The sequence below is a fragment of the Streptomyces sp. NPDC001156 genome (assembly GCF_053598275.1).
This window is the reverse complement of the sequence record NZ_JBSFJX010000005.1, coordinates 121784-179454: the sequence shown is the minus strand read 5'-3', so window position 1 is coordinate 179454 and position 57671 is coordinate 121784. Positions and strand designations below refer to the sequence as shown.

Here is a 57671-nt window from a genome sequence, read left to right as displayed (position 1 = left end):
CGGCCACGTGCAGCCGGTTCCCACAGGTGCGGCTGTCGCAGTAGCGGCGCGAGCGGTTGCGGGAGAGGTCGACGAAGGCGCGCCGGCAGTCCGGCGCCTCGCAGCGGCGCAGCCGCTCCTGCTCACCGGCGACCACGAAGAAGGCCAGCGCCATCCCGCAGTCCGCGGCGATGTGGTCGGTCACCGATGCGCCCGGGGCGAAGTAGTGCACATGCCAGTCGTAGCCGTCGTGGTCCGTCAGTCGGGGCGTCGTCCCCGCGGCAGCGACCAGATCGTTGATCAGCCCGGCTGCCGTCCTGGCGTCCGTCGCGGCGAAGACCGCGGCGAACCGCCCGCGGATCTTGCGCACGGCCGAGAGGTCGAACTCCGAGAGGACGCCGACGTCGCTCAGGTCGTGCTCGCGTGCGAAGGCGTCGAGTGCGGTGACATCCGGGAGCCCGTCCGTCTCCGCACCCTCGGGTGTGGTGTTCACCAGATCGACCACGAGGTCGAGCGCGCACCGGGTGTCGTGGGTGATCAGCACGTGTCGCTCCCTGGCCTGGGGGTCGGGCGGGCGCCCGCCGATGCTGGCCGAGCCTAGCGGCTCACGGCGAACGGGGAGGGGGGAGGGAGCGGGGGAGAGCGCGGAGGGAGCCGGGAGGCTCCGGAGGGCTTCGCCGGGACGGCGCCCCGTCGACGTCCGCGGCTTCCGTGACTCCCTCCGCGCCCGCCATGGCTCGCTCCCTCCGCGACCTCATCCCGGCTCCCCGCGACGTCTCCGCAGGCTCCCGGGCTTCCTCCGCGATCTCCCCGGCCCCCTCCCGTGCGCGCAGCCCTGCCCCGGGCGTGCCGCGGGCGCCACGACGCCGCCCCGTCGACGCCGGCGGCTTCCGTGGCTCCCTGCGCGACCTCGTCGGCTTCTCCGTGCCGTGACCACCTCGATTTCCCCCTGGGGCATCTCCGGCTCCCTCCGCGGCCCCCCGGCCCCCGCCGCGGCCTGGCGCCCGTGGAAGCCCGCGGCACGCACAGGAGGGCTGCGGCGCGCGGGAGTCCGCGCGGTGCGCGGGGGTAGGGCCGCGGGCGTCTGCGGAAGGCGCGGGGTCAGGCTGCGGTCGCCCGCGGAAGACCGCGAGACACCTAGAGCCCGCGGAGCGCGCGGAGTCCACGCGGTGCGCGGGGTAGGCCCCGACGTCCGCGGAGGGCGCTGCACGCGCGGGGTCGGGCTGCGGCGCGCTCGGAAGACCGCAGCCCCCGGAAGCCCGCGCGCAGTGGCCACGCAGGTGTGGAGGCCGTCCCAGCCGTGGAAGGGTTGCCGCACGCGCGGGAAGCCCGCCGCAGGCGCTCTCGGCCCACGAGGCACTCTCGATGGCGCGCAGGCACGCGGTGGCGCGGTTCCGCACCCGCCGGACCGGGCGGAAACCTCCGTGGCACGCGCCGCAGCGCACCCCATGACGGCCTGCGCATGGCCGTCACCGTCCGTAGGTGAGTGAAGCGCCGTCTCCGCGAGAGCTCGCGGCGACGGCGCCCGGGTGTGCCGTATGCGGTTGTCATGGCCCGAGCCGTCTCCCCGAGTGGACGGCGCCGGGCGGTTCGAGGTGTCGCTAGCTCTCGGCAAGGATGTGGGAAAGCTCCGTGTCGAGATCGAAGTGACGGTGCTCCGTGCCGGGGGGCACGGCCGCATCGGTTCGCTTCAGGAACGACTCGAGGGCCCGCGCCGGGGCCTCGAGCAGGGCCTCGCCCTCAGGGGAACTCAGGGCGATGCAGACGACGCCCTGACCATGGCTCCGGGACGGCCAGACGCGGACGTCGCCGGTCCCTGTGGGCCGGTGCAGGCCCTCGGCGAGGAGGTCGCGGGCGAACACCCACTCGACGGTCTCCTCGGCTCCAGTGTGGAAGGTGGCGTGCACGGCATAGGGATCGGCCGTGTCATACCGCAGTCCCGCGGGAACAGGCAGTGAGGACTCGCTCGACACAACGAGGCGCAGGTGCAGCTCGCAGCTGACCGTGGTGTTCATAAGCGCCAGGGCCTTTCGCTCAGTGTGCGCTCGGGGATTCGCACGTCGGCGAAATCGACATGCCACCTACGGTGCCGTTGTAAACCCCTCTGAGAGTTTTGCCTGTCTTTGCGTAGCTCGTCCGGCGGAGACACGTTTCGCACCATACAGCCATTCTGGTGACCGGTTTCTCTCGGGTAGGGTTTGTACGTATGGATACGGGGAGTGACGAACAGGGCAAGATCGCCGTTGCCGGGCAGGAATCGAAAGCCGGGCCGGGCCTCGGTTCGCGGGCGCCCGCATTCATCAAGGCGCGACGGGCACTGCATCGCAGCTGGCAGGTGGGCGTTTTCCTGGTCGGCCTCGCGGTGGTCGTCGGCGGCCTGATCCTGCTTCCGCTGCCCGGGCCGGGCTGGCTGGTGATCTTCGCCGGCATGGCGATCTGGGCGACCGAGTTCGTCTGGGCCCAGCTGGTGCTCCGCTGGACGAAGCGGAAGGTCACCGAGGCGGCAGAGCGTGCACTCGACCCCAGGGTGCGCCGCCGCAACATCATCCTGACGACGGCCGGCACCGTGATCGTGTGCGGGCTCGTCGGCGTCTACGTCTGGAAGTTCGGCGTCGCGATGCCCTGGAACATCAGGGAAGAGTGATCCGGTGGCTGTGGTCACCGTGTCGGAGGCACCCCCTGACATGGGGTAATCTTCTTCCTGCGCCCGGGCGATTAGCTCAGCGGGAGAGCGCTTCGTTCACACCGAAGAGGTCACTGGTTCGAACCCAGTATCGCCCACAGTATCGAGGGCGGCGTGTACACACAGTCACCGTGGGTCACGCCGCCCTCGTCGTGTGTCCGGCCCGGCGGCTCGCGTCTCCGGTGTTCCCGTGGTATGCGTGTCGGCCCGAATGCCGGGTATCACACGGAATGGATTCATGACAAAAAGCGCCCTATGGCCGGAAATCCTCCGTACGAATTCCGAAACACCGTCGGATTTCGCCGGATTTCTACGGAACCAGTATGACGATGTCTGGCACGGTCTCAAGTCACAGCCGGGTGCGGGGAATTCGAGGACGAGCGACTTCTGGTTCGGTTTCGGTCCACGGACTTCGCCTTCGAGAGGCCCGGCACTTGGTGGCTGACGAGGTGCCACAAGCCCCTGAGCGCATGCGTTCCAGCGCCGCCCGGCGCCCGCAGCCGGTGAGCGCAGGTTGCGTCGGGGCCGGCCGCCGTTCGGCGTCGAGGGTCCGGTAACTCCTCGGGCGGAAGCGGCGGATGGGCCACGCCCCCCGCGCGGCGCGTGCCACCTGTGAGGGGGACGAGGGCGGTTGCCCGCATCCCTCCGGATCCGTACCGCCGCGCTTCACGGACCGGCACACTCGGCCCATGGACTGGAACCACTACCGCTTCCGCTGCGTATGGGCGCTGCCCGTCCCCCCCGAGCGGGCCTACGCCGTGCTGGCACAGGCCGAGGACTATCCGCGGTGGTGGCCGCAGGTGCGCACGGTGCACCGGATCGACGACGACAGCGCCGTGATCTCCATCCGCTCCCTGCTCCCGTACGACATCACCTTCACCGCACGCCGGATGCGGCAGGATCCCGCCGCCCGGATACTGCAGATCGCGATGTCCGGCGACATCGACGGCTGGGCCCGCTGGACGGTCACCGCCGCCGCCCGCGGCTCGCACGCCGACTACGAGCAGGTGGTCGACGTGCACAAGCCGCTGCTCCGGCGGTTCGCCGTGCCGGGACGCCCGTTCTTCCGGGCCAACCACCGGCTGATGACGCGGGCCGGGCGGCGCGGACTGGTGGCGTACCTCGAAGCAGTTTGAAGGAAGCCCGCCGGGACCTGTATTGTTCAGTGCGTTCCCGGGCGATTAGCTCAGTGGGAGAGCGCTTCGTTCACACCGAAGAGGTCACTGGTTCGAACCCAGTATCGCCCACCCGGAAATGGCCGGTCCGTCGTAGACGGGCCGGCTTTTCGCATGTCAAGAGGTGTTCTGCGACCTCCCGTGACATGTTCAGGCGGCGGCCGGCAGCTCCGGACGCACCGGCCAGGCCGGGTCCACCAGCTCGTCCGTGCCGCTGCGCGCGAACCACGCCTGCAACCCGCGCGCCTGCGCCGCGTGCCACCCGGTCTGCAGCGTGTGCAGTTCGGGCGGAGTCAGCCGTTCCAGACGGCCGGCGAAACGGCGTCCCAGGGCCCGTACCACCTCCAGGGCCGCCACCGCGTCCGCAGCCGCGTCATGCGCTCCGTCCAGTACGACCTCGTAGTGCGCGCACAGGTCGGTGAGCGTGCGGCGGCCCTTGCGGTACCGGTCCAGATGCTTGTCCAGCACCCGAGGGTCCAGCACCAGCAGCGGAGCCGACGCGAACCACCGCTCGATCGAGGACGCACGATGCCGGCGCAACTCCCGGTCGAGCAAGGTCAGATCGAACGGCGCGTTCATCACCACCAGCGGCCGGCCCACCGTGGCCTGCTCGCTCAGCTCCCTCGCTATCTCGTCCATCACAGGCGACGGCCAGCGGCCGTTGCGCTGCAGATACTCCTCCGTCAGCCCGTGCACCGCCGTCGCCTCGGCGGGCACCGGCACACCCGGGTTCACCAGCCAGCGGTTGACCCGCGGCCGGGCTCCCGGGGTGTCCTGGACGACGACGGCGGCCGACACGATCCGGTCGGTCTCGACGTCCACGCCCGTGGTCTCTGTATCGAACGCGGCCAGAGGCCCCTCGTACCAGCACGTCATGCGTACACAACTCCTCGTTCACCCTTGGCAGCTGACGTACCGTCTTCTGCCCGTTTGGTGATACCCGGGCCGTTTGCGCCGTACGCCGGAAGGAGACAACAGGAGTACGGGTCTTTGCTGTTCACGGGCCCGTCACGGGGACTCACTTGGCTGGGAAGGCTTTTGGTCATGGCGATAGCGCAGCCCGAACGGGGCGGGCTGCTGCCCGAGAGGACGGCAACCCGTCGCGGCACCCTCGCCACCACCGCCTGCATGGAGACCTTGCAGGTGGGCTATCTGCACGCGGTCGCGGCGGCGGCCGGCTGTTCGCTGTCGCAGCCCTTTCCGGACAACGGCATCGACTGGCACGTCAGCCACAGCGCACCCGGCCACACGGTGGACGACGAGGTCACCATCAAGGTGCAGCTCAAGGCGACCTACCAGATCCCGCCGAACCCGCCTGGGCGCTCCTTCTCCTTCACGCTCGACAACGCGCACCTGGCGAAGCTCGCCCGCACCCCGGTCTCCGTGCACAAGATCCTGGTCGTGATGATCGTCCCGCGGTCTCAGGAGCAGTGGCTGCGGGCCGGGCACGACCGGCTCGACCTGCGGCACTGCTGCTACTGGGTCAACCTGGCAGGACACCCGATCACAGGCCGGCGCCGCACCACCGTGCGCATTCCCACTTCACGCATCTTCGACGACCGCGCGCTGTGCGAGATCATGACCCGGGTCGGAACGGGAGGCAGACCGTGACACACCGTCCCCTTGACGAGTCGGCCCGCGCCGTCCGGCCGCACCCGGCCGAACCGCTGTGGAACCAGCCGCCCGCGCCCGACCAGGTGGACCCCGCCGTACTCAGCGCCCTCCTGCTCCGCCACGGCTGGCAGCGCCGTGGTGGAGCCGCCGGGCGCTACGGCCGCTGGACCCCACCCGGCCCGGGCAACGGCCGTACGAGCCTGCTGGTCCCGGAGAACCGGGCCTTCCCGGACAGCGACGACCTCATAGGCGAAGCCCTCGTCGCCCTGTACCGCAGCGGCTCGCCCGCGGCGCGCGACGTGCTGGTGGGGCTCGCCGTGCCCAGCGACGAGATCCACTGGTGGCGGGACGTTCCCTCGGGGCCGGCGGGCTCGGCGCCCTGGGCTGTCGAGGACCAGCTGCGCACCGCCGCCCGCCAGATGCTGATGGCGGGCGCGCTCGCCACACGCGCGCGTGCCGGCTACTACGGCGCCCGGCACCGCAGGCCCGCCGCCGCGTCCCTGGAACCCGTCCTGGTCGGCGCGGCCCCGGGCGGCCGCAGGCTCACCGCGTTCGTGCCCGCGTCCACCGGCAGGCCGCTGGCCGTGCGACTGCACCAGGCCCTCTACGCGGCCCGGGAGGCCATCGACTACCGGCGGGCCACCGGCGGTATGGACGCCTTCGACGCCGCGGTCGAGGCGGGCGTGAGCCATGAGCTGACCGAGGCGCTGGTCGCCCTCGTACGCGGATCCGAGGGTGCCAGGATCGCCGTGGAGTGGGCGCCCGCCGCCGGTGTCCCCGAGGGCTGCGCGGCGCCCGCCGAACCGGTGGAGTTCTCGCCCGGCGACCTGCCCGTGCTGCGTGAGGCCTCCGCGCGCTACCAGCGGGAGGAGCCGTCCGTACCGGTGCGGATCACCGGGGCCGTCGTCCGTCTGCGCAGGTCGGGACCGCGCGGTGAGGGGACCGTGCGGCTGCGGGTCATCGCCGGCGCCGAGGTGCCCCACGTCCGGATGACCCTGGACGAGGAGGCGTACCGGATAGCGGGCCACGCCCATCTCATCGGGCTGCCGGTGCGGGTGCACGGGCGGCTGGAGAGCCGGGGCGGGTTCCGGCGCCTCGTCGCGCCGTCCGGGGTGGCGCCGGTCCAGGTCGACGAGGCCGAGCGGGACCGGCTCATGAAGTCGCTGCAGGAGAATCTGGACTTCTTCGAAGAGGCATGCGGCGGGGACTGACGACAACCCTTTCGCGGAGGGCGGGGCCGGGTCGGTACGATCCCAGTCATGCGCGCGCTCCAGGTATGGCGCCGCACCCGCCTGCAGTCAGGAGAGACCGGTGTCAGACGTCCGTGTGATCATCCAACGCGATTCCGACCGGGAAGAGCGCACGGTGACGACGGGCACCACGGCCGCCGATCTCTTCGCCGGCGAGCGCTCGATCATCGCCGCGCGTATCGGCGGTGAGCTGAAGGACCTCGCCTACGAGGTGAAGGACGGCGAGACCGTCGAGGGTGTGGAGATCTCCTCCGAGGACGGTCTGAACATCCTGCGCCACTCCACCGCGCACGTCATGGCCCAGGCCGTGCAGGAGCTGTTCCCCGAGGCCAAGCTGGGCATCGGCCCGCCGGTCAGGGACGGCTTCTACTACGACTTCGACGTCGAGAAGCCGTTCACGCCCGAGGATCTCAAGGCCGTCGAGAAGAAGATGCAGGAGATCCAGAAGCGCGGCCAGCGCTTCTCCCGCCGCGTCGTCACCGACGAGGCCGCCCGCGAGGAACTGGCGGACGAGCCGTACAAGCTGGAGCTGATCGGCCTCAAGGGCTCGGCGTCCAGCGAGGACGGGGCGGACGTCGAGGTCGGCGCGGGCGAGCTGACGATCTACGACAACCTGGACGCCAAGACCGGCGAGCTGTGCTGGAAGGACCTGTGCCGCGGTCCCCACCTGCCCTCCACCCGGAACATCCCGGCGTTCAAGCTGATGCGCAACGCGGCCGCCTACTGGCGCGGCAGCGAGAAGAACCCGATGCTCCAGCGCATCTACGGCACCGCCTGGCCGTCCAAGGACGAGCTGAAGGAGTACCTGGACTTCCTCGCCGAGGCGGAGAAGCGCGACCACCGCAAGCTGGGCAGCGAGCTGGACCTGTTCTCCATCCCGGAGCAGATCGGCTCCGGCCTCGCCGTGTTCCACCCCAAGGGCGGTATCGTCCGCCGGGTGATGGAGGACTACTCTCGCCGCCGCCACGAGGAAGAGGGCTACGAGTTCGTCTACACCCCACACGCTACGAAGGGGAAGCTCTTCGAGACCTCGGGCCACCTGGACTGGTACGCCGACGGCATGTACCCGCCCATGCAGCTCGACGAGGGCGTGGACTACTACCTCAAGCCCATGAACTGCCCGATGCACAACCTGATCTTCGACGCGCGCGGCCGCTCCTACCGTGAACTGCCGCTGCGCTTCTTCGAGTTCGGGACCGTGTACCGGTACGAGAAGTCGGGCGTCGTGCACGGGCTGACCCGCGCCCGCGGTTTCACCCAGGACGACGCGCACATCTACTGCACCCGCGAGCAGATGGCCGACGAGCTCGACAAGACGCTCACGTTCGTGCTGAACCTGCTGCGCGACTACGGCCTCACCGACTTCTACCTCGAGCTCTCCACCAAGGACCCGGAGAAGTTCGTCGGCTCCGAAGAGGCCTGGGAAGAGGCCACCGAGACCCTGCGGCAGGTCGCCGAGAAGCAGGGACTCCCGCTGGTCCCCGACCCGGGCGGCGCGGCCTTCTACGGGCCGAAGATCTCGGTCCAGGCCAAGGACGCCATCGGCCGCACCTGGCAGATGTCGACGGTCCAGCTGGACTTCAACCTGCCCGAGCGCTTCAACCTCGAATACACCGGGCCCGACGGCTCCAAGCAGCGCCCGGTCATGATCCACCGCGCTCTCTTCGGTTCGATCGAGCGCTTCTTCGCGGTGCTCCTGGAGCACTACGCGGGCGCGTTCCCGGCCTGGCTGGCCCCGGTGCAGGCGGTCGGCATCCCGATCGGCGACGCGCACGTGGAGTACCTGGAGAAGTTCGCCACGGCGGCCCGCAAGAAGGGGCTGCGCGTCGAGGTGGACTCGTCCTCGGACCGTATGCAGAAGAAGATCCGCAACGCCCAGAAGCAGAAGGTGCCCTTCATGGTCATCGCGGGCGACGAGGACATGTCGGCCGAGTCGGTCTCCTTCCGCTACCGGGACGGCTCCCAGGAGAACGGCATCCCGTTCGACGAGGCCATCGCGAAGATCGCGAAGGTGGTCGAGGAGCGGGCGCAGATCTGACGGAGACCTGCCGGAGGGCCCCCGGGGTTCAGCTCCCCGGGGGCCCTCCGCCGTCGTCGCGCCGCGAGAACGCCTGCATCAGCCACGACGAGAACGATCCCGCCACCGCGCCCAGCAGACCGAGTCCGCAGCCCATCAGGCCCGTCGCGGTCGACAGCGTGGAGACGGCCCAGCACACTGAGTCGCCGAACGTGTGGATCGTCGTGTGCGGGGCGGTGCGCTCCAGATCGCAGACGGTGAGAGCGGCGGTGAAGCCGAGCAGCACCGCCGACATCCCCGCGTACAGCATCACCCGGCCCTGCAGGGGCATCCGCGGGAGATGTCCGTGGCGGCGCTGCACGGCGTCGTGGACCCGTACGATGCGGACCGGCCGCAGCAGGGGCAGCAGCACGACCACCGAGTCCAGCCAGTGCCGGTGGGCGAAGTGGAGCCCTTGACCGCTCTGGCGTCAGCGCACCGCGTAGTCGACGACGAACATCGCCCAGCTTGCGCAGGTCAGCGCCAGGCACAGATTGCGCACCGGCTCGGGCAGCCCATGGCCGAGGACGCGCACCGCGTACGAGGCGAGATAGAGCACTGAGGCCACCGCGAGCGGGGTCCCAGCCCGCCGCTCCCAGCGCGCAGTGAGGCTGTCGTCGTCCACCGGCTCAGCTTCGCCCCCGGCGGATTTGCCCGTGCCCTGCCGACACGCCGCGAACGGGCGAAGCCATATGCTGCACAGCATGACGAGTGAGCCGGAACAGCAGATCGGAGTGGGCACGCAGGACGCCTTCCAGCGCCTGTGGACGCCGCACCGGATGGCGTACATCCAGGGCGAGAACAAGCCGACCGGTCCTGGGGCCGGTGACGGCTGCCCGTTCTGCTCCATCCCGGCCAAGTCCGACGAGGACGGACTGATCGTCAAGCGCGGCGAGCAGGTGTACGCGGTGCTCAACCTGTACCCGTACAACGGCGGCCATCTGATGGTCGTGCCCTACCGCCACGTCGCCGACTACACGGATCTGACCGGTCCGGAGACCGTGGAACTCGCCGAGCTGACCAAGCAGGCCATGACCGCCCTGCGCACCGCGTCCGGCGCCCACGGCTTCAACATCGGCATGAACCAGGGCGCGGTGGCCGGCGCGGGCATCGCCGCCCATCTGCACCAGCACATCGTCCCCCGCTGGGGCGGCGACACGAACTTCATGCCGGTGATCGGCCACACCAGGGTGCTGCCGCAGCTGCTGGCGGACACCAGGAAGATGCTGGCGGAGGCGTGGCCCGCGGTCTGAGGCCCCGTCCCGGATCCGGTTGACTCAGCCCGTCGTGTTCTGCCGGTCGTCGGGGAGCTTGAGGACGAGGCCGTTCAGGCCGGAGTGGGGGTCTGGGGGCACCGGTCCGCAGTGACGACCGGCCCGCGGCACGGACCGGCTCACCTCCTGCGGCACTACGCGTCGTAGACGTCGGCCTTCCTTGGCATCGTGTCCTGCACCTGCGTACTGAGGAACGACGACCGTGTGCCGAACTTCTCCGTGTCCACGCCGTTCTCCTCCAGCACCCGGATCGCGGCCGCATGCACCACCCGCAGCACCGGTGTGGCGGCGCGCAGCGCGTCGTCCGCCATGAAGCGGTGCCGCCACGGCTGGTCCGCCCACGCGTGACGCAGACCGAAGGGCTCCGGCAGGGTCAGCGAACCGCCGAGCCAGTTCAGCACCGGCGGGTACCCGGTGAGGGGAGCGCGCACCGCGAGGCGCACCACCTCGTCCGTGTCGACGAGCGGGAGCTTCACCTCACGGGTCTCCCAGAACCTGACCTGCTTCTGCACCTTCTTGGTCGGCGCCTCGGGCTTCGACGTGAACAGTGCGTGCACCGGGCCCAGCGCGTGCCCGGTGACCTCGATGCGCAGCGTCTCGTGCAGCACCGTCACCGTGATCAGCATGGTGATGATCAACTGGCCGTCCCAGAGCGTCCACTGGACCCCCAGGTAGTGCCGCTCCCCGCTGCCGAACTGCTGCTTGTTGCAGATCTCCTGTATCGCGTGGGGCTTGACCTGGTAGGCGTCCACGTCCGTGCCCTTGGGGCGGGACACCTCCTTCGCCTTCTCGCCGATGGGGCTGACGACCCAGTGACGTATCGAAGGGGTCGGGAAACCGCCCGTGTTGAGCGGGCCGCGCTCCAGCATCCGCAGCTGGTCGTGGATGGCCTTGATCACGTCCCAGCTACGGAAGGGGTGGATCTCCTTGTCCTTCTCACGCGGCACCAGGTCCTCGGCGAGCTGCCAGCTGCCCCAGCGGGTGCCCATACCGAGGATGCCCTTGGGCCCGGCGTAGAAGACGGAGTTGGACTGCTGCTCGGCGCTGAGCCGGGCCAGCGCCTGGCGCAGCCGCTCGGCGGACGTCTCACCAGGGCTGCCGGGAACCGCCTCGGGGATCTTGGCGCCGAGGCCGCCGCCGGCGAGCAGGCTGTCCCAGCGGTCGCGCAGGTCCTGTGCCGTGCGCTCGCAGATCTGCTTGGCCCAGAACCAGCCCACGACCGGCATGACCACCGAGGCACGTGCGTACCACGCCCAGAAGCCCGTGAACGGCATGCGGATCAGGAAGATCACGGCGAGGGCGCCCACGGCGATCAGCAGCGACGAGCCGAGGGCGGTGCTGCGCCTGTCGTCGCGTTTGGCGACGGTGGCGCGGATCTGGAAGACCAGCAGCCACACCAGCATCCCCGGCAGGAACAGCACTCCGCACAGCACCGTCACCGCCGAGAGCCAGTTGTCGCGCTCCCTGCGGATGCGGTGGGCGGCCAGGCAGTGCTCCACAACCACCTGCGGCTCGGTGCCGAAGGACTGGATAAGCGGCTTGCGGTTTGCGCCCAGCATGCGGTCCCGCACCGCAAGCGAGAAAGCCTCACCGAGGTTGGGACGGAATATCTTCGCCCACGAGCGGCCGGGGCTGATGGCCGACTCGTGCCATTCGTTGTTGGCGTCGAGGATCTTCTCGACGCTCGCGTCCCGGTAGGCCGCCGAGGCCAGCGCGTAGGTCGCCGCCGTCTGGCCCGCGGAGCCCGAGAGAGGCACCTGGGCCCCGGGGCTGAAATCGAATCCGTCCGTCACTGCCGCCCCCTCGCCGCCGAACCCGCTCCTGCGGCCTTCCCGACTTCCTTGCTCCGCACACCTGTTGAACAGGCCATCGCACTGATCGCGCCTCGATGTGATCAGGTGATCAGCGTATCGGCAGGCACCGGCATCCGTCGGCGGACGGCCAAGAAGCCGCCCGCCGAGGGGACTCGGGAAACACCGGGACGACTACGAGGCGTCCCGCATCTGTTCGCGGATCTTCACCGCCAGTTGCGGCGGCATGGGTTCGTGCCGCGCGTAGGAGCGGCTGAAGCGCGCCGTGCCGTGTGAGAGGGAACGCAGATCGACCGCGTACCGGCCGATCTCGATCTCCGGCACCTCGGCCCGTACGAGGGTGCGGCCGCCGCTGGTCTGCTCGGTGCCCAGCACCCGGCCGCGCCGCCCCGACAGGTCGCTCATCACGGCGCCGACGTAGTCGTCGCCGACGAGCACCGACACCTCGGCGACGGGTTCCAGGAGGTGGATCGTCGTGTCGGCCGCCGCCTCGCGCAGGGCGAGCGCGCCGGCCGTCTGGAACGCGGCGTCGGAGGAGTCCACGGAGTGCGCCTTGCCGTCGAGGAGCGTGATCCGGACGTCGACGAGCGGGTGACCGACGGCCACGCCCTTGGCGGCCTGGGCGCGGACGCCCTTCTCGACGGACGGGATGAACTGCCGGGGGACGGCCCCGCCGACCACCTTGTCGACGAACTCGATGCCCGAGCCGCCGGGCAGCGGCTCGACCTCGATCTCGCAGATCGCGTACTGGCCGTGCCCGCCGGACTGCTTCACATGGCGACCGCGCCCGGTGGACCTGCCCGCGAACGTCTCCCGCAGGGAGACCTTGTGCGGGACCACGTCGACCTGGACGCCGTAGCGGCTGCGCAGCCGCTCCAGGGCCACGTCCGCGTGCGCCTCGCCCAGGCACCAGAGCACCACCTGATGGGTGTCCTGGTTCTGCTCCAGCCGCATGGTCGGGTCCTCGGCGACCAGCCGGGAGAGTCCCTGGCTGAGCTTGTCCTCGTCCGCCTTGCTGTGCGCCTGGATGGCGAGCGGCAGGAGCGGATCGGGCATCTCCCAGGGATTCAGGAGCAGCGGGTCGTCCTTGGCCGAAAGCGTGTCCCCCGTCTCGGCCCTGTTCAGCTTCGCCACGCACGCGAGGTCGCCCGCGATGCAGTGCGAGAGGGGACGCTGCTGTTTGCCGAAGGGCGCGGACAGGGCGCCGATGCGCTCGTCGACGTCGTGGTCCTCGTGGCCGCGATCGGCCAGTCCGTGCCCGGACACATGCACCGTCTCGTCGGGACGCAGCGTGCCGGAGAACACCCGGACCAGCGAGACCCGGCCCACATAGGGATCGGACGACGTCTTGACGACCTCCGCCACGAGCGGTCCGCCTGGGTCGCAGAGCGCGAGCTCGCGCGGCTTGCCGTCCGGAGAGCTGACGGCGAGCGCCTCGCGCTCCAGGGGAGTCGGGAACCCGCCCCCGACCAGCTCGAAGAGTTCGACGGTGCCGAGCCCCTGGCGGCCGCCGTCGGTGGCGGGCGCGGCGGCCAGGACCGGGAAGAACGTCCCGCGCGCGACGGCTCGCTCCAGGTCCTGCACCAGGCTGTCCAGGTCGATCTCCTCGCCGCCCAGATAGCGGTCCATGAGGGTCTCGTCCTCGCTCTCCGCGATGATCCCCTCGATCAGCCGGTTGCGTGCCTCCTGGATCGGGGGCAACTGGTCCGGCCCGGGCTCGGACTCCTTGCGCTCGCCGGACGCGTAGTCGAAGAGCTTCTGCGTCAGCAGGCCGGTCAGTCCGGTCACGGGCGCGTGCCCGTCAGGTGCCTGCGGGCCGTGCAGCGGCAGGTACAACGGCAGGACGGCGTCGGGGTCGTCGCCTCCGAACGCCTCGCCGCAGATCCGCGTCATCTCCTCGAAGTCCGCCCGCGCCGCCTCCAGGTGCGTGATCACGATGGCGCGCGGCATGCCGACGGCCGCGCACTCGTCCCACACCATGCGGGTCGAACCGTCCACTCCGTCCGAGGCCGAGACCACGAAAAGGGCCGCGTCCGCGGCTCGCAGACCGGCCCGGAGCTCCCCGACGAAGTCGGCGTATCCAGGAGTGTCCAGAAGGTTGATCTTGATTCCGTCCCAGTCGACGGGCACCAGCGAGAGCTGCACCGAGCGCTGCTGCCGGTGCTCGATCTCGTCGTAGTCCGAGACGGTGCCGCCGTCCTCCACGCGGCCCGCCCTGTTCACCGCTCCCGCTGCCAGCGCGAGAGCCTCCACCAAAGTGGTCTTGCCCGATCCGCTGGGGCCGACCAGCACCACATTCCGTACGGACGTGGGGTGGTCGACCGCCGTTGCCCTGCCGGCGGCTCCGGGGTGGGGGTTCGCCTTGTCGCCCATGGCCTTGCCTCCCGTGCACGGTGAGGTCACTGTGGGCGCGGACGTACGGATCCTCGCCCGGACCTGGTCGGGGAGGTACCCCGGCGCCGGCGGCTCCGACGACGCCCGCGGTGTCTTTCGAGCTTTGCACTCCCGTCACGGTGCGTCCATACGAAGGACGTGATCCCGCCGCCCCCCCGTACCGCGCCCGCCGTGATCCGTCCTGGCCCACGCGGTGGCCGGCTCACGCTCCCGGTGTGGGTGCCCGGCGGTCATGCACGCGTGCGCGTGGCTACGATGGGCGCGCCGGTGGCCAGCAGGGCCGCGCGGCGACACGACCGTCGGGAAGGCCATGCTGAACAAGTACGCGCGTGCATTCTTCACGCGTGTCCTCACACCGTTCGCCGCGTTTCTGATCCGCAGGGGCGTCAGTCCCGACACGGTCACGTTGATCGGCACCGCCGGCGTGATGGCGGGCGCGTTGGTCTTCTACCCCCAGGGCGAGTTCTTCTGGGGCACGGTCGTCATCACCCTGTTCGTGTTCTCGGACCTCGTCGACGGCAACATGGCGCGCCAGCTCGGCCGCTCCAGCCGCTGGGGCGCCTTCCTGGACTCCACGCTCGACCGGGTGGCCGACGGAGCGATCTTCGGTGGTTTCGCCCTGTGGTACGCGGGCAACGGCAACAACAACCTTCTGTGCGCGGTCGCGATCTTCTGTCTGGCCAGCGGCCAGGTCGTGTCGTACACCAAGGCACGCGGCGAGTCGATCGGCCTGCCCGTCGCGGTCAACGGGCTCGTGGAGCGTGCCGAACGCCTGGTGATCTCGCTAGTGGCGGCCGGCTTCGCGGGACTGCACAAGTTCGGCGTGCCGGGTATCCAGGTACTGCTGCCGATCGCGCTGTGGATCGTCGCCGTCGGCAGCCTCGTCACCCTGATCCAGCGCGTGGTCACCGTGCGCCGGGAATCGGCCGAGGCGGATGCCGCGGCGGCGCAGCGGGACGAGAACGCCTCGCACGGCAGCGGGGCGGCGACGTGAACGGCGGGCGGGACGGCCGGGAGAACGGGGCGGCGGCGTGACCAGTCCTCGGGAGCGATTGACGGACGGGCTCTACGGCCTGGGCTGGAGCACGGTCAAGACCCTGCCCGAACCGGTCGCCGCGAGGCTCGGCCGCGGCATCGCGGACCTCGCCTGGAAGCAGCGCGGCAAGGGCGTGCAACGACTCGAGAGCAACTACGCGCGCGTGGTGCCCGGCGCCGGGCCCGAGCGGCTCGCCGAGCTCAGCCGGGCGGGCATGCGCTCCTACCTGCGCTACTGGATGGAGTCCTTCCGCCTGCCGGCCTGGAGCGTCGAGCGGGTGAAGAACGGCTTCGATCCCAAGGACCTGCACTTCCTGACCGATGGACTGGCCGCCGGGCGGGGCGTCGTCCTCGCGCTGCCGCACCTGGCCAACTGGGATCTGGCGGGAGCCTGGGTCACCACCGAGTTGCAGACTCCGTTCACGACGGTCGCCGAGCGACTCAAGCCGGAGACGCTCTACGACCGCTTTGTCGCCTACCGCGAGGGCCTCGGCATGGAGGTGCTCCCGCACAGCGGTGGCTCCGCGTTCGGCACCCTGGCCCGGCGGCTGCGCGACGGAGGCCTCGTCTGCCTGGTCGCCGACCGTGACCTGTCCGTCTCCGGGATCGAGGTCGCCTTCTTCGGCGAGACGGCCCGTATGCCCGCGGGACCTGCGCTGCTCGCCCAGCAGACAGGGGCGCTCCTCCTCCCCGTGACCCTCTGGTACGACGACTCGCCGGTCATGCAGGGCCGCGTACATCCCCCGATCGAGGTACCGGAGACAGGTACCCGGGCCGAGAAGACGTCTGTCATGACACAGGCGCTGGCAGACGCCTTCGCCACGGGGATCGCAGAACATCCGGAGGACTGGCACATGCTGCAGCGTCTGTGGCTCGCTGACCTGGATCCAGCCAAGGCTCGCCTTCGGCCCGAGAAGGGGACCTCGTGAGGATCGGCATCGTCTGCCCGTACTCCTGGGACGTGCCGGGTGGCGTCCAGTTCCACATCCGTGATCTGGCCGATTACTTCATCCGTCTGGGACACCAGGTCTCCGTCCTCGCCCCCGCGGACGACGACACGCCCCTGCCGCCCTACGTCGTCTCCGCCGGCCGTGCCGTCCCGGTGCCCTACAACGGCTCGGTGGCCCGCCTGAACTTCGGCTTCCTCAGTGCGGCCCGGGTGCGGCGCTGGCTGCACGAGGGCCGGTTCGACGTGATCCACATCCATGAGCCGGCCTCGCCGTCGCTCGGTCTGCTGGCCTGCTGGGCGGCACAGGGCCCGATCGTGGCGACCTTCCACACCTCGAACCCGCGCTCCCGGGCGATGGTCGCCGCGTACGCGATCCTCCAGGCGGCCCTGGAGAAGATCAGCGCACGCATCGCGGTCAGTGAGTACGCCCGGCGCACGCTGGTGGAACACCTGGGCGGCGACGCGGTGGTGATCCCGAACGGAGTGGACGTCGACTTCTTCGCGAAGGCCGAGTCCAAGTCCGAATGGCAGGGCGAGACGATCGGCTTCATAGGACGCATCGACGAGCCGCGCAAGGGCCTGCCGGTCCTCATGAGGGCGCTGCCGAAGATCCTGGCTGCGCGCCCCGGGACAAGGCTGCTGGTCGCCGGACGGGGCGACGAGAAGGCGGCCGTGGAGACGCTCCCCGCCGAGCTGCGCTCCCGCGTGGAGTTCCTCGGAATGGTCAGCGACGAGGACAAGGCGCGCCTTCTACGCAGCGTCGACCTGTACGTGGCGCCCAACACCGGCGGCGAGAGCTTCGGGATCATCCTGGTGGAGGCGATGTCCGCGGGGGCGCCGGTGCTCGCCTCCGATCTGGACGCCTTCGCCCAGGTCCTCGACCGGGGCGCGGCGGGCGAGCTGTTCGCCAACGAGAACGCCGACGCACTGGCCGACGCGGCTGTGCGGCTGCTGGAGGACCCGGAGCGCCGCGCGGAACTGAGCGCGCGGGGCAGCGCCCATGTACGGCGCTTCGACTGGTCGAGGGTCGGGGCGGACATCCTCTCGGTCTACGAGACGGTGACGGACGGCGCGGCCGCGGTGGCGGCCGACGAACGGACGGGCCTGCGGGCTCGGCTGGGGCGCTCGCGAGGGACTGACGTGGAAGGCGCCCGGGGCGCCTCCTGAGCCGGTCCCTGGCGCGACAGGCCCGTGGTGGGGGTGCCGCCGCCGCTCAAGGAGGACCCGGTCGGGCCGAGCCCAGCAGGCGCACCGGTAGCCTTGCCGCCCGTGACCGCAACCCTCATCTGGATCCTTGTCGCTCTCATCGCGATCGGCCTCTACCTGAGCTGGACGGCGGGCCGCCTCGACCGGCTGCACTCCCGGATCGACGCGACACGCGCCGCGCTCGACGCGCAGCTGCTGCGACGGGCCTCGGTCGCCCAGGAGCTCGCGACCTCCGGAGTGCTGGACCCGGCCGCGTCGATCGTCCTGTACGAGGCCGCGCACGGGGCCCGGCAGGCGGAGGAGGAGCAGCGTGAGGTCGCCGAGAGCGAGCTGAGCCAGGCGCTGCGGGCCGTCTTCGGAGAGGCTTCGCAGGTGGACGCGGTACGCGAGGCCCCCGGCGGTGAGGCGGCCGCCCGGGAGCTGACCGAGGCGGTGCGCAGGGTGCCGATGGCCCGGCGGTTTCACAACGACGCGGTGGGGGCGGCACGGGCGTTGCGGCGCCACCGCAAGGTGCGCTGGTTCCGCCTGGCGGGCCACGCTCCGTCCCCGATGGCCTTCGAAATGGACGACGAGCCGCCTGCGGCGCTTACGGACCGTTCCGCTGTCTGAAGGCCCCGCCCGGCGGGCCACGCTCCGTTCCCGATGGCCTTCGAAATGGACGACGAGCCGCCTGCGGCGCTCACGGACCGTTCCGCCGTCTGAAGGCCCCGCCCGGCCGGGGTTCGGGGACACAAGCCGCCGGGCCGCATCCGATGTGCGGGGCAAAATGATCCACCGCCTCCGTATTGGCCCTTGCAGCGGCCCGTTCACCTCACGTTTCCTCGGTCCAGCAGAAATCCCTCTTTTTCAGAGTGAGGTCGAAACCCGTGTCCAGCACGCTCTCCACCCCCCAGACCCCCGAGACCGGCACCGCCCGCGTCAAGCGCGGCATGGCCGAGCAGCTCAAGGGCGGCGTGATCATGGACGTCGTCACGCCGGAACAGGCGAAGATCGCCGAGGACGCGGGCGCCGTCGCCGTCATGGCTCTGGAGCGGGTCCCGGCCGACATCCGCAAGGACGGCGGCGTGGCCCGCATGTCCGACCCGGACATGATCGAGGGCATCATCAACGCCGTCTCCATCCCGGTGATGGCCAAGTCCCGCATCGGCCACTTCGTCGAGGCCCAGGTGCTGCAGGCCCTCGGCGTGGACTACATCGACGAGTCCGAGGTCCTCACCCCGGCCGACGAGGTCAACCACTCCGACAAGTGGGCCTTCACCACGCCGTTCGTCTGCGGCGCCACCAACCTGGGTGAGGCGCTGCGCCGCATCGCCGAGGGCGCGGCGATGATCCGCTCCAAGGGCGAGGCGGGCACCGGCAACGTCGTCGAGGCAGTCCGCCACCTGCGCCAGATCAAGAACGAGATCGCCAAGCTGCGCGGCTTCGACAACCACGAGCTGTACGCCGCCGCCAAGGAGCTGCGCGCCCCGTACGAGCTGGTCAAGGAGGTCGCCGAGCTGGGCAAGCTCCCGGTCGTGCTGTTCTCCGCCGGTGGTGTCGCGACCCCGGCCGACGCCGCGCTGATGCGTCAGCTCGGCGCCGAGGGCGTCTTCGTCGGCTCCGGCATCTTCAAGTCGGGCGACCCGGCCAAGCGCGCCGCCGCCATCGTGAAGGCGACCACCTTCTACGACGACCCGAAGATCATCGCGGACGCGTCCCGCAACCTCGGCGAGGCCATGGTCGGCATCAACTGCGACGTCCTCCCCGAGAGCGAGCGCTACGCCAACCGCGGCTGGTAGTACCCGTCCGTCCGGACACCGCACGACATCACCGAGGACACCACGTACATGACCGACGCACCCGTCATAGGCGTCCTGGCCCTCCAGGGCGACGTACGGGAGCACCTCATCGCCCTGGCCGCGGCCGACGCCGTGGCCAGGCCGGTGCGGCGCCCCGAAGAGCTCGCCGAGGTCGACGGCCTCGTCATCCCCGGCGGCGAGTCCACCACCATCTCCAAGCTGGCCGTCCTCTTCGGAGTGATGGAACCCCTCCGCGCGCGCGTGCGGGACGGCATGCCCGTCTACGGCACCTGCGCCGGCATGATCATGCTGGCCGACAAGATCCTCGACCCGCGCTCGGGCCAGGAGACCATCGGCGGTATCGACATGATCGTGCGCCGCAACGCCTTCGGGCGTCAGAACGAGTCCTTCGAGGCGGCGGTCGACGTCGAAGGGGTCGAGGGCGATCCTGTAGAAGGCGTCTTCATCCGGGCGCCCTGGGTCGAGTCCGTGGGTGCCGAGGCCGAGGTGCTCGCCGAGTACGACGGTCACATCGTCGCCGTACGCCAGGGCAACGCGCTGGCCACGTCGTTCCACCCGGAGCTGACGGGCGACCACCGCGTGCACGCGCTGTTCGTCGACTTGGTGCTCGCCAAGCGAGGGGCGGAGTCCTTGTAGGATCTCTGACGTTCGTACAGAGTTGGGTTACGCGAAGGAGACAGGCAGATGTCCGGCCACTCTAAATGGGCCACGACGAAGCACAAGAAGGCCGTCATCGATGCCAAGCGCGGCAAGCTCTTCGCGAAGCTGATCAAGAACATCGAGGTCGCGGCACGGACGGGGGGCTCGGACCCCGAAGGCAACCCGACTCTTTACGACGCCATCCAGAAGGCCAAGAAGCAGTCGGTCCCGAACAAGAACATCGACTCCGCGGTCAAGCGCGGCGCTGGCCTCGAGGCCGGCGGCGCCGACTACGAGACGATCATGTACGAGGGCTACGGTCCCAACGGCGTCGCGGTGCTCATCGAGTGCCTCACCGACAACCGCAACCGCGCCGCCTCCGACGTCCGGGTCGCCATGACCCGCAACGGCGGCTCCATGGCCGACCCCGGCTCGGTCTCGTACCTGTTCAACCGCAAGGGCGTCGTGATCGTCCCCAAGGGTGAGCTGGGTGAGGACGACGTCCTCGGTGCCGTGCTGGACGCGGGCGCCGAGGAGGTCAACGATCTCGGCGAGTCCTTCGAGGTGCTCAGCGAGGCCACCGACCTGGTCGCGGTCCGCAGCGCTCTTCAGGACGCCGGGATCGACTACGACTCCGCCGAGGCGAACTTCGTCCCGACCATGCAGGTCGAGCTGGACGAGGAGGGCGCCAAGAAGATCTTCAAGCTGATCGACGCGCTCGAGGACAGCGACGACGTGCAGAATGTCTTCGCCAACTTCGACGTCAGCGACGAGGTCATGGAGAAGGTCGACGCGTAACGCTGCCGCGAACTCGACGTCGACGGCGGGCCGGTGGGACACGTCCCCCGGCCCGCCGTCGTTGTCAGTGGCAGCCGATAGCCTGGCGGCAGTCAATGATCACCGCCCACGGACCGCGCCCAGGCAAACCCGGTGGCGCCCGGCCAGGTCCGCGAGCGCGGCCGGGGCCGCCGCCCAGCGGTAGCCGGGGCGAGGCCGGCCGCACAGAGGGGAAGGGGCGTACGTGCGCGTACTGGGGGTGGACCCGGGGCTGACCCGGTGCGGGGTCGGCGTCGTCGAGGGCGTTCCAGGACGGCCGCTGACCATGCTCGGAGTGGGTGTCGTCCGCACACCCACGGACGCCGACCTCGGCCTGCGCCTCGTCGCCGTCGAGCAGGGCATCGAGCAGTGGCTGGACGAGCACCGGCCCGAATTCGTCGCTGTGGAGCGGGTCTTCAGCCAGCACAACGTTCGTACGGTGATGGGCACCGCCCAGGCCAGCGCCGTCGCCGTGCTCTGTGCCGCCCGCCGCGGCATCCCCGTCGCCCTGCACACCCCGAGCGAGGTCAAGGCCGCCGTCACCGGCACGGGACGGGCCGACAAGGCGCAAGTCGGCGCCATGGTCACCCGGCTCCTGCGGCTCGACGCGCCACCCAAGCCGGCTGACGCCGCCGACGCCCTCGCCCTCGCCATCTGCCACATCTGGCGCGCGCCCGCCCAGAACCGGCTCCAGCAGGCAGTCGCCCTGCACGCATCGAAAGGCCGTACCGCATGATCGCCTTCGTCAGCGGCCCGGTCGCCGCCCTCGCCCCGGACTCCGCGGTGGTCGAGGTGGGCGGCATCGGCATCGCCGTCCAGTGCACGCCGAACACGCTCTCCGGACTCCGGATGGGACAGCAGACCAAGCTCGCCACGTCCCTGGTCGTGCGCGAGGACTCGCTTACCCTGTACGGCTTCACGGACGACGACGAGCGCCAGGTGTTCGAGCTGCTGCAGACGGCGAGCGGCGTGGGCCCGCGTCTGGCCCAGTCCATGCTGGCGGTCCACAGCCCCGACGCCTTGCGCCGAGCCGTGGCGACCGGTGACGAGAAGGCGCTCATTGCCGTCCCGGGCATCGGCAAGAAGGGCGCGCAGAAGCTGCTTCTCGAGCTGAAGGACCGCCTGGGCGAGCCGATCGGTGCCCCGGCGGTCAGCGCTCCGGTCACCTCCGGCTGGCGCGACCAGCTGCACGCCGCGCTCATCGGCCTCGGGTACGCCACCCGCGAGGCCGAGGAGGCAGTCGCCGCGGTCGTCCCGCAGGCCGAGGCCGCCGGGGGCACGCCCCAGGTGGGTGCCCTGCTCAAGGCGGCCCTGCAGAGCCTGAACCGAGCCCGCTGAACCGCCCGCGCCACCACGAGACCGCAAGGCAGAGGAACCGATGAACTGGGACGACACGTCCGACACCCCCGCCCCCGAGCGGCTCGTCGGTGCGTCCGCCGACCGTGAGGACCAGGCCGTCGAGGCCGCGCTGCGCCCCAAGGACCTGGGCGAGTTCATCGGCCAGGAGAAGGTCCGCGAGCAGCTCGATCTCGTGCTCCGCGCGGCCCGGGCCCGCGGCGCCACCGCGGACCATGTGCTCCTGTCCGGCGCCCCCGGCCTCGGCAAGACCACCCTCTCCATGATCATCGCGGCCGAGATGGGCGCCCCGATCCGGATCACCAGCGGCCCCGCCATCCAGCACGCGGGCGACCTCGCCGCGATCCTCTCCTCGCTGCAGGAGGGCGAGGTCCTCTTCCTCGACGAGATCCACCGCATGTCCCGGCCCGCCGAGGAGATGCTCTACATGGCCATGGAGGACTTCCGGGTCGACGTGATCGTCGGCAAGGGACCCGGCGCGACCGCCATCCCTCTGGAGTTGCCGCCGTTCACCTTGGTCGGCGCCACCACCAGGGCCGGTCTGCTGCCGCCCCCGCTGCGTGACCGCTTCGGTTTCACCGCGCACATGGAGTTCTACGAGCCGGCCGAGCTGGAGCGTGTCATCCACCGCTCGGCGAACCTCCTGGACGTGGAGATCGACCCCGACGGCGCCGCGGAGATCGCCGGACGCTCGCGGGGCACGCCTCGCATCGCCAACCGTCTGCTGCGCCGTGTGCGGGACTACGCGCAGGTCAAGGCGGACGGAGTGATCAACCGCGAGATCGCGGGCGCCGCGCTCACCGTCTACGAGGTGGACGCCCGGGGCCTGGACCGCCTCGACCGTGCGGTGCTCGAGGCACTGCTCAAGCTGTTCGGCGGCGGCCCCGTCGGCCTGTCCACGCTCGCGGTCGCGGTGGGGGAGGAACGAGAGACCGTGGAAGAGGTCGCCGAACCCTTCCTGGTCCGGGAGGGCCTGCTCGCCCGCACCCCGCGCGGACGGGTGGCCACTCCGGCCGCGTGGGCACACCTCGGGCTCACCGCGCCACGGGGTGTCACCGGCGGAAACGGACAACAGGGCCTGTTCGGGGCCTGACGGCGCGGGACTCGCAGCGGCAGGAACCCCGGTGCCATGCTGAGCGTTGTTCCTTGCGTGCGGACTCGCTTAGACTCCGCCGATGCCGCCCTTATAAGCGGCGCCGACCCCTCCCATCCACCAGGCCGCCGATCGAGCGGTCGTGCGAAGGAAAATTCCGTCCCGTGAATATCGTGACCCTCCTCCTGTTCATCGTGCTGTTCGGGGCCATGCTCCTGATGACCCGCTCGGCCAAGCGCAAGCAGCAGCAGGCCGTCCATATGCGCAATGAGATGCAGCCCGGAAGCGGCGTCCGCACGATCGGGGGCATGTACGCGACGGTCAAGGAGGTCAACGAGGACACGGTCCTCGTTGACGCGGGCCCGGGCGTGGAGCTCCTCTTCGCGAAGAACGCGATCGGCGCCGTCCTCACCGACGACGAGTACAACCGCATCGTCCACGGCATCGAGCACGACCTGAAGGCCGAGGGCGCCGTCGTGCCGGACGACGTCTCCTCCCTCACCGAGCCCCATGACTCCGCTGCCGACGCCTCCGACGACAAGCCCGTCGACCTTGGCAAGAAGGACACGGCCGAGAAGGACTCCGCCGAGGAGGCCGCCGACGAGGCGGCCGACGCGAAGGCGGACGAAGCAGAGCCCAAGAAGACCGACGGCGAGGCCGACGCGAAGTAGCCGCCCTCCGGGACCGGAGCGCAGACACGCGCCCCGGTCCCGGATTGTGCGGTTTTCGCCCGGAGACCCGACACAATGTCATGGCTGCCCGCGCGCCGACCTCGCGCGCGGCGGCACGAGAGGGAGTACGAGAAGGTGGCAGCACCGAAGAAGGGCCGGAGCGCGAGCGCCCAGAGCAAGCCAGGGCGCTCGCTGGCCCTCATCCTGATCGCCATCGCGGCGCTCACCGGGGGCATGTTCGCCTCCGGGCACACCACTCCGCGTCTCGGCATCGACCTCGCCGGCGGTACGAGCATCACGCTCAAGGCGAAGAGCGGCCAGGAATCCGCGATCAACAAGACCAACATGGACACCGCGGTCGACATCATGAACCGCCGTGTCAACGGTCTGGGCGTGTCCGAGGCAGAGGTCCAGACGCAGGGCGATCGCAACATCATCGTCAACATCCCGCGGGGCACGAACTCCAAGCAGGCCCGGGAGCAGGTCGGCACCACGGCCAAGCTGTACTTCCGCCCCGTCCTCGCCACCGAGGTCGTCAGCCCGGCCGGCTCGGGCAGCCCCACGGCGAGCCCGTCCGGCAGCGCCTCGCCGGGCACCGGCAGCAAGGCGAGCTCCTCCAGCTCCGCGACGCCGTCCGGCTCCGCGACCCCCTCGGCAAGCGCCACCTCTCAGGGCCGCGCGGTCACCGACGCGCTGAAGGCCACCTCGTCGCCGTCGCCGTCCGGCTCCCCGTCGGCAACCTCGAGCGCGAGCCCCTCCGCCAGCGCCTCGCCGTCGGCGAGCGGCGGCGCCTCCGACGCGACCAGCAAGCTCCAGGCCGAGTACGCCCAGCTGAACTGCGCCGACAGCGCCGTCCGCGCCAAGACCGGCGTGGGCACCAAGCCCACCGACCCCACGGTGGCCTGTGGCCAGAACTCGCAGAAGCAGTGGCAGAAGTACCTCCTCGGCCCGGCCGAGGTCGCTGGAACGGACGTCAAGAAGGCCCAGGCGGTCTACGACACCCAGGGCGCCGGTGGCTGGAAGGTCACCATGGACTTCACGTCCGCGGGGTCCAAGAAGTTCGCGAGCATCACCGGCAAGCTGGCGCAGAACCAGGCCCCGCAGAACGAGTTCGGCATCGTCCTCGACGGTGAGGTCGTCTCCAGCCCGTACGTCAGCCAGGCGCTGACCGGCGGCAGCGCCGAGATCACCGGCAGCTTCGACCAGACCGAGGCCAAGGACCTGGCGAACGTCCTGTCGTACGGTGCGCTTCCGCTCTCCTTCGAGGAGCAGAGCGTCACCACCGTCACCGCCGCCCTCGGCGGTGAGCAGCTGCACGCCGGTCTGATCGCCGGTGCGATCGGTCTCGCCCTCGTCGTGATCTACCTGGTGGTCTACTACCGGGGTCTGTCGCTGATCGCGATCGCCTCGCTGATGATCTCGGCCGTCCTGACCTACGTCATCATGTCGCTGCTCGGCCCGACCATCGGCTTCGCGCTGAACCTGCCGGCCGTCTGCGGTGCCATCGTCGCGATCGGTATCACCGCGGACTCGTTCATCGTGTTCTTCGAACGCATCCGGGACGAGATCCGCGAGGGGCGCTCGCTGCGGCCCTCCGTCGAACGTGCATGGCCGCGTGCGCGGCGCACCATTCTGGTCTCCGACTTCGTGTCGTTCCTCGCCGCCGCGGTGCTGTTCATCGTCACCGTCGGCAAGGTCCAGGGCTTCGCGTTCACCCTCGGTCTCACGACGGTCCTGGACGTGGTGGTCGTCTTCCTGTTCACCAAGCCGCTGATGACCATCCTTGCCCGCCGGCAGTTCTTCGCGGGCGGTCACAGCTGGTCCGGTCTCGACCCCGAGCGCCTGGGCGCCAAGCCGCCTCTGCGGCGCACCCGTCGTCCCTCCGCCCCCGTCGACCCGAAGGAGGCGTGAGAGATGTCCAAGCTCGGCAACCTCGGCGCCAGGCTCCACCGAGGCGAGGTCTCCTACGACTTCGTCGGCAAGCGCAAGATCTGGTACGGCATCTCGATCCTGATCACCATCACGGCCATCCTCGGCCTGACGGTGCGCGGTCTCAACATGGGCATCGAGTTCCAGGGCGGTGCTGTCTTCACCACGCCCAGCACGAGCGTCTCCGTGGCGCAGGCCGAGACCTACGCCCAGGACTCCTCGGGCCACCAGGCGGTCGTGCAGAAGCTCGGTACGGGCGGTCTGCGCATCCAGATCGCCGGTATCGAGACCGGCAAGGCCGACCAGATCAGGGACGCACTCGCCAAGGACCTGAACGTCAACGCAGAGAAGATCAACGCCGATCTGGTCGGTCCCAGCTGGGGCGAGCAGATCGCCAGCAAGGCCTGGCAGGGTCTGGCGATCTTCATGGTGCTCGTGGTGATCTACCTCGCGATCGCCTTCGAGTGGCGCATGGCCGTCGCGGCCCTGGTCGCGCTGATCCACGACATCACCATCACCACCGGTATCTACGCCCTCGTCGGCTTCGAGGTGACGCCGGGCACGGTGATCGGTCTGCTGACGATCCTCGGTTACTCGCTCTACGACACGGTCGTCGTCTTCGACAGCCTCAAGGAGCAGACGAAGGACCTCACCAAGCAGACCCGCTGGACCTACAGCGACGTCGCCAACCTGTCGATCAACGGCACCCTGGTCCGCTCCATCAACACCACCGTGGTGGCGCTGCTGCCGGTGGCCGGTCTGCTGTTCATCGGTGGCGGTTTCCTCGGTGCGGGCACGCTGAACGACATCTCGCTGTCGCTGTTCGTCGGTCTCGCGGCCGGTGCGTACTCGTCGATCTTCATCGCCACGCCGCTCGTCGCCGACCTCAAGGAGCGCGAGCCGCAGATGAAGGCTCTCAGGAAGCGGGTCCTGGCCAAGCGCGCCCAGGCCGCCGCCGAGGGGGAGCTCGCCGGGGCCCGGGCCGGTGTCGAACCGGACGAGGGCGAACCGGAGGACTCCTCGCCCGCGGTCGTGGGCCAGCGTCACCAGCCCGCGTCCCGCACCCGCGGTCGCGGCCGGCCCTCCGGAAAGCGCCGATGACCGACATAACGGCGCTGCTGCTGAGCCGCATACGGGATGTGCCGGACCACCCGCAGCCGGGCGTGATGTTCAAGGACATCACCCCGCTGCTCGCGGACCCGGAGGCGTTCACCGCGCTCACCGACGCACTGGCGGAGCTGGCCGTGCAGCACGGCGCGACGAAGATCGTCGGTCTGGAGGCCCGCGGGTTCATCCTCGGGGCGCCGGCCGCCGTCCGCGCGGGCGTCGGCTTCGTCCCCGTGCGCAAGGCGGGCAAGCTTCCCGGAGCCACCCTGCGCCAGGCGTACGACCTCGAGTACGGCTCCGCCGAGATCGAGGTGCACGCCGAGGACCTCTCCGCGGCGGACCGCGTGATGGTCGTGGACGACGTCCTCGCCACCGGCGGCACCGCCGAGGCCTCCCTCCAGCTCATCCGCCGGGCGGGGGCCGGGGTCGCCGGAGTGTCCGTGCTGATGGAGCTGGGCTTCCTGGGCGGCCGTGCCCGCCTGGAGCCGGCCCTGGCCGGGGCGCCGCTGGAGGCCCTGCTTCAGATCTGAGCACCGCCGGATACACCGCCGCGCCAGGCGGAGGTCGGCCGCTGTACACACGAGACGGGCCCGGAGGAATCCGGCGCCCGTCTCGTGCGTTTCACCAAGGTGAAGCCGTCTCGACGGCCTGAAGGCGAGCCCGGCGCCAGGGATCGCTACCATGGGGTCTCCGGAGCCTGACCGGGGGACCCGGAACGCGCAGAGGAGCCCTCTTGGCAGACGAGGCCCAGCCACTGACCGCCGCCAAGCCCGAGCCGTCTTCGAAGGCCGCGGCGCAGCCTGCGCGGAGCGCGAAGAACGCCCCGCACGGGCCGGTGGAGCACGCCCAGTCGGCGCCCGTCGACCAGGCGGCCGAGCAGTCGCGCCCCAAGCCGGCCCCTGCCGAGCGCTCCGCGGCGGTCCGCCCCGCTCCGGCCCCGCCCACCCGCTCCGGCTCATCCAACCGCGTACGCGCCCGCTTGGCCCGCCTCGGGGTGCAGCGCGCCAACCCGTACAACCCGGTCCTCGAGCCTCTGCTGCGGATAGTGCGCAGCAACGACCCGAAGATCGAGAACGCGACGCTCCGCCAGGTCGAGCGTGCCTACCAGGTCGCCGAACGCTGGCACCGCGGCCAGAAGCGCAAGAGCGGTGACCCGTACATCACGCATCCGCTGGCGGTGACCACCATCCTCGCCGAGCTGGGCATGGACCCGGCCACCCTGATGGCGGGCCTGCTGCACGACACGGTCGAGGACACCGAGTACGGCCTGGACCAGCTGCGCCGCGACTTCGGCGACACCGTGGCCCTCCTCGTCGACGGCGTCACCAAGCTGGACAAGGTCAAGTTCGGCGAGGCCGCGCAGGCCGAGACCGTGCGCAAGATGGTCGTCGCCATGGCCAAGGACCCGCGCGTCCTGGTCATCAAGCTCGCTGACCGCCTGCACAACATGCGCACCATGCGCTACCTCAAGCGCGAGAAGCAGGAGAAGAAGGCGCGCGAGACCCTGGAGATCTACGCGCCGCTCGCCCACCGGCTGGGCATGAACACCATCAAGTGGGAGCTGGAGGACCTCGCCTTCGCGATCCTCTACCCCAAGATGTACGACGAGATCGTCCGGCTGGTCGCCGAGCGTGCCCCCAAGCGCGACGAGTACCTGGCCATAGTGACCGACGAGGTGCAGTCCGACCTGCGTGCCGCCCGGATCAAGGCGACGGTCACCGGGCGCCCGAAGCACTACTACAGCGTCTACCAGAAGATGATCGTCCGCGGCCGCGACTTCGCGGAGATCTACGACCTGGTCGGCATCCGCGTTCTCGTGGACACGGTCCGCGACTGCTATGCGGCACTGGGCACGGTCCACGCCCGCTGGAACCCGGTTCCGGGGCGGTTCAAGGACTACATCGCGATGCCCAAGTTCAACATGTACCAGTCGCTGCACACGACGGTGATCGGACCCAACGGCAAGCCCGTCGAACTCCAGATCCGCACCTTCGACATGCACCGTCGCGCAGAGTACGGCATCGCCGCGCACTGGAAGTACAAGCAGGAGGCCGTCGCGGGCGCCTCCAAGATCCGTACTGACGCGCCTCGTTCGAGCGCCAAGAACGCCAAGGACCACGACGCCGTCAACGACATGGCGTGGCTGCGCCAGTTGCTCGACTGGCAGAAGGAGACCGAGGACCCGAGCGAGTTCCTCGAGTCCCTGCGCTTCGATCTGTCCCGCAACGAGGTCTTCGTCTTCACCCCGAAGGGCGACGTCATAGCGCTTCCGGCCGGTGCCACCCCGGTGGACTTCGCGTACGCGGTCCACACGGAGGTCGGCCACCGGACCATAGGGGCCAGGGTCAACGGCCGGCTGGTCCCGCTCGAATCCACCCTGGACAACGGGGACTTGGTGGAGGTGTTCACCTCCAAGGCGACCGGGGCGGGGCCGTCCCGCGACTGGCTCGGCTTCGTCAAGTCGCCGCGCGCCCGCAACAAGATCCGTGCCTGGTTCTCCAAGGAGCGCCGCGAGGAGGCGATCGAGCAGGGCAAGGACGCGATCGCACGGGCGATGCGCAAGCAGAACCTGCCGATCCAGCGCATCCTGACGGGCGACTCCCTTGTCACCCTGGCCCATGAGATGCGCTACCCGGACATCTCGTCCCTCTACGCGGCCATCGGCGAGGGCCATGTCGCCGCGCAGAACGTCGTGCAGAAGCTGGTGCAGGCGCTCGGCGGCGAGGAAGCCGCCACCGAGGAGATCGACGAGGCCGTTCCGCCGGCCCGGGGCCGTGCCCGCAAGCGGCGCCGGAACCAGGACCCCGGTGTCGTCGTCAGGGGCGTCGATGACGTCTGGGTCAAGCTGGCCCGCTGCTGTACGCCCGTCCCCGGCGACCCGATCATCGGCTTCGTCACCCGCGGCAGCGGTGTGTCCGTTCACCGCAGCGACTGCGTCAACGTCGAGTCGCTGTCCCGGGAGCCGGAGCGCATCCTCGATGTCGAGTGGGCCCCGACGCAGTCGTCGGTCTTCCTCGTCGCGATCCAGGTCGAGGCTCTGGACCGCTCACGGCTGCTCTCGGACGTCACCCGGGTCCTGTCCGACCAGCACGTCAACATCCTCTCGGCCGCGGTCCAGACGTCCCGCGACCGCGTGGCCACATCCCGCTTCACCTTCGAGATGGGCGACCCGAAGCATCTGGGCCACGTCCTGAAGGCGGTACGGGGCGTGGAGGGTGTCTACGACGTGTACCGCGTGACCTCGGCCCGCAGGCCCTCCTAGCCCGTAGGCACACGAAAGGGGCTCTCGTACCCACGTACGGGAGCCCCTTTCTCGTGCGCGTCCGCACAGGACCTGGAGCCCGGGCGGCGCAGCCCAGGCCCGGTCCGCCCGGTCCTCAGCCGCCGAACTCCTGCAGGCCCTTCAGCGCCTGGTCCAGAAGGGCCTGGCGCCCCTCAAGCTCCTTCTGCAGCTTCTCGGCCTTCGAGGTGTTGCCCGCGGTACGAGCCTGCTCGATCTGGCCCTGCAGCTTGTCCACGGCCGCCTGCAGCTGACCGGTGAGACCCTCGGCGCGGGCCCGCGCCTCCGGGTTGGTCCGGCGCCACTCGTTCTCCTCGGCCTCCTGGATGGCGCGGTCGACCGCGTGCATCCGGCCCTCGACCCTGGGACGCGCGTCGCGCGGCACATGGCCGATGGCCTCCCAGCGCTCGTTGATCGAGCGGAAGGCGGCCCGGGCGGCCTTCAGGTCCGTGATCGGCAGGAGCTTCTCGGCGTCCTCAGCCAGCTCCTCCTTCAGCTTGAGGTTCTCCGACTGCTCGGCGTCCCGCTCGGCGAAGACCGAGCTGCGTGCCGCGAAGAAGACGTCCTGTGCACCGCGGAAGCGGTTCCACAGGTCGTCCTCGTGCTCACGCTGGGCCCGGCCCGCTGCCTTCCACTCGGCCATCAGCTCGCGGTAGCGCGCGGCCGTGGGACCCCAGTCGGTCGAGGCGGACAGCCCCTCGGCCTCGGCGACCAGCTTCTCCTTCGTCTTGCGGGCGTCCTCGCGCTGTGCGTCCAGCTGTGCGAAGTGCGCCTTGCGACGCTTGGAGAAGGCCGACCTGGCATGCGAGAAGCGGTGCCACAGCTCGTCGTCCGATTTCCGGTCGAGCCGCGGCAGCCCCTTCCAGGTGTCCACCAGTGACCTCAGCCGCTCGCCGGCCGACCGCCACTGGTCGGACTGGGCCAGTTCCTCGGCCTCGACGACCAGCGACTCCTTGGCATGCCGGGCCTCGTCGGACTGCTTGGCCCGCTGCGCCTTGCGCTCCTCGCGGCGCGCCTCGACGGACTCCACGAGCTTGTCCAGTCGCGTCCGCAGCGCGGCGAGGTCGCCGACCGCGTGGTGCGCCTCCACCTGCTCGCGCAGGTGGCCGATCGCGGTCTCGGCATCCTTCGCCGACAGGTCGGTCGTCTGTACTCGCTTCTCGAGGAGGCCGATCTCGACCACCAGGCCCTCGTACTTGCGCTCAAAATAGGCCAGCGCCTCCTCAGGGGAGCCGGCCTGCCAGGAACCGACGACCTGCTCGCCGTCGGCCGTACGCACGTACACGGTCCCCGTCTCGTCGACGCGGCCCCACGGGTCGCTGCTCACAGCGCCTCCTCCACATGATGCCTGCGAGGAGCCTCAGCGCCCCCGGGCATCGTCCACAGTTTCGTCACGGCCAACATAGGCGACCGGCGGGGCGGCTGTCCGCATCCCGCGCGACCGAAATTTCGCAGTTGACGGTCAGGATTTCGCCACTGTGGCCTTGTTGATCACGACCGTCGCGTTCGGTGCACCGTCACCCGCACCCGTGCTCTCGCCGGCGGCGGCGATTTTCTTGAGCACGTTCATGCCGGCCGCGTCGATGGTGCCGAACGGAGTGTAGGTGGGCGGCAACTGACTGTCCTGGTACACCAGGAAGAACTGGCTGCCACCGGTGTGCTTCTGGCCGGTGTTCGCCATGGCGATCGTGCCCGCCGGATACACGTTCCCCTTCAGGCTCGCGTCCTTCAGGTTCTCGTCGGGGATCGTGTAGCCGGGACCGCCCGCGCCAGTGCCCTGCGGGTCGCCGCACTGCAGCACGTAGATGCCGTTGGTGGTGAGGCGGTGGCACTTGGTGTGGTCGAAGAAGCCCTGGCCCGCAAGGAAGTTGAACGAGTTGACGGTGTGCGGGGCCGCGGCCGTCTTCAACGCGATACCGATGTCACCGCAGGTGGTCGCGAGCTTCATCGTGTACTTCGCCGAGGTGTCGATGGTCATCGCCGGCTCCTTCTTCCAGCTCAGCGACTTGACCTGGCCCTCGGCGGGCTTGGCACACGGGTCCGGCGCCTTGCTGGCCGCCGCGGAGGCGCTCGGCGTCACCTCCGCGCCGGCGTTGGCCTTCTTGTCGTCGCTCTTCAGCGCCCCGGTCGTGTACAGGGCCAGGCTGGCCACCACGACCACGCCCACCACTGACGCGATGACGGACGTGCGCATGCGTGACTTGCGCCGTGCGTCGGTACGCCGCTGCTGCTGCCGCAAGAATTTCTCCCGGGCGAGCTGTCGCCGCCGCTGTTCCTGGCTGACCACGGGGTTCTCTCCTCATGCGTCTGGTACGCGTCCGGTGCGCGTGCGTCCTGTGTGCCGACTGCATGCGCGTGCCCCGTACCGTATATGGGTTCGCTGAGGAATCGGCAGCGCCGGTAGGCTCTGACCCACAGCCAGTCACCCCCGTACTACACAACGAAGGACGATCGTGCTGATTGCCGGGTTCCCCGCCGGGGCCTGGGGGACCAACTGCTACCTGGTCGCCCCCGCCGCGGGTGAGGAGTGCGTGATCATCGACCCGGGCCACCAGGCCGCCCAGGGAGTCGAGGAGGCGCTCAGGAAGCATCGGCTCAAGCCCGTAGCTGTCGTCCTCACCCATGGCCACATCGACCATGTGGCCTCGGTCGTCCCCGTGTGCGGCGCACACGGGGTACCGGCGTGGATCCACCCCCGGGACCGGTACATGATGAGCGACCCGGAGAAGGCGCTCGGGCGGTCCATCGGAATGCCGCTCATGGGTGAGCTCACCGTGGGGGAGCCCGACGACGTCAAGGAGCTGACCGACGGTGCGAGGCTCGAGCTGGCCGGTCTGGAGCTGTCCGTCGCGCATGCGCCCGGTCATACCAAGGGGTCGGTGACCTTCGGCCTGCCCGAGGCGGCGGACATCCCGCCGATCTTCTTCTCGGGCGACCTGCTGTTCGCCGGCTCCATCGGACGCACCGACCTGCCCGGCGGTGACATGGCCGAGATGCTCGACTCGCTGGCCCGTGTGTGCCTGCCGCTCGACGACTCGACCGTGGTGCTGTCCGGCCACGGCCCACAGACGACCATCGGCCAGGAGCGCGCCACCAACCCGTATCTGCGGCAGGTGGCCGCCGGCCAGGGAGCCCAGCCCGCTCCCCGACGAGGAATGTGACGAGAGACCTTCCGTGAGCACCTTCAAGGCCCCCAAGGGCACGTACGACCTGATTCCGCCCGAGTCCGCCAGGTACCTCGCCGTGCGCGAGGCGATCGCCGCCCCGCTGCGGAAGTCCGGCTACGGCTACATCGAGACGCCCGGCTTCGAGAACGTCGAACTCTTCGCCCGCGGTGTCGGTGAGTCCACCGACATCGTCACCAAGGAGATGTACGCCTTCGAGACCAAGGGCGGCGACAGGCTGGCCCTGCGCCCCGAGGGCACCGCCTCGGTGCTGCGGGCGGCTCTGGAGGCCAACCTGCACAAGGCCGGCAACCTGCCGGTCAAGCTCTGGTACTCGGGCTCCTACTACCGCTACGAGCGCCCCCAGAAGGGCCGCTACCGTCACTTCTCGCAGGTCGGCGCGGAGGCGATCGGCGCCGAGGACCCGTACCTCGACGCCGAGCTGATCATCCTGGCCGACCAGGCCTACCGCTCGCTTGGCCTGCGGAACTTCCGCATCCTGCTGAACAGCCTCGGCGACAAGGAGTGCCGCCCGGTCTACCGCAGCGCGCTCCAGGACTTCCTGCGCGGCCTCGACCTGGACGAGGACACACGGCACCGCATCGACATCAACCCGCTGCGGGTGCTCGACGACAAGCGGGAGTCCGTGCAGAAGCAGCTGACGGGCGCCCCGCTGCTGCGCGACTACCTGTGCGACGCCTGCAAGGCGTACCACGAGGAGGTGCGCGAGCTCCTCACGTCGGCGGGCGTCTCTTTCGAGGACGACCCGAAGCTGGTGCGCGGTCTGGACTATTACACGCGCACGACGTTCGAGTTCGTCCACGACGGCCTGGGCTCGCAGTCCGCGGTGGGCGGCGGCGGCCGCTACGACGGCCTGTCGGAGATGATCGGCGGTCCCGCGCTGCCGTCCGTGGGCTGGGCGCTGGGCGTCGACCGCACGGTGCTGGCCCTCGAGGCGGAGGGTGTCGAACTCGAACTGCCCGCGTCCACCAGTGTGTTCGCGGTCCCGTTGGGCGAGGAGGCCCGCCGGGTCCTGTTCACCAAGGTCATGGAACTGCGCAAGCTCGGCGTCGCGGCCGACTTCTCGTACGGGGCCAAGGGCCTCAAGGGCGCGATGAAGAACGCGAACCGCAGCGGCGCCCGCTACACGATCGTGGCGGGCGAGCGGGACCTCGCGGAGGGCGTGGTCCAGCTGAAGGACATGGAGTCCGGGGAGCAGGTCGCGGTCGGCGTGAACGAGATCGTGGCGGAGCTGGAGTCGAAGCTCGGCTGATCCGGTGCCCGGGGCCCGGGTGTCTACCCGGGCCCTTCGTTGCGAGAGCGAGACGGAGGGCGCGTCTCACGCTGAACGTCAACTCCGTGCGTGCCGGGTAGTCCGGCCGGACGATGCTCGTTCTCAGAGGCGTGCGAGCCTGCCGGGTGAAGATCCAGGCCGAGTACGAGCCCCGGACCCAGTCGCGGATCACCCGACCCGGAGGATTTCCGCTACGGCGGTGCCGCCCGGAATATCGGGGCCCGGACAGGCGAAATCGCCGGTGGCGCGGGGGACGCCGGGAGGGATTCCTGCGGCCCTGACCGCATGTGTCGCAGACCACGGGCACCGGCCAAAACCGAACGCTCCGGTCCGATCTCGCGTATCTGCTTATGTCCATCGAACGGTGGTCACACAGACGCGTGCGGCACAATGACCCGTGACCCCAGGTCCAACTCTCGAGTATCGGAATCGACGTGATGAGCAAGACGACAGTGAAGGACGTCTCCACCGAGTCGACCGAGCCGGAGCGCACGCAGTCACCCCGGACGGTGGGTGGCAGCCGTGCGTTCGCCCTGCTGCTGGTGATCACAGGTGCGGCCGGCCTGCTCGCCGCGTGGGTCATCACGATCGACAAGTTCAAGATCCTTGAGGGCAAGGTGAGCGGCAAGACGTTCACCCCCAGCTGCAGCATCAACCCCATCGTGTCCTGCGGCAGCGTCATGGAGAGCAAGCAGGCCGCCGCCTTCGGCTTCCCCAACCCGATGCTCGGCCTCGTCTGCTACGGCATCGTGATCTGCGTCGGCATGACCCTGCTGACCCGCGTGAGCTTCCCGCGCTGGTACTGGCTCACCTTCAACTTCGGCACGCTCTTCGGTGTCGCCTTCTGCACCTGGCTGCAGTTCCAGTCGCTGTACCGCATCAACGCGCTCTGCCTGTGGTGCTCGCTGGCCTGGGTCGCCACGATCACCATGTTCTGGTACGTGACCTCGTTCAACGTGCGCAACGACCTGCTGCCCGCCCCGCGCCCGGTGAAGAACTTCCTCGCCGAGTTCACCTGGGTGCTCCCGCTCACCCACGCCGGCATCATCGCCATGCTGATCCTGACCCGGTGGGGCAGCCAGCTCTGGGCCTGAGCCTGTCCATCATCGCCGCACGCCGCCGGGCATCTGGCCCGGCGGCGTTGTCAGTGGTGTGACATAGGGTTTCACCGTGGAGCCCGACCTGTTCACCGCCGCCGCCGAAGAACGCCAGGAGAAGGACCCGACCGGCAGCCCCCTGGCGGTCCGTATGCGCCCGCGCACCCTCGACGAGGTGGTGGGCCAGCAGCACCTGCTCAAGCCGGGATCCCCGCTGCGCAGACTGGTCGGCGAGGGCAACGGCGGGCCCGCCGGACCCTCCTCGGTGATCCTCTGGGGCCCGCCCGGCACCGGCAAGACGACACTTGCGTACGTCGTCTCCAAGGCCACCAACAAGCGCTTCGTCGAGCTGTCGGCGATCACCGCGGGCGTCAAGGAGGTCCGCGCGGTCATCGACGGCGCCCGCCGCGCCACCGGCGGCTTCGGCAAGGAGACCGTCCTCTTCCTGGACGAGATCCACCGCTTCAGCAAGGCCCAGCAGGACTCCCTGCTCCCGGCCGTCGAGAACCGCTGGGTGACCCTGATCGCGGCGACCACCGAGAACCCGTACTTCTCGGTGATCTCCCCGCTGCTGTCCCGCTCCCTGCTGCTCACGCTCGAACCGCTCACGGACGACGACGTACGCGGCCTGCTCCGCCGGGCCCTGACCGACGAGCGCGGCCTCGCGGGCGCCGTCACGCTGCCCGAGGACACCGAGGCCCATCTGCTGCGGATCGCCGGCGGCGACGCGCGCCGTGCCCTGACAGCCCTGGAGGCCGCCGCCGGGGCCGCGCTCGACAAGGGCGAGTCGGAGATCGGTCTGACGACCCTGGAGGAGACCGTCGACCGCGCCGCGGTGAAGTACGACCGCGACGGCGACCAGCACTACGACGTGGCGAGCGCCCTGATCAAGTCCATCCGCGGCTCGGACGTCGACGCCGCGCTGCACTATCTGGCCCGCATGATCGAGGCAGGGGAGGACCCCCGCTTCATCGCCCGCCGCCTGATGATCTCCGCCAGCGAGGACATCGGCCTCGCCGACCCCAACGCGTTGCCGATGGCCGTCGCCGCCGCCCAGGCCGTCGCGATGATCGGCTTTCCGGAGGCCGCGCTCACCCTCAGCCACGCCACGATCGCCCTCGCCCTGGCCCCCAAGTCCAACGCGGCGACCACGGCGATCGGCGCCGCCATGGAGGACGTCCGCAAGGGACTGGCCGGCCCCGTGCCCCCGCACCTGCGCGACGGGCACTACAAGGGCGCCGCCAAGCTCGGCCACGCGCAGGGGTACGTGTATCCGCACGACCTGCCGGAGGGCATCGCCGCCCAGCAATACGCCCCCGACGCACTCAAGGACCGCGAGTACTACACGCCGACCCGGCACGGCGGGGAGGCGCGGTACGCGGACGCCGTGGAGTGGACCCGCAAACACCTGCGTCGCAAGCAGCCGTAAGCAGCCTGTAGACTTCTTCGAAGCGCTGCGTCCCGTGTCCGGTACCTCACAAAAGGGGAGCCGGCACCACCAGAGCGGGACATCCAGCCGGAACCCCACGCCTCACCGCGCGGGGATCCAGGAGCGTCGCGCACCGTCGAACGGTGTCGCGGGCAGCCCACCACCTCCCCGGCAGCCCCGGGGTACGGGTCGGTGGGCCACTCGCGTGCTGCACGTATGTGCCCAGACCAGGGGAGCGGCTGCCCGGCAGGTCCATGTGACCCGCGGGGATTCCCCGGCTGCGGATGCGACCTCCCCTAACCCTGGTGAAGCCGAATACACAGAGAAACACGAGGTGTTTGGTTCATGGCGAACCAGTCCCGCCCCAAGGTCAAGAAGTCGCGTGCCCTCGGCATCGCGCTGACCCCGAAGGCCGTCAAGTACTTCGAGGCCCGCCCCTACCCGCCGGGCGAGCACGGCCGCGGCCGCAAGCAGAACTCGGACTACAAGGTCCGTCTGCTGGAGAAGCAGCGTCTGCGCGCTCAGTACGACATCTCCGAGCGTCAGCTGGTCCGTGCCTACGAGCGTGCCTCCAAGGTGCAGGGCAAGACCGGTGAGGCCCTGATCATCGAGCTGGAGCGTCGTCTCGACGCGCTGGTCCTGCGTTCGGGCATCGCCCGCACGATCTACCAGGCCCGCCAGATGGTCGTCCACGGCCACCTCGAGGTCAACGGCCAGAAGGTCGACAAGCCGTCGTTCCGCGTCCGTCCCGACGACGTCGTGATGGTCCGCGAGCGCAGCCGTCAGAAGCCGCTGTTCGAGATCGCCCGCGAGGGTGGCTTCGCCCCCGATGGTGAGACCCCGCGCTACCTCCAGGTGAATCTCAAGGCCCTGGCGTTCCGCCTGGACCGCGAGCCGAACCGCAAGGAGATCCCGGTGATCTGCGACGAGCAGCTCGTCGTCGAGTACTACGCCCGCTGATCATCCGTCCGCGGACGTAGCACTCCCAACGCGCAGCCCGTCGTCCCCCGCCCTTCCGGGCGAGCGGGACGGCGGGCTGCCGCGTCTTCCGTACCCGGTCCCAAATCCGGTACGGACCGGCCGTCCCGGCGCGATAGGCTCGGGGGACGACTTTTCGATGTTCAGGCACGTTCTAGGGAGCGGGTGCGCGCGGTGTCCGGAGGAGAGGTTGCCGGGATCCTCGTGGCCGTCTTCTGGGCGATCCTGGTCTCCTTCCTCGCCGTCGCGCTGGCGAGGCTGGCCCAGACGCTCAGGGCGACCACCAAGCTGGTGGCGGACGTGACCGACCAGGCCGTCCCGCTGCTGGCCGACGCCTCCGAGGCGGTGCGCTCCGCGCAGACCCAGATCGACCGGGTGGACGCCATCGCGTCGGACGTCCAGGAGGTCACGTCGAACGCGTCGGCGCTGTCGACGACCGTCGCGTCCACCTTCGGCGGCCCCCTGGTCAAGGTCGCGGCGTTCGGCTACGGCGTGCGCAGGGCGCTGGCCGGCCGCGGTGAGAACGTGCCCGCCAAGGCGCCCCGGCGTACCGTGATCGTGGGCCGCACCGTCCCGTCCGCGCGACGGGGTAAGCGGAACACCCGGGAAAAGAGAGACTGACCGAGCGATGTTCCGCCGTACCTTCTGGTTCACCACGGGCGTCGCCGCCGGTGTGTGGGCCACCACCAAGGTCAACCGCAAGCTGAGGCAGCTGACCCCCGAGAGCCTGGCCGCGCAGGCCGCCAACAAGGCGCTGGACGCGGGGCACCGGCTCAAGGACCGCGCACTCGACTTCGCGTCCGACGTCCGGGCCGGCATGGCCCAGCGGGAGGCCGAACTCGGTGACGCGCTGGGCCTGACCGCATCCGGCGCCCCCGAACTCCCGGCGCCCCGGCGGCACCCCGCCATCGAGAACCGCGACAACCCGAAGTACGTCGAGAGCTCGGCGCACTCGTACAACCGGAATGAGGACCACTGATGGAGTCGGCTGAAATCCGCCGCCGCTGGTTGAGCTTCTTCGAGGAGCGCGGGCACACCGTCGTCCCTTCGGCGTCGCTCATCGCGGACGACCCGACTCTGCTTCTCGTCCCGGCCGGCATGGTGCCCTTCAAGCCCTACTTCCTGGGCGAGGTCAAGCCGCCGTTCCCGCGCGCCACCAGCGTGCAGAAGTGCGTGCGCACGCCCGACATCGAAGAGGTCGGCAAGACCACGCGCCACGGCACGTTCTTCCAGATGTGCGGCAACTTCTCCTTCGGCGACTACTTCAAGGAAGGCGCCATCAAGCTCGCCTGGGAGCTGCTCACCGCGCCCCAGGACAAGGGCGGTTACGGCCTGGACCCCGAGCGCCTGTGGATCACGGTCTACAAGGACGACGACGAGGCCGAGCAGATCTGGCACGAGGTCGTCGGCGTGCCCAAGGAGCGCATCCAGCGCCTGGGCATGAAGGACAACTTCTGGTCCATGGGCGTCCCCGGTCCCTGCGGCCCCTGCTCCGAGATCAACTACGACCGCGGCCCCGAGTTCGGCGCCGAGGGCGGCCCCGCCGTCAACGACGAGCGGTACGTGGAGATCTGGAACCTCGTCTTCATGCAGTTCGAGCGCGGCGAGGGCACCGGCAAGGACAACTTCGAGATCCTCGGCGACCTGCCGAGCAAGAACATCGACACAGGCCTCGGCCTGGAGCGGCTCGCCATGATTCTGCAGGGCGTGCAGAACATGTACGAGATCGACACGTCCATGGCCGTGATCAAGAAGGCCACCGAGCTCACCGGTGTCGCCTACGGTGACTCGCACGCCTCGGACGTGTCGCTGCGCGTGGTCACCGACCATATGCGCACCGCCACCATGCTCATCGGCGACGGTGTCACCCCGGGCAACGAGGGCCGCGGCTATGTGCTGCGCCGCATCATGCGCCGCGCCATCCGCAACATGCGTCTGCTCGGCGCCACGGGCCCGGTGGTGAAGGACCTCATCGACACCGTGATCGGGATGATGGGTCAGCAGTACCCGGAGCTCGTCAGCGAGCGGGAGCGGATCGAGAAGGTCGCCCTCGCCGAGGAGAACGCCTTCCTCAAGACGCTGAAGGCCGGCACCAACATCCTCGACACCGCTGTGACCGAGACCAAGTCCACCGGTGGCACCGTCCTGTCCGGCGACAAGGCCTTCCTGCTCCACGACACCTGGGGCTTCCCGATCGACCTCACCCTAGAGATGGCCGCCGAGCAGGGCCTGTCCGTGGACGAGGACGGCTTCCGCCGCCTGATGAAGGAGCAGCGGGAGCGCGCCAAGGCCGACGCCCAGTCCAAGAAGACCGGCCACGCCGACCTCGGCGCCTATCGCGAGATCGCCGACACGTCCGGCGAGACCGACTTCATCGGCTACACCGACACCGAGGGCGAGTCCACGGTCGTCGGCATCCTGGTCGACGGTGTCTCGTCCCCCGCCGCCACCGAGGGCGACGAGGTCGAGATCGTCCTCGACCGCACCCCGTTCTACGCCGAGGGCGGCGGCCAGATCGGCGACACCGGCCGCATCAAGATCGACTCCGGCGCCGTCATCGAGGTCCGCGACACCCAGAAGCCGGTGCCGGGCGTGTACGTCCACAAGGGCGTCGTCCAGGTCGGTGAGGTCATCGTCGGCGCCAAGGCCCAGGCGTCGATCGACACCCGTCGCCGAAAGGCCATCGCCCGCGCCCACTCGGCCACGCACCTGACGCACCAGGCCCTGCGCGACGCCCTCGGCCCGACGGCCGCCCAGGCCGGTTCCGAGAACCAGCCCGGTCGCTTCCGCTTCGACTTCGGCTCCCCCTCCGCCGTTCCGACGGCCGTGATGACCGACGTCGAGCAGAAGATCAACGAGGTGCTCGCCCGCGACCTGGACGTCCAGGCCGAGATCATGGGCATCGACGACGCCAAGAAGCAGGGCGCCATCGCCGAGTTCGGCGAGAAGTACGGCGAGCGCGTCCGCGTCGTGACCATCGGCGACTTCTCCAAGGAGCTGTGCGGCGGCACGCACGTGCACAACACCGCCCAGCTGGGCCTGGTGAAGCTGCTCGGCGAATCCTCGATCGGCTCCGGTGTCCGCCGTATCGAGGCGCTGGTCGGCGTCGACGCCTACAACTTCCTCGCCCGCGAGCACACGGTCGTCAACCAGCTGACCGAGCTCCTCAAGGGCCGCCCGGAGGACCTGCCGGAGAAGGTCTCCGGGATGCTCGGCAAGCTGAAGGACGCCGAGAAGGAGATCGAGAAGTTCCGCGCCGAGAAGGTGCTCCAGGCCGCCGCCGGTCTCGCCGAGTCCGCCAAGGACGTGCGCGGGATCGCCGTCGTCACCGGCCAGGTCCCGGACGGCACCACCCCGGACGACCTGCGCAAGCTCGTGCTCGACGTGCGCGGTCGCATCCAGGGCGGACGGCCTGCCGTGGTCGCCCTGTTCACCGTGAACAACGGCAAGCCGCTCACGGTCATCGCCACCAACGAGGCCGCCCGCGAGCGCGGTCTCAAGGCCGGTGACCTGGTACGCACCGCTGCGAAGACGCTCGGCGGCGGCGGTGGCGGCAAGCCGGACGTGGCCCAGGGCGGCGGCCAGAACCCGGCCGCCGTCGGGGAGGCGGTCGAGGCCGTCGAACGGCTGGTCGTCGAGACCGCCAAGTAAGAAATCGGTCAAGAAATATGAGAAGAGGACGCCGGCTCGCGATCGATGTCGGTGACGCCCGTATCGGGGTCGCCTCGTGCGACCCCGACGGGATCCTGGCCACTCCGGTGGAGACGGTCGCGGGCCGGGACGTCCCGGCGGCTCAACGGCGGCTGAAGCAGCTCGTCGAGGAGTACGAGCCGATCGAGGTCGTCGTCGGCCTCCCCCGTTCCCTCAAGGGGGGTGAGGGTCCGGCCGCGGTGAAGGTCCGCGGCTTCGCACAGGAGTTGGCGCGTTTGATCGCGCCCGTGCCGGTGAGGCTCGTGGACGAACGGATGACCACGGTGACGGCCGGTCAGGGCCTGCGCGCCTCGGGAGTGAAGTCCAAGAAGGGCCGGTCCGTGATCGACCAGGCCGCCGCCGTCATCATCCTCCAGCAAGCTCTGGAATCCGAACGAGTGTCAGGTAAAGCACCGGGCGAGGGCGTCGAACTGGTCATCTGATCGCGATACGGTAACGTTCCGCGCGGTGCGATGGCATTCGAACAGCTACCGCACAGCAATGAGGCGGAACGGAAGCCGAGCCACCAGCTCCTGCGACCGCCGCTTTCGGCTCTAGGGGATCGATGACTGAGTATGGCCGGGGCCCGGGCTCCGCACCGTGGCATCCCGAGGACCCGTTGTACGGGGACGGCGGATGGCAAGGACAGCAGTCCGGCGCGGACCAGTCCCCGTACGGCGACCGGTCGCAGCAGTACCCGGAGCAGCCGCAGCAGCACTACGGCGAGTGGGGCGGCGCCCAGCAGCGGGGGTACGGCCAGGGGCACCAGGGCTACCAGCAGTACCCGGGCCACGGGCAGCAGCAGTACCCGCAGCAGGGACAGCCGCAGGGCGGGCAGCAGTACCCGCAGCAGGGTGGGCAGCAGCAGTACCCACAGCAGCAGTACCCGCCGCAGGGCGGGCAGCAGTACCCGCAGCAGGGGCAGCCGCAGGGTGGCGGGCCGCAGTACGGGGGGCAGCAGCAGGGGTACGACAACTCCGGCTGGAACGGACAGAGCCAGGTTCCCCAGCACTCGGACCCGGCGGACCCGTACGGCACCCGGTCCGGCGCTCAGCAGCCCGACTTCTACCCGACGCCGGGCGCGTATCCGCCCCCCGAGCCGCCAAGCCGGCGGCGTGCCGAGCCGGAACCGGAGACCGACTGGGACCCGGGCCCCGACCAGGGCGAACATGCCTTCTTCACGGGCGGGGACGACGACGATGACGACGACGAGCCGGGCGACCGCCGCGGCCGACGGGGCCGCGGCGACCAGGACAACAAGGGCAACAAGGGCAAGAAGCGCCGCAACGGATGCGCCTGCCTGGTGGTCGTGCTGGTCCTCGGCGGCGGTGTCGGCGGGGTCGGTTACTTCGGGTACCAGTTCTACCAAAATCGTTTCGGCCCGGCTCCCGACTACGCCGGCGAAGGCGACGGCGAGCAGGTCACGGTCACCATTCCCGACGGTGCCACCGGGGCCACCATCGGACAGGTGCTGAAAAAGGCCGGTGTGGTCAAGAGCGTCGACGCGTTCGTGGCGGCGCAGGGGCAGAACCCCGAGGGCAAGACCCTCCAGGCGGGCACCTACACGCTGAACCAGCACATGTCCGCGGCCGCCGCCGTCCAGTTGATGCTCAGCCCGAAGAGCAAGAACAACCTGATCATCGCCGAGGGACGGCGCAACGCGGAGATCTACGCGGCGATCGACGAGCGTCTGAAGCTGAAGGCGGGCACCACCAAGGACATCGCCGCGAAGAAGTGGAAGACCCTCGGACTGCCCGACTGGGCGAACACCAACAAGGACATCAAGGATCCGCTCGAAGGGTTCCTGTACCCGTCGAGCTATCCGGTCGCCAAGGGCATGAAGCCCGAGGACGTCCTCAAGCAGATGGTCGACAGGTCGAAGCAGAAGTACGCCGAGTTCGGCATCCAGGCCAAGGCCAAGAGCCTCAACCTGGACAATCCGCTGCAGGTCCTGACGGTCGCGAGCCTCGTCCAAGCGGAGGGCAAGTACAAGCGCGACTTCGAGAAGGTCGCGACGGTCGTCTACAACCGGCTCAAACCGGACAACACCGAGACCTACGGCCTGCTCGACTTCGACTCGACGGTGAACTACTTCCGCGGTCAGTCCAAACTCGCCACCGGGTCGGTCAACGATCTGCGGCAGATCAACAACCCCTACAACACGTACAAGTTCAAGGGCCTGCCGCCCGGACCGATCGACAACCCCGGCGAAGTGGCGATCAACGCCGCCCTCAAGCCGGCCAAGGGGAACTGGTACTACTTCGTCTCGATCAACGACAATGAGACACTGTTCGCCGAGACCAACGAAGAGCAGAACCGCAACCGCGAGAAGTACCTCGAACAGCAGAAGAAGGGTCAATGACGGGCACCGTCGGCAAGCGCCGGGCCGCCGTCCTCGGCTCTCCGATCGCCCACTCCCTCTCCCCGGTGCTGCACCGCGCCGCATACCGGGAACTGGGCCTTGAGGACTGGTCGTACGACCGCTTCGAGGTCGACGAGGAGGCGCTGCCCCGCTTCGTGGAGGCGCTCGGACCCGAATGGGCCGGGCTGTCGCTGACCATGCCGTTGAAGCGGGCCGTCATCCCACTGCTCGACTCCGTCAGCGACACCGCCGCCTCGGTGGAGGCCGTGAACACCGTCGTGTTCGACAAGGACGGGCGGCGCATCGGCGACAACACCGACATCCCCGGGATGGTCGCCGCGCTGCGCGAGCGGGGCATCGAGCAGGTCGGCTCCGCCGCGATCCTGGGTGCGGGCGCCACCGCCTCCTCCGCGCTGGCCGCGCTCGCCAGGATCTGCACCGGCGAGGTCGTCGCCTATGTGCGCAGCGAGGCGCGGGCCGCCGAGATGCGCCGGTGGGGCGAGCGGCTCGAGGTCGACGTCCGTACCGCGGACTGGTCACTGGCCGACCGGGCGCTGCGCGCGCCGCTGGTCGTCGCCACCACGCCGGCCGGGACGACGGACGCGCTCGCCGCCGCCGTTCCCGAACGCCCGGCCGCCCTCTTCGACGTGCTCTACGACCCCTGGCCCACGGCTCTCGCCGCCCGCTGGTCCATGTACGGCGGTGCCGTGATCAGCGGTCTCGACCTGCTGGTGCACCAGGCCGTGCTGCAGGTCGAGCAGATGACGGGCCGCGCCCCGGCCCCCGTGGACGCCATGCGCACGGCGGGCGAGCACGCCCTGGCGGCCCGCCGGACGTGACCCGCACCGGCCCTCCCGCCCGGTCCGCTCACGTCCGCCTGATGGACCTGGGACCGGTTCCCGCCCCCGGACGTGGGAGGATCGGAGGTGGCGGGCCGGGACCGCGCACCCGGTGTCGCCGTCGCCGTACGCGAGGACGCGTGTACGCAGGGCAGTACCAGAGCGCGAGCACTGAGGAGCACCGTTGAGCAGGTTGCGCTGGCTGACCGCGGGGGAGTCCCACGGTCCCGCACTTGTCGCGACGCTGGAGGGCCTTCCCGCCGGCGTGCCGATCACCACGGACATGGTGGCGGATCACCTGGCGCGGCGTCGGCTGGGCTATGGGCGCGGTGCCCGGATGAAGTTCGAGCGGGACGAGGTCACCTTCCTGGGCGGGGTCCGCCACGGACTCACCCTGGGCTCCCCGGTGGCGGTCATGGTCGGCAACACCGAGTGGCCCAAGTGGGAGCAGGTGATGGCCGCCGACCCGGTCGACCCGGAGGTGCTCGAGGGGCTGGCGCGCAACGCACCGCTGACCCGGCCGCGGCCCGGGCACGCCGACCTCGCCGGTATGCAGAAGTACGGCTTCGACGAGGCGCGGCCGATCCTGGAGCGGGCGTCGGCCCGGGAGACCGCGGCGCGCGTGGCGCTGGGCGCGGTGGCGCGGTCGTACCTGAAGGAGACGGCCGGGATCGAGATCGTGTCCCATGTGGTCGAGCTCGCGTCGGCGAAGGCGCCGTACGGCGTGTACCCGACCCCGGCGGACGTGGAGCGGCTGGACGCCGACCCGGTGCGGTGCCTGGACGCGGACGCGTCGAAGGCGATGGTCGCGGAGATCGACCAGGCGCACAAGGACGGGGACACCCTCGGCGGTGTGGTCGAGGTCCTCGCCTACGGCGTGCCGGTGGGCCTCGGTTCGCATGTGCACTGGGACCGCCGGCTCGACGCGCGGCTCGCGGCCGCGCTGATGGGCATCCAGGCGATCAAGGGCGTCGAGGTCGGCGACGGCTTCGAGCTGGCGAGGGTGCCGGGCTCGAAGGCGCACGACGAGATCATCACCACGCCCGACGGCATCAAGCGTGCGACGGGCCGCTCCGGCGGTACCGAGGGCGGGCTGTCCACCGGTGAGCTGCTGCGCGTACGCGCCGCCATGAAGCCCATCGCGACCGTGCCCCGGGCGCTGCAGACCGTGGACGTGGCCACGGGCGAGCCGACGCAGGCGCACCACCAGCGGTCCGACGTGTGCGCGGTCCCGGCGGCCGGCATCGTCGCGGAGGCGATGGTGGCCCTGGTCCTCGCGGACGCGGTGGCGGAGAAGTTCGCCGGTGACAACGTGGTTGAGACGCGCCGCAACGTCCGCTCCTACCTCGAGAGCCTGGCGATCCGGTGAGCGCGCCGGTGGTGGTCCTGGTGGGCCCGATGGGGGTGGGCAAGTCCACGGTCGGGCAGCTGCTGGCGGAGCGGCTCGGCGTCGGCTACCGGGACACGGACGACGACATCGTCGCCGAGCAGGGCCGGTCCATCTCCGACATCTTCGTGGACGAGGGCGAGCCGGCCTTCCGCGCCCTGGAGAAGCAGGCGGTGCGTGAGGCACTGGCCGGGCACGAGGGGGTTCTCGCCCTCGGCGGGGGCGCGATCCTGGACGAGGAGACACGGGCCCTGCTGAGCGGGCACCGGGTCGTCTATCTGTCCATGGACGTCGAGGAGGCGGTCCGGCGCACCGGCCTCAACACGGCCCGCCCGCTGCTCGCCGTCAACCCGCGCCGGCAGTGGCGCGAACTGATGGAGGCCCGCCGCCACCTCTACGAGGAGGTCGCGACGGCCGTCGTCGCCACCGATGGCCGCAGCCCCGAAGAGGTCACCCAAGCCGCCCTGGACGCACTGGAGTTGAAGGAAGCATGAGCGAGGCAGTGACGCGGATCCAGGTCGGTGGCACGGCGGGGACCGACCCCTATGAGGTCCTGGTCGGCCGTCAACTCCTCGGCGAGCTGGCCAGTCTGATCGGTGACCGGGCCAGGCGGGTCGCGGTGATCCACCCGGAGGCGCTGACCGAGACGGGCGAGGTCCTGCGCGCCGACCTCGCCGAGCAGGGCCTCGAGGCGATCGCCATCCAGGTGCCGAACGCCGAGGAGGCCAAGACGGCCGAGGTCGCCGCCTACTGCTGGAAGGCGCTCGGCCAGTCCGGCTTCACCCGAACCGACGTCATCGTCGCCGTGGGCGGTGGCGCGACCACCGACCTGGCCGGGTTCGTGGCCGCGACCTGGCTGCGCGGGGTGCGCTGGATCGCCGTTCCGACCACCGTGCTGGCGATGGTGGACGCCGCGGTCGGCGGCAAGACCGGCATCAACACCGCCGAGGGCAAGAACCTGGTGGGCGCCTTCCATCCGCCCGCGGGCGTGCTGTGCGACCTCGCCGCGCTGGACTCCCTGCCGGTCAACGACTACGTCTCCGGGCTCGCCGAGGTCATCAAGGCCGGTTTCATCGCCGACCCGGTGATCCTGGATCTGATCGAGGAGGACCCGCAGGCCGCCCGCACCCCGACCGGACCGCACACGGCCGAGCTGATCGAACGCTCCATCAAGGTCAAGGCCGAGGTCGTCTCCTCGGACCTGAGGGAGTCGGGCCTGCGCGAGATCCTCAACTACGGGCACACGCTCGGCCACGCGATCGAGAAGAACGAGCGGTACAAGTGGCGCCACGGCGCCGCGGTCGCCGTCGGAATGCACTTCGCCGCCGAACTCGGGCGTCTGGCGGGCCGGTTGGACGACGCGACCGCCGACCGCCACCGTACGGTCCTGGAGTCGGTCGGGCTGCCGCTGCACTACCGCTACGACCAGTGGCCCAAGCTGCTGGAGACGATGAAGGTCGACAAGAAGTCCCGCGGCGACCTGCTCCGCTTCATCGTCCTGGACGGTCTGGCCAAGCCCACCGTGCTGGAGGGCCCGGACCCGGCGGTCCTGCTCGCCGCGTACGGAGAAGTGGGGGAGTAGCCCCTTCCCGGGCGCCTGCGGGCCTGCCCTACGGTCGCCGCGCGTCCGCCGGGTCTGTGCGGCGGGCGACGTGTTCCGCTCGGCCCGGCTGCCCCGATCCGCCTGCGGCGACGGGCACTTCGGGCCGCTCCCGGCCGTTCACACAACAGCGGCCGGGGACGGTACCGTTCGGTAGGCAGCGGGGCGGCAGGCCCCGCGGCCAGCGCCGATCGCCCGCCGGAGGCGAACCGAAACACGAGACGGAGTAGCACCGGATGCAGGACGCAGTGGGAGCTCCGCTGCCGCCGCCCCACGAGCCGGGGCACGGTCCGGCGACCACTTGGGCACCGGCCGCACACCATCCGGGACAGCCCGGCGCCCAGCCGGGCCCCGTACCGCAGGCCCCGGCCGCGCCGGGTTTCGCGGTACCGCCCGCGCCCGCCGGTGCCCCGCACGCCCACGTCCCGCCGGCCCAGCCGCCCCTTCCGCCCGCGCCGGACACCACGGGACATGTGCAACTACCACCCGGCGGCCCGGTCGGCATGCCGAGCGCACCGCCGGCCCCGGGCACACCCGACCTCGCGGCCACCACGCTCGCCGTACTGCTCATAGGCCCGGCCGGTGCGGGCAAGACGAGCGTCGCCAAGTACTGGGCCGACCATCGCAGGACCCCCACGGCCCACATCAGCCTCGACGACGTACGCGAATGGGTGCGCTCGGGCTTCGCCGACCCGCAGTCGGGCTGGAACGACCACTCGGAGGCGCAGTATCGTCTCGCCCGCCGTACCTGCGGCTTCGCCGCCCGCAACTTCCTGGCGAACGGGATCTCCTGCATCCTCGACGACGCCGTCTTCCCGGACCGTCCCGTCGTCGGCCTCGGCGGCTGGAAGCGGCATGTGGGCCCGGGCCTGCTGCCGGTCGTGCTGCTGCCCGGCCTGGAGGTGGTCTTGGAGCGCAATGCCGAGCGCACCGGCAACCGCCGGCTCACCGATGAGGAAGTCGCGCGCATCCACGGCCGTATGGCCGGCTGGTACGGCTCCGGGCTGCCGATCATCGACAATTCTCAGCTCGACGTCCCGGGCACGGCCCGGGTCCTGGACGAGGTACTGGCCCGCTCGATCGCGAGCCCACCGCAGTGGTGAGGCCCTGACGGGCCCCTCCCGGAGACGGGGCCGTCGGACCCCACGCGGGGTGAGATCCCACCGGGCGGGCATCCTCCGGATGGCCGACCGCCGGGCCCACGATGCGGCCTCCACGGGTGAGAGCCGCCCGTCCGGACCTCTGGAACGGCGACATTCGGCTGACGCTCGTAGGCTCGGGTCATGTCAGAGGTGTACGCGGCCCGCCGGGAGCGGCTGAGGGAGCGCTGCAGTGCGGGCGGCAGCGCGACGGCGCTGGTCTCCCGCCCCGCCAACGTTCGTTATCTCGCGGGCGCCGCGCCCAGGGGCGCCGTACTGCTGCTGGGCATCGGCCACGACGTGCTGGTGTGCGCCGGACCGCCGGACGACCAGCTCGCCGACGGACGGCCCGACGAGGCGATGCGAGTGCACGCGCTGCCGGTGCCCGCCGGTGACACCGCCGTCGCCGCGGCCGACCTGGCCGCCTCGCAGGGTGCCGAGTCCCTGGCGCTCGAAGAGCACCACCTCACCGTGGCCCGGCACCGGGCCCTCAGATCCGTCGCTCCCCGGCTGCGGCTCAGCGATCTCGGCAGTGCGGTCGAGCAGCTGCGGGTCGTCAAGGACGAGGAGGAGATCGCCCTGCTGCGGATCGGCGCCGAGATCGTCGACCAGGCCCTGAGCGAGCTGCTGGAGTCGATCCTCGTCGGGCGCACCGAGCGCCATCTGGCCCTCGAACTGGAGCGGCGGCTCGTCGACCACGGGGCCGACGGACCCGCATTCGCCACCTCGGTCGCGACCGGGCCCAACTCCGGCCGCCGCTGTCACCGACCCACCGACCGGAGGGTGGAGGAGGGCGACTTCCTCTCCGTCTGCCTCGGGGCCGCCTATCGCGGCTACCGCTGCGAGATCGGCCGCACGTTCGTGATCGGCACCTCGCCCGCCGACTGGCAGATCGAGCTGTACGACCTGGTCTTCGCGGCCCAGCGCGCCGGACGACAGGCCCTGACACCCGGCGCCGCCAACCGCGAGGTGGACCGCGCGGCGCGTCAGGTACTGGATTCCGCGGGGTACGGCGGGTGCCTTCCGCCGCTGACGGGGCACGGGGTGGGGCTCGAAATCGACGAGGACCCGCAGTTGGCTCCCACAGCCATGGGTAAACTGGACGCTTGCGTGCCGGTCACCATCGAACCGGGGGTACACCTCCCGGGACGGGGCGGTGTCCGGATCGATGACACGCTCGTCGTACGCCCCGAGGCGGACGGCGGACCCGAGCTACTCACCATCACGACCAAGGAGCTGCTCGCGCTGTAGCGCGCGCCCCGGGGTCGTACCAGTCCAGGAGATTCCGCAACCGTGGCTTCCACGAACGACCTCAAGAACGGCATGGTGCTCAAGCTCGAAGGCGGCCAGCTCTGGTCCGTCGTCGAGTTCCAGCACGTCAAGCCCGGCAAGGGCCCCGCCTTCGTGCGCACCAAGCTCAAGAACGTGCTCTCCGGCAAGGTCGTCGACAAGACCTTCAACGCCGGTGTCAAGGTCGAGACGGCCACCGTCGACAAGCGCGACATGCAGTACTCGTACAAGGACGGCGACTACTTCGTCTTCATGGACATGGAGACGTACGACCAGCTGCACATCGACCCGAAGGCCGTCGGTGACGCCGCGAACTTCCTCATCGAGGGGTTCACGGCAGTCGTCGCGCAGCACGAGGGCGAGGTGCTCTTCGTCGAGCTGCCCGCCGCTGTCGAGCTGACCATCGCCGAGACCGAGCCGGGTGTCCAGGGCGACCGCTCCACCGGCGGCACCAAGCCCGCCACGCTGGAGACCGGCCACCAGATCCAGGTCCCGCTCTTCATCACCACCGGTGAGAAGATCAAGGTCGACACCCGCACGAGCGACTACCTCGGCCGGGTGAACGCTTAACCGTGGCTGCCCGTAACACGGCACGTAAGCGCGCCTTCCAGATCCTCTTCGAGGGGGACCAGCGCGGGGCCGCCGTCCTCACGGTCCTCGCGGACTGGATCCGGCTCTCGCGCGACGACACCCGGCAGCCGCCGGTGAGCGAGTACACGATGCAGCTCGTCGAGGGCTATGCGGAGCACGCGCAGCGCATCGACGAGCTGATCGCGCAGTACGCGGTCGGCTGGACACTGGACCGCATGCCGGTCGTCGACCGCAACATCCTGCGTCTGGGTGCCTATGAGCTGATCTGGGTCGACGAGACCCCGGACGCGGTGGTGCTCGATGAGATGGTGCAGCTCGCCAAGGAGTTCTCCACGGACGAGTCGCCCGCGTTCGTCAACGGACTGCTGGGCCGTCTCAAGGATCTGAAGCCGAGCCTGCGTCGCGACTAGGCGTGCGGCCGACACGCCTGACGCCGACGACTGGCCGGCGGTTCCGGGGGCAAGCCCCCGGACCGCCGGCCGTCGTCGCCTCCGTGGCAGGCACGGTCACCGCTCCGCCTGCAACCGCCCCGCCCGCCTTCCGCGCGGCCCCTCGGGCCCCGTCACGGCCCTCTCGGCCATCGATAGCGCCTCCCGCGAGGTCGTCCGGGAGGTCGTGGCAACAGTGACCACCGGGGCCGGTGTGTACGGCGTGGCGGGTGGGCTGGGGCCGCGCCGGCGGGTCCTCGCAGGGCGCAACAGAACCGCCCCCGCGGGGTGCCCGGTGAGGGCAGCGCACGGGGGCGGCACGTTTCTGCTGAGGACGGGAGCGGTCAGCTCTCCTCGTGGGAGACGGCGCGGCGCGCGTCCGCGTCGAGGACACCCCAGCTGATCAGCTGCTCGGTGAGGACGGAAGGCGACTGGTCGTAGATGACCGCGAGGGTGCGCAGGTCGTCCTGGCGGATCGACAGCACCTTGCCGTTGTAGTCACCGCGCTGGGACTGGATCGTGGCCGCGTACCGCTGCAGCGGGCCGGCCTTCTCGGCCGGCACATGGGCCAGCCGCTCCAGGTCGAGGACCAGTTTCGGCGGCGGCTCCGCGGCGCCGCCGGGCGTGGTGCCGGGCAGCAGTTCCTGCACCGGAACCCCGTAGAAATCCGCCAGCTCGGCGAGGCGCTGGACGGTGACGGCGCGGTCGCCGCGCTCATACGAACCGACGACGACTGCCTTCCAGCGGCCCTGGGACTTCTCCTCCACACCGTGGAGGGAAAGGCCCTGCTGGGTGCGGATGGCCCGGAGCTTGGCCCCGAGCTGTTTGGCGTATTCGCTGGACATATAGCTCCCCGGACACGGTGTCGACGTGCGGCTCGGCCGCGCGGCTGGTGACTCACTGTGAGGTTACGCAGCGTGACTCTCCCCCGTCAAGCCGAATGGTCCGGACCGACCCTTCCGTGGTGGACGGCCCGCGGTGCCGCCGGACGGGTGACGCGTGCGGCCAGGGGGGTGACGGGTCACCGCCAGCGGCCTGGTAGCGTGTATGGCGCAATTCCGACGTCCTTTAAGGTCCGTCCCGTGAGGCGGAGAAGGAGGTCCGTTTCGTATGGACACGCAGCATTCCGATGCGCGGGCCGTCCTCGAAGGCCCCGACATCGCACGGGTGTTGACCCGTATCGCCCATGAGATCGTCGAGCGCGCCAAGGGCGCCGACGACGTGGTGCTCCTCGGCATTCCGACCCGGGGCGTCTTCCTCGCCCGGCGGCTCGCCGACAAGCTGGAGCAGATCACCGGCCGCAAGATCCCGGTCGGCTCCCTCGACATCACCATGTACCGCGACGACCTCCGCATGCAGCCGCCGCGAGCGCTGGCCCGCACCGAGATCCCCGGTGACGGCATCGACGGCCGCCTCGTGGTCCTCGTCGACGATGTGCTCTTCTCCGGCCGCACCATCCGCGCAGCCCTCGACGCCCTGAACGACATCGGGCGGCCGCGTGCGGTCCAGCTCGCGGTCCTGGTCGACCGCGGCCACCGCGAACTGCCGATCCGCGCCGACTACGTCGGCAAGAACCTCCCCACGTCGCTGCGGGAGACGGTCAAGGTCCAGCTCGCCGAGGAGGACGGTCGAGACACCGTGCTGCTCGGCGCCAAGCAGACCGCCCCGGGCGCACAGCACTAGCACTCCGGCGTACGCCACAAGCTCACGCCCCGCGAGTGCGCCCCAGCGCGCGCCCGCCTGCCCGAATCCTCCCGAATGATGAACTGCCTTACGGAGCCTGAAAGATGCAGCGCCATCTGATCTCGGCCGCCGACCTCACCCGCGACGACGCCGTCCTGATCCTCGATACCGCCGAGGAGATGGCCCGGGTCGCGGACCGGCCGATCAAGAAACTGCCGACTCTGCGCGGCCGCACCGTCGTCAACCTGTTCTTCGAGGACTCGACCCGTACCCGGATCTCCTTCGAAGCCGCCGAGAAGCGCCTGTCCGCGGACGTCATCAACTTCTCCGCCAAGGGATCGAGCGTGTCCAAGGGGGAGTCCCTCAAGGACACCGCGCAGACCCTGGAGGCCATGGGCGTCGACGCTGTCGTCATCCGGCACGGCGCCTCCGGAGCCCCCTACCGTCTGGCCAACTCCGGCTGGATCGACGCTGCCGTGATCAACGCCGGCGACGGCACCCACCAGCACCCCACCCAAGCGCTGCTCGACGCCTTCACCATGCGCCGCCGCCTGGTCGGACGGGACGCGGGTATCGGCCGCGACCTCGCCGGCAAGCACATCACGATCGTCGGAGACGTCCTGCACAGCCGGGTCGCCCGCTCCAACGTCGACCTGCTGCACACGCTCGGCGCCGAGGTCACCCTCGTCGCCCCGCCGACCCTGCTGCCGATCGGCGTCGGATCCTGGCCCTGCGAGGTCTCCTACGACCTCGACTCCACCCTGCCCAAGTCCGACGCCGTGATGATGCTGCGCGTCCAGCGCGAGCGTATGAACGCCGCCTTCTTCCCGACCGAGCGCGAGTACGCCCGGCGCTACGGCCTCGACGGCGACCGCATGGCGAAGATGCCCGAGGACGCCATAGTGATGCACCCCGGGCCGATGGTCCGCGGCATGGAGATCACCGCCGAGGTGGCCGACTCCGACCGCTGCACCGCCATCGAGCAGGTGGCGAACGGCGTCTCGATCCGCATGGCGGTCCTGTACCTGCTGCTTGGAGGCGCCGTGTTCGATGCGAAGAGCACGCCCGCCGGCACCCCTGCCCGTACCACCGAGGAGAAGTAAGAACGATGAGCAAGATCCTTATCCGCGGTGCGAAGGTACTCGGCGGTGAGCCACAGGACGTGCTGATCGACGGCGAGACGATCGCCGGCGTGGGCACCGGCCTGAGCGCCGAGGGCGCCGAGGTGGTGGAGGCCGAAGGCAAGGTGCTGCTCCCGGGCCTCGTCGACCTGCACACCCATCTGCGCGAGCCCGGCCGCGAGGACTCCGAGACTGTGCTGACCGGTACAAGGGCCGCCGCGAGCGGCGGCTACACCGCCGTGTTCGCCATGGCCAACACCTTCCCGGTCGCCGACACCGCCGGTGTGGTCGAGCAGGTCTGGCGGCTCGGCCGGGAGCACGGCTACTGCGATGTGCAGCCCATCGGAGCCGTCACCGTCGGCCTCGAGGGCAAGAAGCTCGCCGAGCTGGGTGCCATGCACGAGTCGGCGGCGGGCGTCACCGTCTTCTCCGACGACGGCAAGTGCGTCGACGACGCGGTGATCATGCGCCGGGCCCTGGAGTACGTGAAGGCCTTCGGCGGGGTCGTCGCCCAGCACGCGCAGGAGCCACGGCTGACCGAGGGCGCCCAGATGAACGAGGGCGTCGTCTCCGCCGAGCTGGGGCTCGGCGGCTGGCCTGCGGTCGCCGAGGAGTCGATCATCGCGCGGGACGTGCTGCTCGCCGAGCACGTCGGCTCGCGCGTCCACATCTGCCACCTGTCGACCGCCGGGTCCGTCGAGATCGTCCGCTGGGCCAAGTCCCGCGGCATCGACGTCACCGCGGAGGTCACCCCGCACCACCTCCTCCTCACCGACGAGCTGGTGCGCAGCTACGACCCGGTCTACAAGGTCAACCCGCCGCTGCGCACCGAGCGCGATGTGACGGCCCTGCGCGAGGCGCTCGCCGACGGCACGATCGACATCGTCGCCACCGACCACGCCCCGCACCCGCACGAGGACAAGGACTGTGAGTGGGCCGCGGCCGCCATGGGCATGGTGGGCCTGGAGACCGCGCTGTCCGTGGTCCAGGAGACGATGGTCGACACCGGCCTGCTCGACTGGGCGGGCGTCGCCGACCGCATGTCCTTCAAGCCCGCGCGGATCGGCCGGGCGGCCGGCCACGGCCGCCCCGTCTCGGCAGGCGAGCCCGCCAACCTCACGCTTGTCGACACCGCATACCGTGGCCGGGTGGACCCCGCGGGCTTCGCCTCGCGCAGCCGCAACACCCCATACGAAGGCCGTGAGCTGCCGGGCCGTGTCACGCACACATGGCTGCGGGGCAAGGCCACGCTGATCGACGGGAAGCTCGCGTGACATCTGTGATGTTGTTCGCCGCAGAGAAGAAATCGGCGGAAGTGACCGACTGGGCCGCCCGCATCGGCTGGCTCGTGGGACTCGTCCTCTTCATCGCGCTCGTCTACTGGCTGATGCGCGAGGGCTGGAAGTGGCGCGGCACCCTCCAGGGCGACCTGCCCGAACTTCCCACCGCGCCGGACGACCCCGGCCCGGCGAGACTGAGCATGAGCGGCCGCTACCACGGCTCCACGACCGCCGGGCAGTGGCTGGACCGGATCGTGGCGCGCGGTCTGGGTACCCGCAGCCGTGTCGAGCTCACGCTGACGGACGCGGGCCTGGACGTCGTACGCCCCGGGGCGACGGACTTCTTCGTGCCGGTCGCACGGCTGCGCGAGGCCCGGCTGGACAAGGGGATCGCCGGCAAGGTCCTCACCGAGGGCGGGCTCCTCGTGGTGACCTGGGCGCACGGCGACAGGCTGATCGACTCCGGGTTCCGCTCCGACCGGGCGGCCGAGCACAACGAATGGGTCGACACCCTGAACCAGATGATCAACAAGACGGAAGGCGCACGATGACGACCTCCACCAAGGGAGCCGCGAGGGTTCCCGCCGTACTCGTCCTGGAGGACGGCCGCATCTTCCGCGGCCGTGCCTACGGGGCCGTGGGGGTGACCTTCGGAGAGGCCGTGTTCTCCACCGGTATGACCGGCTACCAGGAGACCCTCACCGACCCGTCGTACCACCGCCAGGTCGTCGTGATGACCGCCCCCCACGTCGGCAACACCGGTGTCAACGACGAGGATCCCGAGTCGAAGCGGATCTGGGTGGCGGGCTACGTCGTGCGCGACCCCGCGCGGGTGCCCTCCAACTGGCGTGCCAGGCGCTCGCTGGACGAGGAGCTGCGCCACCAGGGCGTCGTAGGCATAAGCGGTATCGACACGCGTGCGCTGACCCGTCACCTGCGTGAGCGCGGCGCCATGCGCGTCGGCATCTTCTCCGGCAACGCGCTGCCCGACGAGGGCACCATGCTCGCCGAGGTGCGCCAGGCCCCCGAGATGAAGGGCGCGGACCTCGCCGCCCAGGTCGCCACCACCGAGCCCTATGTCGTGCCCGCGATCGGCGAGAGGAAGTTCACCGTCGCCGCGGTCGACCTCGGCATCAAGGGCATGACCCCGCACCGCATGGCCGAGCGCGGCATCGAGGTGCACGTGCTGCCCGCGACGGCGACCGCTGAGGACGTCTACGCCGTGAACCCGGACGGCGTGTTCTTCTCCAACGGTCCCGGCGACCCGGCCACCGCCGACCACCCGGTCTCCGTCATGCAGGCCGTACTGGAGCGCCGCACGCCCCTGTTCGGCATCTGCTTCGGCAACCAGATCCTGGGCCGCGCGCTCGGCTTCGGCACCTACAAGCTGAAGTACGGCCACCGGGGCATCAACCAGCCGGTGCAGGACCGTACGACCGGCAAGGTCGAGGTCACCGCGCACAACCACGGCTTCGCCGTCGACGCGCCGCTCGACCAGGTGTCCGACACGCCCTACGGCCGCGCCGAGGTCTCCCACGTCTGCCTCAACGACAACGTGGTGGAGGGACTCCAGCTGCTCGACCAGCCGGCCTTCAGCGTCCAGTACCACCCCGAAGCGGCCGCGGGTCCGCACGACGCCGCCTACCTGTTCGACCGCTTCGTATCCCTGATGGAGGCCCAGCGTGCCTAAGCGCACCGATATCCAGTCCGTCCTGGTCATCGGCTCGGGCCCGATCGTCATCGGCCAGGCCGCCGAGTTCGACTACTCCGGCACCCAGGCCTGCCGGGTCCTGAGGTCCGAGGGCCTGCGCGTCGTCCTCGTGAACTCCAACCCGGCGACGATCATGACCGACCCGGAGATCGCCGACGCGACCTACGTCGAGCCGATCACCCCGGAGATCGTCGAGAAGATCATCGCCAAGGAGCGCCCGGACGCGCTGCTGCCCACCCTGGGCGGCCAGACGGCCCTGAACACGGCCATCAAGCTGCACGAGAACGGCGTTCTGGAGAAGTACGGCGTCGAACTGATCGGCGCGAACGTCGAGGCGATCCACAAGGGCGAGGACCGCGACCAGTTCAAGGACGTCGTGGAGGAGGTCCGCAAGAAGATCGGGCACGGCGAGTCCGCCCGGTCCGTGATCTGCCACTCCATGGACGAGGTGCTCGCCGGCGTCGAGCAGCTC

General features: G+C 70.2%; 54 protein-coding genes, 2 tRNA genes and 1 pseudogene (2 of these 57 running past the window's edge). 48 read left to right on the top strand and 9 right to left on the bottom strand.

The features are described 5' to 3' along the window. On the bottom strand, positions 1–523 hold the 5' portion of the coding sequence (locus ACWDA7_RS04880; RefSeq protein WP_450602775.1) for a CGNR zinc finger domain-containing protein. Its footprint begins 35 nt before the window's first position; the window shows 523 of its 558 coding nt (coding positions 1–523); it begins with the start codon at positions 521–523; its stop codon lies beyond the left edge, outside the window. A gap of 188 nt (positions 524–711) precedes the next feature. On the opposite strand from ACWDA7_RS04880, the gene ACWDA7_RS04875 reads away from it, so the two are divergent. Further along, a complete protein-coding gene (locus ACWDA7_RS04875; RefSeq protein ID WP_450602774.1) occupies positions 712–912 on the top strand; it encodes a hypothetical protein in 201 nt (66 codons plus the stop codon). Between the two features lie 668 nt (positions 913–1580). On the opposite strand, the gene ACWDA7_RS04870 is transcribed toward ACWDA7_RS04875, so the two are convergent. After that, positions 1581–1994, bottom strand: coding sequence for an SsgA family sporulation/cell division regulator (locus tag ACWDA7_RS04870; RefSeq protein WP_003959770.1), 414 nt, complete (start codon positions 1992–1994; stop codon positions 1581–1583). A 191-nt stretch (positions 1995–2185) separates the two neighbouring features. On the opposite strand from ACWDA7_RS04870, the gene ACWDA7_RS04865 reads away from it, so the two are divergent. The 4 genes from ACWDA7_RS04865 to ACWDA7_RS04850 all read left to right on the top strand — a co-directional run bounded on the left by ACWDA7_RS04865 (position 2186) and on the right by ACWDA7_RS04850 (position 3909). After that, positions 2186–2623: a TIGR02611 family protein gene (locus ACWDA7_RS04865; RefSeq protein ID WP_450602773.1), complete on the top strand. Its 438-nt coding sequence runs from the start codon at positions 2186–2188 to the stop codon at positions 2621–2623. 65 nt (positions 2624–2688) lie between these two features. Further along, positions 2689–2760 (top strand) — tRNA-Val (locus tag ACWDA7_RS04860). Between the two features lie 591 nt (positions 2761–3351). Further along, positions 3352–3798: an SRPBCC family protein gene (locus ACWDA7_RS04855; RefSeq protein WP_450602772.1), complete on the top strand. Its 447-nt coding sequence runs from the start codon at positions 3352–3354 to the stop codon at positions 3796–3798. 39 nt (positions 3799–3837) lie between these two features. Continuing rightward, positions 3838–3909: transfer RNA gene (locus ACWDA7_RS04850), tRNA-Val, on the top strand. A gap of 78 nt (positions 3910–3987) precedes the next feature. On the opposite strand, the gene ACWDA7_RS04845 is transcribed toward ACWDA7_RS04850, so the two are convergent. Next, entirely contained in the window at positions 3988–4713 is a 726-nt protein-coding gene (locus tag ACWDA7_RS04845) for a 3'-5' exonuclease (protein ID WP_432925703.1), read from the bottom strand. A gap of 168 nt (positions 4714–4881) precedes the next feature. Here ACWDA7_RS04845 and ACWDA7_RS04840 point away from each other — a divergent pair, with 168 nt between their 5' ends. The 3 genes from ACWDA7_RS04840 (at position 4882) to thrS (ending at position 8739) form a co-directional block, all read left to right on the top strand. Continuing rightward, entirely contained in the window at positions 4882–5448 is a 567-nt protein-coding gene (locus ACWDA7_RS04840; protein WP_359389955.1) for a DUF4365 domain-containing protein, read from the top strand. Continuing rightward, complete coding sequence (locus ACWDA7_RS04835) at positions 5445–6662, top strand: hypothetical protein (RefSeq protein WP_450602771.1); 1218 nt, start codon at positions 5445–5447, stop codon at positions 6660–6662. The genes ACWDA7_RS04840 and ACWDA7_RS04835 overlap by 4 nt, the downstream gene beginning before the upstream one ends. Before the next feature lie 100 nt (positions 6663–6762). Then, positions 6763–8739 (top strand): threonine--tRNA ligase, encoded by a 1977-nt coding sequence (gene thrS, locus ACWDA7_RS04830; protein WP_450602770.1) that lies wholly within the window; start codon positions 6763–6765, stop codon positions 8737–8739. Between the two features lie 28 nt (positions 8740–8767). Here thrS and ACWDA7_RS04825 read toward each other — a convergent pair. Then, positions 8768–9382: pseudogene (locus tag ACWDA7_RS04825) on the bottom strand (potassium channel family protein). A 67-nt stretch (positions 9383–9449) separates the two neighbouring features. Here ACWDA7_RS04825 and ACWDA7_RS04820 point away from each other — a divergent pair. Further along, a complete protein-coding gene (locus tag ACWDA7_RS04820) occupies positions 9450–10010 on the top strand; it encodes an HIT family protein (RefSeq protein ID WP_359389965.1) in 561 nt (186 codons plus the stop codon). Positions 10011–10165: 155 nt separating this feature from the next. Here the strand turns inward: ACWDA7_RS04820 and ACWDA7_RS04815 are convergent, their stop codons facing one another. Together ACWDA7_RS04815 and ACWDA7_RS04810 are read right to left on the bottom strand one after the other, a co-directional pair. Beyond that, a complete protein-coding gene (locus tag ACWDA7_RS04815) occupies positions 10166–11824 on the bottom strand; it encodes a hypothetical protein (RefSeq protein WP_450602769.1) in 1659 nt (552 codons plus the stop codon). 192 nt (positions 11825–12016) lie between these two features. Next, positions 12017–14215, bottom strand: coding sequence for an elongation factor G-like protein EF-G2 (locus tag ACWDA7_RS04810; protein ID WP_450602768.1), 2199 nt, complete (start codon positions 14213–14215; stop codon positions 12017–12019). A gap of 331 nt (positions 14216–14546) precedes the next feature. Here ACWDA7_RS04810 and pgsA point away from each other — a divergent pair, with 331 nt between their 5' ends. From pgsA to ACWDA7_RS04735, 15 genes are all read left to right on the top strand, one after another. After that, entirely contained in the window at positions 14547–15230 is a 684-nt protein-coding gene (pgsA, locus tag ACWDA7_RS04805; RefSeq protein ID WP_450602767.1) for a phosphatidylinositol phosphate synthase, read from the top strand. A gap of 37 nt (positions 15231–15267) precedes the next feature. Further along, positions 15268–16200 (top strand): phosphatidylinositol mannoside acyltransferase, encoded by a 933-nt coding sequence (locus ACWDA7_RS04800; RefSeq protein WP_450602766.1) that lies wholly within the window; start codon positions 15268–15270, stop codon positions 16198–16200. Then, positions 16197–17387, top strand: a complete 1191-nt coding sequence (locus ACWDA7_RS04795; protein ID WP_450602765.1) for a glycosyltransferase family 4 protein — start codon at positions 16197–16199, stop codon at positions 17385–17387. The genes ACWDA7_RS04800 and ACWDA7_RS04795 overlap by 4 nt, the downstream gene beginning before the upstream one ends. A 102-nt stretch (positions 17388–17489) precedes the next feature. Beyond that, the gene (locus ACWDA7_RS04790) at positions 17490–18035 is read left to right on the top strand and encodes a hypothetical protein (RefSeq protein ID WP_450602764.1); all 546 of its coding nucleotides are present in this window, start codon (positions 17490–17492) and stop codon (positions 18033–18035) included. Between the two features lie 257 nt (positions 18036–18292). Then, positions 18293–19204 (top strand): pyridoxal 5'-phosphate synthase lyase subunit PdxS, encoded by a 912-nt coding sequence (gene pdxS, locus ACWDA7_RS04785; RefSeq protein ID WP_311696060.1) that lies wholly within the window; start codon positions 18293–18295, stop codon positions 19202–19204. 48 nt (positions 19205–19252) lie between these two features. Next, positions 19253–19861 (top strand): pyridoxal 5'-phosphate synthase glutaminase subunit PdxT, encoded by a 609-nt coding sequence (gene pdxT / locus ACWDA7_RS04780; protein WP_450602763.1) that lies wholly within the window; start codon positions 19253–19255, stop codon positions 19859–19861. A 48-nt stretch (positions 19862–19909) separates the two neighbouring features. Then, on the top strand, positions 19910–20662 hold the full coding sequence (locus ACWDA7_RS04775) for a YebC/PmpR family DNA-binding transcriptional regulator (RefSeq protein ID WP_359389991.1): 753 nt from the start codon (positions 19910–19912) through the stop codon (positions 20660–20662). 223 nt (positions 20663–20885) lie between these two features. Beyond that, on the top strand, positions 20886–21416 hold the full coding sequence (gene ruvC / locus ACWDA7_RS04770) for a crossover junction endodeoxyribonuclease RuvC (protein WP_450602762.1): 531 nt from the start codon (positions 20886–20888) through the stop codon (positions 21414–21416). After that, positions 21413–22018 (top strand): Holliday junction branch migration protein RuvA, encoded by a 606-nt coding sequence (gene ruvA, locus ACWDA7_RS04765; RefSeq protein ID WP_450602761.1) that lies wholly within the window; start codon positions 21413–21415, stop codon positions 22016–22018. Before ruvC ends, ruvA begins: the two co-directional genes overlap by 4 nt. A 40-nt stretch (positions 22019–22058) precedes the next feature. Beyond that, entirely contained in the window at positions 22059–23129 is a 1071-nt protein-coding gene (gene ruvB / locus ACWDA7_RS04760) for a Holliday junction branch migration DNA helicase RuvB (protein WP_450602760.1), read from the top strand. A gap of 164 nt (positions 23130–23293) precedes the next feature. Then, positions 23294–23800: a preprotein translocase subunit YajC gene (yajC, locus tag ACWDA7_RS04755; RefSeq protein ID WP_450602759.1), complete on the top strand. Its 507-nt coding sequence runs from the start codon at positions 23294–23296 to the stop codon at positions 23798–23800. A gap of 135 nt (positions 23801–23935) precedes the next feature. After that, entirely contained in the window at positions 23936–25711 is a 1776-nt protein-coding gene (gene secD, locus ACWDA7_RS04750; RefSeq protein ID WP_450602758.1) for a protein translocase subunit SecD, read from the top strand. A 3-nt stretch (positions 25712–25714) separates the two neighbouring features. Continuing rightward, on the top strand, positions 25715–26830 hold the full coding sequence (gene secF, locus ACWDA7_RS04745) for a protein translocase subunit SecF (protein ID WP_450602757.1): 1116 nt from the start codon (positions 25715–25717) through the stop codon (positions 26828–26830). Then, the gene (locus ACWDA7_RS04740; RefSeq protein WP_450602756.1) at positions 26827–27366 is read left to right on the top strand and encodes an adenine phosphoribosyltransferase; all 540 of its coding nucleotides are present in this window, start codon (positions 26827–26829) and stop codon (positions 27364–27366) included. Before secF ends, ACWDA7_RS04740 begins: the two co-directional genes overlap by 4 nt. Before the next feature lie 203 nt (positions 27367–27569). Beyond that, positions 27570–30098 carry a RelA/SpoT family protein gene (locus ACWDA7_RS04735; protein WP_450602755.1) on the top strand — a complete coding sequence of 843 codons (2529 nt, stop codon included), beginning with the start codon at positions 27570–27572 and terminating at the stop codon, positions 30096–30098. Between the two features lie 115 nt (positions 30099–30213). Here the strand turns inward: ACWDA7_RS04735 and ACWDA7_RS04730 are convergent, their stop codons facing one another. Both ACWDA7_RS04730 and ACWDA7_RS04725 read right to left on the bottom strand, forming a co-directional pair. Continuing rightward, positions 30214–31443 carry a DUF349 domain-containing protein gene (locus ACWDA7_RS04730; RefSeq protein WP_432925665.1) on the bottom strand — a complete coding sequence of 410 codons (1230 nt, stop codon included), beginning with the start codon at positions 31441–31443 and terminating at the stop codon, positions 30214–30216. A gap of 135 nt (positions 31444–31578) precedes the next feature. Continuing rightward, positions 31579–32403, bottom strand: coding sequence for a peptidylprolyl isomerase (locus ACWDA7_RS04725; protein ID WP_450602753.1), 825 nt, complete (start codon positions 32401–32403; stop codon positions 31579–31581). Between the two features lie 166 nt (positions 32404–32569). Here ACWDA7_RS04725 and ACWDA7_RS04720 point away from each other — a divergent pair, with 166 nt between their 5' ends. From ACWDA7_RS04720 to nusB, 18 genes are all read left to right on the top strand, one after another. Continuing rightward, positions 32570–33277, top strand: coding sequence for an MBL fold metallo-hydrolase (locus ACWDA7_RS04720; protein WP_450602751.1), 708 nt, complete (start codon positions 32570–32572; stop codon positions 33275–33277). 13 nt (positions 33278–33290) lie between these two features. Then, positions 33291–34553: a histidine--tRNA ligase gene (hisS, locus tag ACWDA7_RS04715; protein ID WP_450602750.1), complete on the top strand. Its 1263-nt coding sequence runs from the start codon at positions 33291–33293 to the stop codon at positions 34551–34553. A 458-nt stretch (positions 34554–35011) separates the two neighbouring features. Continuing rightward, the gene (locus ACWDA7_RS04710) at positions 35012–35668 is read left to right on the top strand and encodes a vitamin K epoxide reductase family protein (RefSeq protein WP_450602749.1); all 657 of its coding nucleotides are present in this window, start codon (positions 35012–35014) and stop codon (positions 35666–35668) included. Between the two features lie 76 nt (positions 35669–35744). Beyond that, a complete protein-coding gene (locus ACWDA7_RS04705) occupies positions 35745–37100 on the top strand; it encodes a replication-associated recombination protein A (protein ID WP_450602748.1) in 1356 nt (451 codons plus the stop codon). 345 nt (positions 37101–37445) lie between these two features. After that, on the top strand, positions 37446–38060 hold the full coding sequence (gene rpsD, locus ACWDA7_RS04700) for a 30S ribosomal protein S4 (RefSeq protein ID WP_359390036.1): 615 nt from the start codon (positions 37446–37448) through the stop codon (positions 38058–38060). 192 nt (positions 38061–38252) lie between these two features. Next, complete coding sequence (locus tag ACWDA7_RS04695) at positions 38253–38699, top strand: DUF948 domain-containing protein (RefSeq protein WP_359390040.1); 447 nt, start codon at positions 38253–38255, stop codon at positions 38697–38699. Positions 38700–38706: 7 nt separating this feature from the next. Continuing rightward, complete coding sequence (locus ACWDA7_RS04690; RefSeq protein WP_450602747.1) at positions 38707–39057, top strand: DUF6167 family protein; 351 nt, start codon at positions 38707–38709, stop codon at positions 39055–39057. After that, positions 39057–41729 carry an alanine--tRNA ligase gene (gene alaS / locus ACWDA7_RS04685; protein WP_450602746.1) on the top strand — a complete coding sequence of 891 codons (2673 nt, stop codon included), beginning with the start codon at positions 39057–39059 and terminating at the stop codon, positions 41727–41729. The genes ACWDA7_RS04690 and alaS overlap by 1 nt, the downstream gene beginning before the upstream one ends. A 17-nt stretch (positions 41730–41746) precedes the next feature. Beyond that, on the top strand, positions 41747–42211 hold the full coding sequence (gene ruvX / locus ACWDA7_RS04680; RefSeq protein WP_359390048.1) for a Holliday junction resolvase RuvX: 465 nt from the start codon (positions 41747–41749) through the stop codon (positions 42209–42211). Between the two features lie 122 nt (positions 42212–42333). Next, positions 42334–44130 (top strand): endolytic transglycosylase MltG, encoded by a 1797-nt coding sequence (gene mltG / locus ACWDA7_RS04675; protein ID WP_450602744.1) that lies wholly within the window; start codon positions 42334–42336, stop codon positions 44128–44130. Next, the gene (locus ACWDA7_RS04670; protein WP_450602743.1) at positions 44127–44969 is read left to right on the top strand and encodes a shikimate dehydrogenase; all 843 of its coding nucleotides are present in this window, start codon (positions 44127–44129) and stop codon (positions 44967–44969) included. Before mltG ends, ACWDA7_RS04670 begins: the two co-directional genes overlap by 4 nt. Before the next feature lie 184 nt (positions 44970–45153). Continuing rightward, a complete protein-coding gene (gene aroC, locus ACWDA7_RS04665; protein WP_450602741.1) occupies positions 45154–46338 on the top strand; it encodes a chorismate synthase in 1185 nt (394 codons plus the stop codon). After that, the gene (locus ACWDA7_RS04660) at positions 46335–46850 is read left to right on the top strand and encodes a shikimate kinase (protein WP_450602740.1); all 516 of its coding nucleotides are present in this window, start codon (positions 46335–46337) and stop codon (positions 46848–46850) included. The genes aroC and ACWDA7_RS04660 overlap by 4 nt, the downstream gene beginning before the upstream one ends. Continuing rightward, entirely contained in the window at positions 46847–47938 is a 1092-nt protein-coding gene (gene aroB, locus ACWDA7_RS04655; RefSeq protein WP_450602739.1) for a 3-dehydroquinate synthase, read from the top strand. The genes ACWDA7_RS04660 and aroB overlap by 4 nt, the downstream gene beginning before the upstream one ends. Before the next feature lie 254 nt (positions 47939–48192). After that, on the top strand, positions 48193–49059 hold the full coding sequence (locus ACWDA7_RS04650) for a Pro-rich N-terminal domain-containing protein (protein ID WP_450602738.1): 867 nt from the start codon (positions 48193–48195) through the stop codon (positions 49057–49059). 180 nt (positions 49060–49239) lie between these two features. Next, entirely contained in the window at positions 49240–50346 is a 1107-nt protein-coding gene (locus ACWDA7_RS04645; protein WP_450602737.1) for an aminopeptidase P family protein, read from the top strand. Between the two features lie 42 nt (positions 50347–50388). Beyond that, complete coding sequence (gene efp / locus ACWDA7_RS04640; RefSeq protein ID WP_359390071.1) at positions 50389–50955, top strand: elongation factor P; 567 nt, start codon at positions 50389–50391, stop codon at positions 50953–50955. 2 nt (positions 50956–50957) lie between these two features. Then, positions 50958–51386, top strand: a complete 429-nt coding sequence (gene nusB, locus ACWDA7_RS04635; RefSeq protein WP_359390073.1) for a transcription antitermination factor NusB — start codon at positions 50958–50960, stop codon at positions 51384–51386. A 362-nt stretch (positions 51387–51748) separates the two neighbouring features. Here nusB and bldD read toward each other — a convergent pair whose 3' ends face one another. Then, a complete protein-coding gene (gene bldD / locus ACWDA7_RS04630; RefSeq protein ID WP_003956405.1) occupies positions 51749–52249 on the bottom strand; it encodes a transcriptional regulator BldD in 501 nt (166 codons plus the stop codon). A gap of 265 nt (positions 52250–52514) precedes the next feature. Between bldD and pyrR the strand changes: the two genes are divergently transcribed. The 6 genes from pyrR to carB form a co-directional block, all read left to right on the top strand. Next, positions 52515–53087, top strand: a complete 573-nt coding sequence (gene pyrR, locus ACWDA7_RS04625) for a bifunctional pyr operon transcriptional regulator/uracil phosphoribosyltransferase PyrR (RefSeq protein WP_359390076.1) — start codon at positions 52515–52517, stop codon at positions 53085–53087. Between the two features lie 104 nt (positions 53088–53191). After that, the gene (locus ACWDA7_RS04620) at positions 53192–54190 is read left to right on the top strand and encodes an aspartate carbamoyltransferase catalytic subunit (protein WP_450602736.1); all 999 of its coding nucleotides are present in this window, start codon (positions 53192–53194) and stop codon (positions 54188–54190) included. Between the two features lie 5 nt (positions 54191–54195). Next, positions 54196–55482, top strand: coding sequence for a dihydroorotase (locus ACWDA7_RS04615; RefSeq protein WP_450602735.1), 1287 nt, complete (start codon positions 54196–54198; stop codon positions 55480–55482). A gap of 8 nt (positions 55483–55490) precedes the next feature. Then, on the top strand, positions 55491–56039 hold the full coding sequence (locus ACWDA7_RS04610) for a PH-like domain-containing protein (protein WP_450602792.1): 549 nt from the start codon (positions 55491–55493) through the stop codon (positions 56037–56039). Next, positions 56036–57178 carry a glutamine-hydrolyzing carbamoyl-phosphate synthase small subunit gene (gene carA / locus ACWDA7_RS04605; protein ID WP_450602734.1) on the top strand — a complete coding sequence of 381 codons (1143 nt, stop codon included), beginning with the start codon at positions 56036–56038 and terminating at the stop codon, positions 57176–57178. Before ACWDA7_RS04610 ends, carA begins: the two co-directional genes overlap by 4 nt. Then, a protein-coding gene (gene carB / locus ACWDA7_RS04600) for a carbamoyl-phosphate synthase large subunit (protein WP_450602733.1) crosses the window boundary here: on the top strand, positions 57171–57671 show its 5' end (the start). Its footprint extends 2808 nt past the window's final position; the window shows 501 of its 3309 coding nt (coding positions 1–501); the start codon lies at positions 57171–57173; the stop codon falls past the right edge of the window. Before carA ends, carB begins: the two co-directional genes overlap by 8 nt.

Excerpts from the sequence above, each read along its gene's own strand:
- bldD (WP_003956405.1), bottom strand. The coding sequence starts at position 52,249 with ATGTCCAGCGAATACGCCAAACAGCTCGGGGCCAAGCTCCGGGCCATC.
- ruvB (WP_450602760.1), top strand. The coding sequence starts at position 22,059 with ATGAACTGGGACGACACGTCCGACACCCCCGCCCCCGAGCGGCTCGTC.
- ACWDA7_RS04875 (WP_450602774.1), top strand. The coding sequence starts at position 712 with ATGGCTCGCTCCCTCCGCGACCTCATCCCGGCTCCCCGCGACGTCTCC.
- ACWDA7_RS04615 (WP_450602735.1), top strand. The coding sequence starts at position 54,196 with ATGAGCAAGATCCTTATCCGCGGTGCGAAGGTACTCGGCGGTGAGCCA.
- ACWDA7_RS04610 (WP_450602792.1), top strand. The coding sequence starts at position 55,491 with ATGTTGTTCGCCGCAGAGAAGAAATCGGCGGAAGTGACCGACTGGGCC.
- ruvA (WP_450602761.1), top strand. The coding sequence starts at position 21,413 with ATGATCGCCTTCGTCAGCGGCCCGGTCGCCGCCCTCGCCCCGGACTCC.
- ruvX (WP_359390048.1), top strand. The coding sequence starts at position 41,747 with ATGAGAAGAGGACGCCGGCTCGCGATCGATGTCGGTGACGCCCGTATC.
- ACWDA7_RS04865 (WP_450602773.1), top strand. The coding sequence starts at position 2,186 with ATGGATACGGGGAGTGACGAACAGGGCAAGATCGCCGTTGCCGGGCAG.
- carA (WP_450602734.1), top strand. The coding sequence starts at position 56,036 with ATGACGACCTCCACCAAGGGAGCCGCGAGGGTTCCCGCCGTACTCGTC.
- ACWDA7_RS04820 (WP_359389965.1), top strand. The coding sequence starts at position 9,450 with ATGCTGCACAGCATGACGAGTGAGCCGGAACAGCAGATCGGAGTGGGC.
- aroB (WP_450602739.1), top strand. The coding sequence starts at position 46,847 with ATGAGCGAGGCAGTGACGCGGATCCAGGTCGGTGGCACGGCGGGGACC.
- ACWDA7_RS04645 (WP_450602737.1), top strand. The coding sequence starts at position 49,240 with ATGTCAGAGGTGTACGCGGCCCGCCGGGAGCGGCTGAGGGAGCGCTGC.
- ACWDA7_RS04775 (WP_359389991.1), top strand. The coding sequence starts at position 19,910 with ATGTCCGGCCACTCTAAATGGGCCACGACGAAGCACAAGAAGGCCGTC.
- ACWDA7_RS04840 (WP_359389955.1), top strand. The coding sequence starts at position 4,882 with ATGGCGATAGCGCAGCCCGAACGGGGCGGGCTGCTGCCCGAGAGGACG.
- ACWDA7_RS04870 (WP_003959770.1), bottom strand. The coding sequence starts at position 1,994 with ATGAACACCACGGTCAGCTGCGAGCTGCACCTGCGCCTCGTTGTGTCG.
- ACWDA7_RS04670 (WP_450602743.1), top strand. The coding sequence starts at position 44,127 with ATGACGGGCACCGTCGGCAAGCGCCGGGCCGCCGTCCTCGGCTCTCCG.
- ACWDA7_RS04845 (WP_432925703.1), bottom strand. The coding sequence starts at position 4,713 with ATGACGTGCTGGTACGAGGGGCCTCTGGCCGCGTTCGATACAGAGACC.
- secF (WP_450602757.1), top strand. The coding sequence starts at position 25,715 with ATGTCCAAGCTCGGCAACCTCGGCGCCAGGCTCCACCGAGGCGAGGTC.
- mltG (WP_450602744.1), top strand. The coding sequence starts at position 42,334 with ATGACTGAGTATGGCCGGGGCCCGGGCTCCGCACCGTGGCATCCCGAG.
- alaS (WP_450602746.1), top strand. The coding sequence starts at position 39,057 with ATGGAGTCGGCTGAAATCCGCCGCCGCTGGTTGAGCTTCTTCGAGGAG.
- ACWDA7_RS04710 (WP_450602749.1), top strand. The coding sequence starts at position 35,012 with ATGAGCAAGACGACAGTGAAGGACGTCTCCACCGAGTCGACCGAGCCG.
- ACWDA7_RS04690 (WP_450602747.1), top strand. The coding sequence starts at position 38,707 with ATGTTCCGCCGTACCTTCTGGTTCACCACGGGCGTCGCCGCCGGTGTG.
- ACWDA7_RS04740 (WP_450602756.1), top strand. The coding sequence starts at position 26,827 with ATGACCGACATAACGGCGCTGCTGCTGAGCCGCATACGGGATGTGCCG.
- pdxT (WP_450602763.1), top strand. The coding sequence starts at position 19,253 with ATGACCGACGCACCCGTCATAGGCGTCCTGGCCCTCCAGGGCGACGTA.
- ACWDA7_RS04620 (WP_450602736.1), top strand. The coding sequence starts at position 53,192 with ATGCAGCGCCATCTGATCTCGGCCGCCGACCTCACCCGCGACGACGCC.
- ACWDA7_RS04855 (WP_450602772.1), top strand. The coding sequence starts at position 3,352 with ATGGACTGGAACCACTACCGCTTCCGCTGCGTATGGGCGCTGCCCGTC.
- pgsA (WP_450602767.1), top strand. The coding sequence starts at position 14,547 with ATGCTGAACAAGTACGCGCGTGCATTCTTCACGCGTGTCCTCACACCG.
- rpsD (WP_359390036.1), top strand. The coding sequence starts at position 37,446 with ATGGCGAACCAGTCCCGCCCCAAGGTCAAGAAGTCGCGTGCCCTCGGC.
- ACWDA7_RS04650 (WP_450602738.1), top strand. The coding sequence starts at position 48,193 with ATGCAGGACGCAGTGGGAGCTCCGCTGCCGCCGCCCCACGAGCCGGGG.
- pyrR (WP_359390076.1), top strand. The coding sequence starts at position 52,515 with ATGGACACGCAGCATTCCGATGCGCGGGCCGTCCTCGAAGGCCCCGAC.
- ACWDA7_RS04810 (WP_450602768.1), bottom strand. The coding sequence starts at position 14,215 with ATGGGCGACAAGGCGAACCCCCACCCCGGAGCCGCCGGCAGGGCAACG.